At 73.2% G+C, this 55,379-nt stretch carries 55 protein-coding genes and 2 tRNA genes (1 of these 57 running past the window's edge); 44 read left to right on the top strand and 13 right to left on the bottom strand.

Features of this window, described 5'->3' with window-relative positions; genetic code table 11:
* The 8 genes from ACW62_RS22845 to ACW62_RS22810 all read left to right on the top strand — a co-directional run.
* Positions 1-276, top strand: the 3' end of a protein-coding gene (locus tag ACW62_RS22845) for an ABC transporter permease (RefSeq protein ID WP_053206416.1). The gene continues 576 nt to the left of window position 1, outside the view; 276 of the gene's 852 nt are visible here — the last part of the coding sequence; the start codon falls outside the window, past its left edge; its stop codon occupies positions 274-276.
* Positions 276-1,067: an ABC transporter permease gene (locus ACW62_RS22840; protein WP_053206415.1), complete on the top strand. Its 792-nt coding sequence runs from the start codon at positions 276-278 to the stop codon at positions 1,065-1,067. The genes ACW62_RS22845 and ACW62_RS22840 overlap by 1 nt, the downstream gene beginning before the upstream one ends.
* Positions 1,068-1,145: 78 nt before the next feature.
* On the top strand, positions 1,146-2,207 hold the full coding sequence (locus tag ACW62_RS22835) for an ABC transporter substrate-binding protein (protein ID WP_083460060.1): 1,062 nt from the start codon (positions 1,146-1,148) through the stop codon (positions 2,205-2,207).
* A 29-nt stretch (positions 2,208-2,236) separates the two neighbouring features.
* Positions 2,237-3,436, top strand: coding sequence for an MFS transporter (locus ACW62_RS22830; RefSeq protein WP_053206413.1), 1,200 nt, complete (start codon positions 2,237-2,239; stop codon positions 3,434-3,436).
* Positions 3,429-4,298 carry a DMT family transporter gene (locus tag ACW62_RS22825; protein ID WP_053206412.1) on the top strand — a complete coding sequence of 290 codons (870 nt, stop codon included), beginning with the start codon at positions 3,429-3,431 and terminating at the stop codon, positions 4,296-4,298. Before ACW62_RS22830 ends, ACW62_RS22825 begins: the two co-directional genes overlap by 8 nt.
* Positions 4,299-4,366: 68 nt before the next feature.
* On the top strand, positions 4,367-5,836 hold the full coding sequence (locus ACW62_RS22820) for an aldehyde dehydrogenase family protein (protein WP_240477394.1): 1,470 nt from the start codon (positions 4,367-4,369) through the stop codon (positions 5,834-5,836).
* A 17-nt stretch (positions 5,837-5,853) separates the two neighbouring features.
* Positions 5,854-7,602: a thiamine pyrophosphate-binding protein gene (locus ACW62_RS22815; RefSeq protein WP_053206411.1), complete on the top strand. Its 1,749-nt coding sequence runs from the start codon at positions 5,854-5,856 to the stop codon at positions 7,600-7,602.
* A gap of 606 nt (positions 7,603-8,208) precedes the next feature.
* Positions 8,209-9,429 (top strand): serpin family protein, encoded by a 1,221-nt coding sequence (locus ACW62_RS22810; protein ID WP_083460058.1) that lies wholly within the window; start codon positions 8,209-8,211, stop codon positions 9,427-9,429.
* Positions 9,430-9,431: 2 nt separating this feature from the next.
* Here ACW62_RS22810 and ACW62_RS22805 read toward each other — a convergent pair whose 3' ends face one another.
* Positions 9,432-10,097, bottom strand: a complete 666-nt coding sequence (locus ACW62_RS22805) for a DedA family protein (RefSeq protein ID WP_053206410.1) — start codon at positions 10,095-10,097, stop codon at positions 9,432-9,434.
* Between the two features lie 152 nt (positions 10,098-10,249).
* Here ACW62_RS22805 and tmk point away from each other — a divergent pair, with 152 nt between their 5' ends.
* The 10 genes from tmk (at position 10,250) to ACW62_RS22760 (ending at position 17,773) form a co-directional block, all read left to right on the top strand.
* The gene (gene tmk / locus ACW62_RS22800) at positions 10,250-10,876 is read left to right on the top strand and encodes a dTMP kinase (RefSeq protein WP_053206409.1); all 627 of its coding nucleotides are present in this window, start codon (positions 10,250-10,252) and stop codon (positions 10,874-10,876) included.
* Positions 10,873-12,030 carry a DNA polymerase III subunit delta' gene (locus ACW62_RS22795; protein WP_053206408.1) on the top strand — a complete coding sequence of 386 codons (1,158 nt, stop codon included), beginning with the start codon at positions 10,873-10,875 and terminating at the stop codon, positions 12,028-12,030. Before tmk ends, ACW62_RS22795 begins: the two co-directional genes overlap by 4 nt.
* Before the next feature lie 7 nt (positions 12,031-12,037).
* The gene (locus tag ACW62_RS22790; RefSeq protein WP_053206407.1) at positions 12,038-12,820 is read left to right on the top strand and encodes a hypothetical protein; all 783 of its coding nucleotides are present in this window, start codon (positions 12,038-12,040) and stop codon (positions 12,818-12,820) included.
* 57 nt (positions 12,821-12,877) lie between these two features.
* A complete protein-coding gene (locus ACW62_RS35360) occupies positions 12,878-13,771 on the top strand; it encodes a PSP1 domain-containing protein (protein ID WP_205629539.1) in 894 nt (297 codons plus the stop codon).
* Positions 13,768-15,363 (top strand): alpha/beta hydrolase, encoded by a 1,596-nt coding sequence (locus ACW62_RS22780; protein WP_053206406.1) that lies wholly within the window; start codon positions 13,768-13,770, stop codon positions 15,361-15,363. Before ACW62_RS35360 ends, ACW62_RS22780 begins: the two co-directional genes overlap by 4 nt.
* A 56-nt stretch (positions 15,364-15,419) precedes the next feature.
* Complete coding sequence (locus ACW62_RS22775) at positions 15,420-16,658, top strand: L,D-transpeptidase (RefSeq protein ID WP_053206405.1); 1,239 nt, start codon at positions 15,420-15,422, stop codon at positions 16,656-16,658.
* Positions 16,659-16,725: 67 nt separating this feature from the next.
* Positions 16,726-16,801 (top strand) — tRNA-Thr (locus tag ACW62_RS22770).
* 67 nt (positions 16,802-16,868) lie between these two features.
* The gene (locus ACW62_RS34285; protein ID WP_157574922.1) at positions 16,869-17,069 is read left to right on the top strand and encodes a hypothetical protein; all 201 of its coding nucleotides are present in this window, start codon (positions 16,869-16,871) and stop codon (positions 17,067-17,069) included.
* Between the two features lie 123 nt (positions 17,070-17,192).
* On the top strand, positions 17,193-17,486 hold the full coding sequence (locus ACW62_RS22765) for a helix-turn-helix domain-containing protein (protein WP_053206404.1): 294 nt from the start codon (positions 17,193-17,195) through the stop codon (positions 17,484-17,486).
* Positions 17,487-17,524: 38 nt separating this feature from the next.
* Entirely contained in the window at positions 17,525-17,773 is a 249-nt protein-coding gene (locus ACW62_RS22760; protein ID WP_157574921.1) for a helix-turn-helix transcriptional regulator, read from the top strand.
* Here ACW62_RS22760 and ACW62_RS22755 read toward each other — a convergent pair.
* Positions 17,755-20,322, bottom strand: coding sequence for a sensor histidine kinase (locus ACW62_RS22755; RefSeq protein ID WP_053206402.1), 2,568 nt, complete (start codon positions 20,320-20,322; stop codon positions 17,755-17,757). The two genes, ACW62_RS22760 and ACW62_RS22755, sit on opposite strands and share 19 nt — an antisense overlap.
* Before the next feature lie 33 nt (positions 20,323-20,355).
* Here ACW62_RS22755 and ACW62_RS22750 point away from each other — a divergent pair, with 33 nt between their 5' ends.
* From ACW62_RS22750 to ACW62_RS22730, 5 genes are read left to right on the top strand one after another with little or no spacing between them, the layout of a single operon-like run.
* Positions 20,356-21,051 (top strand): response regulator, encoded by a 696-nt coding sequence (locus ACW62_RS22750; RefSeq protein WP_053206401.1) that lies wholly within the window; start codon positions 20,356-20,358, stop codon positions 21,049-21,051.
* 40 nt (positions 21,052-21,091) lie between these two features.
* Positions 21,092-22,006, top strand: coding sequence for an SDR family oxidoreductase (locus ACW62_RS22745; RefSeq protein ID WP_157574920.1), 915 nt, complete (start codon positions 21,092-21,094; stop codon positions 22,004-22,006).
* Positions 22,007-22,015: 9 nt separating this feature from the next.
* On the top strand, positions 22,016-22,993 hold the full coding sequence (locus ACW62_RS22740; protein WP_053206399.1) for a Gfo/Idh/MocA family protein: 978 nt from the start codon (positions 22,016-22,018) through the stop codon (positions 22,991-22,993).
* 54 nt (positions 22,994-23,047) lie between these two features.
* Positions 23,048-24,106, top strand: coding sequence for an alpha/beta fold hydrolase (locus tag ACW62_RS22735; protein ID WP_053206398.1), 1,059 nt, complete (start codon positions 23,048-23,050; stop codon positions 24,104-24,106).
* A complete protein-coding gene (locus ACW62_RS22730) occupies positions 24,103-24,978 on the top strand; it encodes an alpha/beta hydrolase (RefSeq protein ID WP_053206397.1) in 876 nt (291 codons plus the stop codon). Before ACW62_RS22735 ends, ACW62_RS22730 begins: the two co-directional genes overlap by 4 nt.
* Here the strand turns inward: ACW62_RS22730 and ACW62_RS22725 are convergent.
* Positions 24,975-25,727 (bottom strand): 3-hydroxybutyrate dehydrogenase, encoded by a 753-nt coding sequence (locus ACW62_RS22725; RefSeq protein WP_053206396.1) that lies wholly within the window; start codon positions 25,725-25,727, stop codon positions 24,975-24,977. The two genes, ACW62_RS22730 and ACW62_RS22725, sit on opposite strands and share 4 nt — an antisense overlap.
* Positions 25,728-25,796: 69 nt before the next feature.
* Between ACW62_RS22725 and ACW62_RS22720 the strand changes: the two genes are divergently transcribed.
* On the top strand, positions 25,797-26,366 hold the full coding sequence (locus tag ACW62_RS22720) for a DnaJ family domain-containing protein (RefSeq protein WP_083460054.1): 570 nt from the start codon (positions 25,797-25,799) through the stop codon (positions 26,364-26,366).
* Here ACW62_RS22720 and ACW62_RS22715 read toward each other — a convergent pair whose 3' ends face one another.
* Genes ACW62_RS22715 through ACW62_RS22705 form a run of 3 tightly spaced genes read right to left on the bottom strand, consistent with a single transcriptional unit; the run spans position 26,367 to position 28,517 of the window.
* Positions 26,367-27,167: an alpha/beta fold hydrolase gene (locus ACW62_RS22715; RefSeq protein ID WP_053206395.1), complete on the bottom strand. Its 801-nt coding sequence runs from the start codon at positions 27,165-27,167 to the stop codon at positions 26,367-26,369. It lies immediately after the preceding gene.
* 25 nt (positions 27,168-27,192) lie between these two features.
* A complete protein-coding gene (locus ACW62_RS22710; protein ID WP_053206394.1) occupies positions 27,193-27,921 on the bottom strand; it encodes an SRPBCC family protein in 729 nt (242 codons plus the stop codon).
* Positions 27,922-27,923: 2 nt separating this feature from the next.
* Positions 27,924-28,517 (bottom strand): ArsR/SmtB family transcription factor, encoded by a 594-nt coding sequence (locus tag ACW62_RS22705; protein ID WP_205629538.1) that lies wholly within the window; start codon positions 28,515-28,517, stop codon positions 27,924-27,926.
* A gap of 94 nt (positions 28,518-28,611) precedes the next feature.
* Between ACW62_RS22705 and dinB the strand changes: the two genes are divergently transcribed.
* Positions 28,612-29,802, top strand: coding sequence for a DNA polymerase IV (gene dinB / locus ACW62_RS22700; RefSeq protein WP_053206555.1), 1,191 nt, complete (start codon positions 28,612-28,614; stop codon positions 29,800-29,802).
* On the opposite strand, the gene ACW62_RS22695 is transcribed toward dinB, so the two are convergent.
* Positions 29,799-30,371 (bottom strand): dihydrofolate reductase family protein, encoded by a 573-nt coding sequence (locus ACW62_RS22695; protein WP_053206393.1) that lies wholly within the window; start codon positions 30,369-30,371, stop codon positions 29,799-29,801. The two genes, dinB and ACW62_RS22695, sit on opposite strands and share 4 nt — an antisense overlap.
* Positions 30,372-30,504: 133 nt before the next feature.
* Between ACW62_RS22695 and ACW62_RS22690 the strand changes: the two genes are divergently transcribed.
* A complete protein-coding gene (locus ACW62_RS22690) occupies positions 30,505-31,098 on the top strand; it encodes a hypothetical protein (protein WP_157574919.1) in 594 nt (197 codons plus the stop codon).
* Between the two features lie 9 nt (positions 31,099-31,107).
* On the opposite strand, the gene ACW62_RS22685 is transcribed toward ACW62_RS22690, so the two are convergent.
* On the bottom strand, positions 31,108-31,860 hold the full coding sequence (locus tag ACW62_RS22685; protein ID WP_053206391.1) for an N-acetyltransferase: 753 nt from the start codon (positions 31,858-31,860) through the stop codon (positions 31,108-31,110).
* A 116-nt stretch (positions 31,861-31,976) separates the two neighbouring features.
* Here ACW62_RS22685 and ACW62_RS22680 point away from each other — a divergent pair, with 116 nt between their 5' ends.
* Positions 31,977-32,516 (top strand): dihydrofolate reductase family protein, encoded by a 540-nt coding sequence (locus ACW62_RS22680; RefSeq protein ID WP_053206390.1) that lies wholly within the window; start codon positions 31,977-31,979, stop codon positions 32,514-32,516.
* Here the strand turns inward: ACW62_RS22680 and ACW62_RS22675 are convergent.
* The gene (locus tag ACW62_RS22675; RefSeq protein ID WP_053206389.1) at positions 32,501-35,737 is read right to left on the bottom strand and encodes an AfsR/SARP family transcriptional regulator; all 3,237 of its coding nucleotides are present in this window, start codon (positions 35,735-35,737) and stop codon (positions 32,501-32,503) included. The two genes, ACW62_RS22680 and ACW62_RS22675, sit on opposite strands and share 16 nt — an antisense overlap.
* A gap of 43 nt (positions 35,738-35,780) precedes the next feature.
* Here ACW62_RS22675 and ACW62_RS22670 point away from each other — a divergent pair, with 43 nt between their 5' ends.
* From ACW62_RS22670 to ACW62_RS22655, 4 genes are all read left to right on the top strand, one after another.
* The gene (locus tag ACW62_RS22670) at positions 35,781-36,308 is read left to right on the top strand and encodes a GrpB family protein (RefSeq protein ID WP_053206388.1); all 528 of its coding nucleotides are present in this window, start codon (positions 35,781-35,783) and stop codon (positions 36,306-36,308) included.
* Positions 36,309-36,337: 29 nt separating this feature from the next.
* Positions 36,338-37,087: a glycoside hydrolase family 16 protein gene (locus ACW62_RS22665; RefSeq protein ID WP_053206387.1), complete on the top strand. Its 750-nt coding sequence runs from the start codon at positions 36,338-36,340 to the stop codon at positions 37,085-37,087.
* Positions 37,088-37,260: 173 nt separating this feature from the next.
* Positions 37,261-37,548, top strand: a complete 288-nt coding sequence (locus tag ACW62_RS22660) for a DUF1905 domain-containing protein (protein ID WP_053206386.1) — start codon at positions 37,261-37,263, stop codon at positions 37,546-37,548.
* A gap of 21 nt (positions 37,549-37,569) precedes the next feature.
* Positions 37,570-37,971 (top strand): GNAT family N-acetyltransferase, encoded by a 402-nt coding sequence (locus ACW62_RS22655; protein WP_053206385.1) that lies wholly within the window; start codon positions 37,570-37,572, stop codon positions 37,969-37,971.
* A gap of 13 nt (positions 37,972-37,984) precedes the next feature.
* On the opposite strand, the gene ACW62_RS22650 is transcribed toward ACW62_RS22655, so the two are convergent.
* On the bottom strand, positions 37,985-38,797 hold the full coding sequence (locus ACW62_RS22650; RefSeq protein WP_053206384.1) for a hypothetical protein: 813 nt from the start codon (positions 38,795-38,797) through the stop codon (positions 37,985-37,987).
* A 73-nt stretch (positions 38,798-38,870) separates the two neighbouring features.
* Positions 38,871-38,944 (bottom strand) — tRNA-Gly (locus tag ACW62_RS22645).
* Positions 38,945-39,100: 156 nt separating this feature from the next.
* Here ACW62_RS22645 and ACW62_RS22640 point away from each other — a divergent pair.
* The 9 genes from ACW62_RS22640 to ACW62_RS22600 are packed head-to-tail and all read left to right on the top strand — an operon-like array spanning position 39,101 to position 47,640.
* Positions 39,101-39,772, top strand: a complete 672-nt coding sequence (locus ACW62_RS22640) for a GntR family transcriptional regulator (protein WP_083460053.1) — start codon at positions 39,101-39,103, stop codon at positions 39,770-39,772.
* Positions 39,769-41,415: a thiamine pyrophosphate-dependent enzyme gene (locus ACW62_RS22635; RefSeq protein ID WP_053206382.1), complete on the top strand. Its 1,647-nt coding sequence runs from the start codon at positions 39,769-39,771 to the stop codon at positions 41,413-41,415. The genes ACW62_RS22640 and ACW62_RS22635 overlap by 4 nt, the downstream gene beginning before the upstream one ends.
* A complete protein-coding gene (locus tag ACW62_RS22630) occupies positions 41,412-42,557 on the top strand; it encodes a mandelate racemase/muconate lactonizing enzyme family protein (protein ID WP_053206381.1) in 1,146 nt (381 codons plus the stop codon). Before ACW62_RS22635 ends, ACW62_RS22630 begins: the two co-directional genes overlap by 4 nt.
* Entirely contained in the window at positions 42,554-43,519 is a 966-nt protein-coding gene (locus tag ACW62_RS22625) for an NAD-dependent epimerase/dehydratase family protein (protein WP_053206380.1), read from the top strand. Before ACW62_RS22630 ends, ACW62_RS22625 begins: the two co-directional genes overlap by 4 nt.
* Positions 43,516-43,995, top strand: a complete 480-nt coding sequence (locus ACW62_RS22620) for a RidA family protein (RefSeq protein ID WP_053206379.1) — start codon at positions 43,516-43,518, stop codon at positions 43,993-43,995. Before ACW62_RS22625 ends, ACW62_RS22620 begins: the two co-directional genes overlap by 4 nt.
* The gene (locus tag ACW62_RS22615; RefSeq protein ID WP_053206378.1) at positions 43,992-45,038 is read left to right on the top strand and encodes a TRAP transporter substrate-binding protein; all 1,047 of its coding nucleotides are present in this window, start codon (positions 43,992-43,994) and stop codon (positions 45,036-45,038) included. Before ACW62_RS22620 ends, ACW62_RS22615 begins: the two co-directional genes overlap by 4 nt.
* Positions 45,035-45,574 carry a TRAP transporter small permease gene (locus ACW62_RS22610; protein ID WP_053206377.1) on the top strand — a complete coding sequence of 180 codons (540 nt, stop codon included), beginning with the start codon at positions 45,035-45,037 and terminating at the stop codon, positions 45,572-45,574. The genes ACW62_RS22615 and ACW62_RS22610 overlap by 4 nt, the downstream gene beginning before the upstream one ends.
* Entirely contained in the window at positions 45,571-46,347 is a 777-nt protein-coding gene (locus tag ACW62_RS22605; protein ID WP_053206376.1) for a creatininase family protein, read from the top strand. Before ACW62_RS22610 ends, ACW62_RS22605 begins: the two co-directional genes overlap by 4 nt.
* 3 nt (positions 46,348-46,350) lie before the next feature.
* On the top strand, positions 46,351-47,640 hold the full coding sequence (locus ACW62_RS22600; protein ID WP_053206375.1) for a TRAP transporter large permease: 1,290 nt from the start codon (positions 46,351-46,353) through the stop codon (positions 47,638-47,640).
* Here ACW62_RS22600 and ACW62_RS22595 read toward each other — a convergent pair whose 3' ends face one another.
* Together ACW62_RS22595 and ACW62_RS22590 are read right to left on the bottom strand one after the other, a co-directional pair.
* Positions 47,641-49,632, bottom strand: coding sequence for a sensor histidine kinase (locus ACW62_RS22595; protein WP_053206374.1), 1,992 nt, complete (start codon positions 49,630-49,632; stop codon positions 47,641-47,643).
* On the bottom strand, positions 49,622-50,326 hold the full coding sequence (locus ACW62_RS22590; RefSeq protein ID WP_053206373.1) for a response regulator transcription factor: 705 nt from the start codon (positions 50,324-50,326) through the stop codon (positions 49,622-49,624). The genes ACW62_RS22595 and ACW62_RS22590 overlap by 11 nt, the downstream gene beginning before the upstream one ends.
* A gap of 101 nt (positions 50,327-50,427) precedes the next feature.
* Here ACW62_RS22590 and ACW62_RS22585 point away from each other — a divergent pair, with 101 nt between their 5' ends.
* The 4 genes from ACW62_RS22585 to ACW62_RS22570 are packed head-to-tail and all read left to right on the top strand — an operon-like array spanning position 50,428 to position 54,906.
* Positions 50,428-51,588: a hypothetical protein gene (locus tag ACW62_RS22585; RefSeq protein WP_053206372.1), complete on the top strand. Its 1,161-nt coding sequence runs from the start codon at positions 50,428-50,430 to the stop codon at positions 51,586-51,588.
* Positions 51,589-51,617: 29 nt separating this feature from the next.
* Positions 51,618-52,922, top strand: coding sequence for an RND family efflux transporter (locus tag ACW62_RS22580; RefSeq protein ID WP_083460052.1), 1,305 nt, complete (start codon positions 51,618-51,620; stop codon positions 52,920-52,922).
* A gap of 17 nt (positions 52,923-52,939) precedes the next feature.
* Positions 52,940-53,614 (top strand): ABC transporter ATP-binding protein, encoded by a 675-nt coding sequence (locus ACW62_RS22575; protein ID WP_053206554.1) that lies wholly within the window; start codon positions 52,940-52,942, stop codon positions 53,612-53,614.
* Positions 53,611-54,906, top strand: a complete 1,296-nt coding sequence (locus ACW62_RS22570; protein ID WP_083460051.1) for an ABC transporter permease — start codon at positions 53,611-53,613, stop codon at positions 54,904-54,906. Before ACW62_RS22575 ends, ACW62_RS22570 begins: the two co-directional genes overlap by 4 nt.
* The last annotated feature ends 473 nt before the right edge of the window (positions 54,907-55,379 follow it).

Here is a 55,379-nt window from a genome sequence, read left to right as displayed (position 1 = left end):
ACGCTGCCGGGGACGTTGCCGTTCATCATCGCCGGCTTGCGACTCGGCCTCGGCCAGGCCGTCCAGGGCATGATCATCGCCGAGCTCTGGGTGACCATCGGCACCGGCCGGAAGCTCACCACGCTCGGCCTCGACCGCAACCTCGGCGAGTTCTTCGCCCTGGCCGCGGTGATCGTCCTGGTCGGCACCGCACTCACTCAATCGCTCATGCTCGCGCAGCGACGGTTCACTCCGTGGTCCGGCGACGTGGCGGCCAGCGTCAAGGGGGCGAACTGATGGCGTCGACGACGAAACCGGCGGCGGCCACCTTCGACCCGACCGGGCCGATGCTGATGTGGACGCTGCGGATCACCTCGGTGATCGCGCTGCTCGCCGCCTGGGAGTGGTACGGCCGCAAGCCCGAATCCTTCACCATCGCACCGGTCTCCGAGGTCGCCACCGCCATGTGGGACGGCTTCGCCAGCGGCGACTTCGGCCGCGCCCTCGCCGGGACGATGCTGACAATGGTGGTCGGCTACGTCATCGCGGCCGTGATCGGCGTCGGCGTGGGCCTGTGGATCGGCGTGTCCCGCTACGCCCAGAACACGATCGAGCCGCTGGTGCACGCCGGCTACGCGACGCCGGTGTCCCTGCTCATCCCGATCCTCGGCATCTACACCGGCCTGGAGTTGCGCGGCCGGATCATCCTCGTGGTGCTGTGGTGCGTCTTCGAGATCCTGGTCAACACCTCGACCGGGATCAAGGAGGTGCCGCCGGCGCTGATCGACGTCGGCAAGTCGTTCAACGCCTCCAAGTTCGACCTCTACCGCAAGGTCGTGCTGCCGGCGGCCAGGCCGTACATCTTCCTCGGCCTCAAGATCGGTGTCGGCCGCGCGATCCGCGGCGCCGTCACCGCCGAACTGCTCCTGTCCGCGGCGAACCTGGGCCGCGTCCTGCTCGGTGCCCAGTCCACGTTCGACATCCCGACGCTCCTCGCCGGCATCGTCCTGACGATGCTGCTCGGCCTGGTGCTCATGCGACTCGCGTCCTTGGTGGAGCGCAGGAGCCTGGCCTACCGGACCGCGTGACCCTACGTCGCGTTGTCACGATCTCGCGGTTCTCCGACGTCCCGGCCCTGGTGCCGGTCTGTTCATCCGGAGGTTCTCATGGCACGTCAGACAGCGTTCCGAGCCGCCGTCCCAGCCGTCGCGTTGGTGCTTGTCGCCGCCGCGTGCGGCGGCGGCGACGACGATGCGTCCACCAGCGGCGGGGACGGTGCCACCAGCATCAGGGTGGCCAACACGTCGCCGACCCAGCCCGGTTTCGTCCCGGCCAAGTTCGGCGTCATCACCTATGGCGAGAACTTCGGCCTGGACATGACCATCGACGACTTCACGACGTTCGACTCCCATGCGGTGGCGACACAGACCGTGCTGTCCGGCCGCGCTGACGTCGTGGCCGGCTCCCTGGTGTCCAACCTGCTGCTCAACGAGCAGGGCCAGGACTTCAAGCTGTTCTGCCCGTACATCGCGCAGGACGACTTCGTCATCGCCGGTGCGAACGGCATCGACTCGGTGGAGGACCTGTTCGACCCGAACACCCGGGTCGCGCTGGACAGCCCCGGCGGCGCCGGCGACGTCATCCTCAACGCCATGCTGCAGGCGCTCGGCCAGGACCAGACCGCCGCCGACATCCCCGGCATCCAGATCCTGGAGTCGTCGGGCCTGCGCACCACCGCGTTCGCCTCCGGCGACGTCGACGCGACGGTGATCCACGACTACCAGTACTACGAGGCGGCCGAGCAGGCCACCGACCCGGTGATCATCGCCAGCCTGTTCGAGGAGGTGCCGGACTTCGTCAAGGAGGGACACGCGGCGCCGGCGGCGTGGCTGGAGGAGAACGCCGAGCTGGCCGCCAACTACTGCGCGGCGGTCCTGATGGGCATGCGGGAGCTGTCCGCCGACTACGACGCGTTCGTCGGCGCCGTCGAGGAGTTCGCCGACGTGGAGGAGATGCCCGACGACGAGACGCTGCGCGCACTGCACACCAGCGCCGTGGACTACGGGTTCTGGCCCGGCGAGGACGGGGGGCTCAGCGAGGAGAGCATCACGTTCATGGCCGAGGTGGGCGTGAAGTCCGGCCTGCTGGAGGAGGTGCCGGCGTACGAGGACGTCGTCGCGGTCGACATCCTCGAGCGTGCCCTCGAGTTGGTCGAGGAGCAGTCCTGACCCAGCCGGGGCCGAGCCGGCCCCGGCCGGTGGTGGCGGTCGCGTGCGTAGCCGCCGCGGTCGCCACCACCGGCGTCCAGGGGCTGGCGCCGATGCTGCCGGCGATGCAGGAGGCGCTGTCGCTCGACGACGCCGAGGTGGCGCTGTTCACCACCGCCTACCTGCTGCCGGGTGTCGTCCTCGGTGTTCCGGCCGGCCTGCTGGCCGAGCGGTACGGGCGGCGGGCGGTGCTCTGTCTCTCGCTGGCACTCTTCGCCGCGGCCGGCCTGGCGCCGCTGCTGGCGCCGTCGTTCGTCCCGATCCTGGTGGCGCGGGCGGTGCAGGGAGCGGCGTTCGGCGCGATCCTCGCGCTGACGATCACCCTCATCGGCGACGTGCTCACCGGCCCGGCGCAGGCCGCCGCGCAGGGCCGGCGGATCGTGGCCATGACGGCCGGCGAGGCGCTGCTGCCGGTCGTGGCCGGACTGCTCGTGGCGGTGGCCTGGTACGCGCCGTTCGGTCTGTCGGTCCTGGCGGTGCCGGTGGCGGTGTGGGGCTGGTTCGCCTTGCCGGCCCCGTCGCCGTCCGCCCCGGGCCGGTCCGCCGCGGGCCGGTCCGCCGCGGGGGAGCGGGCCGCCCGCCCGCCGTCGACCCTGCGCCAGGTCGGGCACAGTCTCCGTGACGGCGGCATCATCGGCCTGCAGGTGCTGGCGTTCCTCCGGTTCTTCTTCAAGTTCGCCCTGCTGACGTACTTCCCGCTGCTCGCGGTCCGGGAGGCCGGGCTGTCGGTGGCCGCCACCGGCATCGTGCTCGGCGCCGCGAGCGTGCTCGGCGCGGTGACCGCGGCGGCGTCGGGCCGGCTGCTGCGCCGGTTCCGGGCGACGACCATCGTGACGGTGTCGGTCGTGGTCACCGTCGTGGCCTTCGTGGTGCTCGGGCTGTCGGTCCAGCCGGCCGCTGTGGTGGGGAGCCTGCTGGCCTTCGGCGCCGTCGACGGTTGCTACGCCGTCGCGCAGAACGTGCTGGTCACCGAGGCGGCGCCGCCGGGAGCCCGGGCGGCGTTCGTGTCGCTGACCGGTGCGGTGCGCAACCTCGGCAAGCTCGCGGCGCCGGTCGCCTGCGGTGCGCTCGCGGTGCTGCTGCCGCTGCCGTCGGTGTTCCTCGTGATGGCGGCCGTGGGCGCCGCGCTGGCGTTCGCCCTCGTGCCGGTGTCCCGGCTGGAGACGTCGTTGCGGCCATCACATGGGTGACCTGCTCGCGGTGCTGGCGCTGCTGCTGTTCGCCGCCAACGCCTTCGTCGTGCGGGCCGCCGCCGCGCACCTGGGCCAGCGGGTCGGCTTCCTCGTGGCGCTGGTGGCGAACGTCGTGGTCGGTGCGGTGCTGGTGGCCGGGCAGCTGGCGGTGCGCTCCGAACCGCTGCGCATCGACCCGTTCGCGCTGGGGATGTTCGCCGTCGCCGGTGTCTTCGCCGGCTACCTCGGCCGCCGCGGGTACTTCCGCACCGTCGAGACGATCGGGCCGTCCCGGGCCAGCACCATCCAGAACAGCAGCCCGGCGTTCGCGCTGGTGCTCGGCTGGCTGCTGCTCGGCGAGCGGCTCGGGCCGGTCGAGCTGGCCTGCATGGCCGGCGTCATGCTCGGCCTGTATCTCGCCAGCGGCCGGCTGGCCGGCGGTGCGGTGCCGTGGCGCGAGATCGGCGTGGGGCTGTTCTCGGCGGCGGCGTACGCGGTGGGGAACATCATCCGCGGGGACGCGCTGGACCGCTGGTCCGAGCCGTTGCTCGGTGCCCTGGCCGGTGCCGTCGCCGCGACCGTGGTCTATGCCCTGCTGCATCGCCCGGCCTGGTCGTCCGTGGCCGGGCCGCGGCGGCCGCGCCGCGGCCTGGCGCTCTGGCTGCTCAGCGGTGCGCTCACCATCGGCGGTCAGGCGTCGGTGATCGCGTCGACGGCGTACCTCCCGGTGTCCGTGGCGGTCGCGATCTCCGCCGCCACGCCGATGGTGGTGATCCCGGTCAGCGTGCTGCTGTTCGCCAACCGGGAGCGGGTCCGGCCGCGCACGGCCGTCGGCGCCGTCCTCATCGCGGGTGGTGTGGCCGGACTGCTGCTGGTGTGATGGCCCTTCCGCACGTCAAGTAGACACTGTATCTTGAATCTAATTCGAGCGATCAGGGAGGCTTGCGAGTGAGCCAGGCAGACGGACAGGTCCTCGACGACCCCGCCGCGCACGACTGGCGGCTGTTGAGCGCCGGCCGGCTGACGTCGGCCGCCGGCGACGCGCGATACGACGTGGAGAACCCCGCCACGGGCGGGCCGCTGGCCCGGGTTCCCGACGCCGGTTCGGCCGACGTCGCGGCCGCGGTCCAGGCCGCCGACGACGCCGCGGCCGGCTGGGCCGGCACCGACGTGCGCGAGCGGGCCGCCGTCGTCCGGCGGCTGGCCGACGTCCTCGACGACCATGTCGAGGAGATCGCCCGGCTCGACTCCCTCGACGGCGGGTTCCCGCTGTGGATGATGCGCAAGGACATCGGCACCGCCGGTGACCGCATGCGCATGTTCGCCGACTGGGCGCTGCAGCTGCGCGGCGAGACGATCCCGTCCACCCCTGGCAACGTCCACTTCACCGAGCGGGTGCCGTTCGGCGTGGTCGCGCGGATCATCGCCTACAACCACCCCGGCATGTTCGGCGCCTCCAAGATCGCCGCGCCGCTGGTGGCCGGCAACACCGTCGTGCTCAAGCCGTCCGACCTGACCCCGCTGTCCGCGCTGCGGCTGGGCGAGCTGTGGGCCGAGCACGTCCCCGCCGGCGTGTTCTCCGTCGTCACCGGCAGCGGCGTCGAGGCCGGCGACGCGCTGGTGCGCCATCCCGCCGTGCGGCGCATCGCCTTCACCGGGAGCCCGCAGACCGGCCGGGCGATCCAGCGCGCCGCGGCCGAATCGGGCGTCAAGGACGTCTCGCTGGAGCTCGGCGGCAAGAACGCCCTCGTCGTCTTCCCCGACGCCGACCTCGACGCCGTCGTCGAGGGCGCCGTCAAGGGCATGAACTTCGCCTTCGCGGGCCAGTCCTGCGGTTCGACGTCACGCATCCTGGTGCACGCCGATCTCGCCGCGGACCTCGTCGACCGGCTACGGCAGCGGCTGGAGAAGGTCGTCGTCGGCGCGCCCTTCGACGACGGCGTCACGATGGGCCCGCTCATCTCGGCCGCCCACCGCGACCGCGTCGCCGGGCACGTGCGGACGGCGCTCGACGAGGGCGCCCGGCTGGTGTGCGGCGGTGACGCCCAGGCCGGCGGCGGCCACTACTACCCGGCAACGCTGCTCGACGGCGTCGAGCCGGGCATGCGGGTGGCCCAGACCGAGGTGTTCGGCCCGGTGATCTCCGTCCTGACGTTCCGCACCGAGCAGGAGGCGATCGACGTCGCCAACGGCGTCGACTTCGGCCTGACCGCCAGCGTCTACACGCGCGACTTCGACCGCGCCCACCGGGTGGCCCGCGCGATGCGGGCCGGCTACGTGTGGGTCAACGACACCGCCACCCACTTCATCGGCATGCCGTTCGGCGGGGTCAAGGAGTCAGGCGTCGGGCGCGAGGAGTCGATGGAGGAACTGCTCGGCTACACCCAGGTCAAGACCTACAACCTCGTCCTTCGCTGATCGGTCCGGGAGGGATCATGCAGTCTCGGCCGGAGTACGGCTCGGACGTCATCGTCGACCTGCTCGACGAGTTGGGCATCGAGTTCGTGGCCTGCAACCCGGGCGCGACGTTCCGCGGCATCCACGATTCGCTGGTCAACTACCGGGCCGGTGTCCCGGAGATCATCGAATGCACGCACGAGGAGATCTCGGTCGCCATCGCGCACGGCTACGCGAAGGCGGCCGGCCGGCCGATGGCCGCCGCCGTCCACGACGTCGTCGGCCTGCAGCACGCGACCATGGCGATCTACAACGCGTGGTGCGACCGCGCGCCCGTCCTCGTGCTCGGCGGCACCGGACCGGTCGACGCCGCCCGGCGGCGGCCGTGGATCGACTGGATCCACACCGCGAACGTCCAGGCCACCCAGGTCCGCGACTACACCCGCTGGGACGACCAGCCGGCCTCGATCGAGGCGGTGCCCGAGTCGCTGGTGCGTGCGCACCAGCTGGCCACCGGGTCGCCGCCCGGGCCGGTCTACGTCTGCTTCGACTCCGACGTGCAGGAACAGCGGCTGCCGGACGGGTTCGCGTACCGGCCGGTCGCCGACTACGCCGCGCCTGGCGCCGTCGCGCCGGACCCGGCCGCGGTCGAGCAGCTGGCGCGCTGGCTGCTGGCGGCCGAGGCGCCGGTGATCGCGGTCGAGACGGTGGACCGGTCACAGGCGGCGCTCGACGCGCTGGTCGAGGTGGCCGAGCAGGTCGGCGCGGCCGTGCTGGAGCCGTCGCGCGACTACGGCCGGCCCTCCCTCGGCTTCCCGTCGGCGCACCCCCTCAACGCCACCGGGCTGGCCGGGCAGCTGCCCGCGGCCGATGTCGTCGTCGCCCTGGAGGTGAGCGACCTCGCCGCCCTGCACGGGTTCCGGCCGCGTCCCGATGCCACCATCGCGCTCGTCGGCACCGCGCAGTTCGGCGCCAAGGCATGGGCGGCCGACCTGCAACGCCTGCAGCACTGCCGGCTGTCGCTGCCCGCGTCGTCGTCGGCGACGGCGCTGGCCCTGCGCGACGCCGTGCGGACTCTCGCCGAGCGGGAACCGGAGCTGGCGGCCGCGGCACGGGACCGCGGCAAGCGGCTGGCCGAGCTGACCGGCGCAGCGCGGGAACGCTGGGCCGCCTTCGCCGCTGCCCAGGACGGCCCGGGCCCCGTGCACCCCGCGTGGCTCGCCCGGGAGCTGCTGCGGGCCACAGCCGGCACCGAACCCGTCATCGCCAACGGGAGCGCCTACGGCTACCTGCACCGGCTCTGGGACCTGCGCACCGTCGACTCCTACCTCGGCAGCTCCGGCGGCGCCGGGCTGGGCTACGGCATCGGCGCCGCCATCGGCGCCGGCCTGGCCCACCGCGACACCGGCCGGCTGGTCGTCGACATCCAGTCCGACGGCGACTTCATGATGACGCCGGGCGCGCTGTGGACGGCCGCGCACCACCAGGTCCCGATGCTGGTCGTCATGGACAACAACCGTGCGTTCAACAACTCCGTGATGCATGCGGACCGGATCGCCCGCGACCGAAACCGCGACCCGTCCAAGGCCGGGGTCGGCACGGCCATCGACGAGCCGGCCATCGACTTCGCGGACCTGGCGCGGTCGATGGGGGTGACGGCGTTCGGCCCCTGCCGGACCGCCGCGGAGCTGCCGGAACTGCTCGACGCCGCGGTCGCGACCGTCGTCGAGCATCGGGTTCCGGTGCTGCTGGACGTCCTCACGAAGGTTCCGGACGCGGCCGGCTGAGCCCTCGTGAGTCCGATTGATCGTGGCTACGCAGCCTGGGTGGCCGACCGTGCGCCCGGGTCTGCCGCGTTGGCCGTCCCCCTGCTGCCCATTCTCTCAGCCGCGTGACCGCGCCTCAAGCGGACCCTGATGGGCGCTTCGCGCGTTGGGTGTCCGCTTGACCCGCGTTCCCGCGGTCTAAGAACGGGCAGCTATCAGGGGGACGGGGGCAGTCTGGGCACACCTCGATGCCCGGAGCCGTCTTCGATGGTGAGAACCGTCCGAACCGCGCCTCGAGACGACTCCCGGCATCGAAGACGGCTCCGAGAGTCGAGGACGACCAACGGTGCGCCGGCAGGGAACGGCGAACGGTGCACGGGACGGCCCACTACCGCAAAAACGGCCAATGCGCGCACGACGGCGAACCGTTACGCGATCCCCAACGCCACTGTGTGAGATCGCTGCGCCGGGTGGGGCGGATCACTGTTGCTCTGGCAACAGCTACGCCACCCAGCAAGCACAGTGATCCCACCCAGTGGCGCACCGGGCCGGCGGGACGCCGCCACCGGCTTCAAACTGGGTTCGAGTGTCGGAGTTTCGGACACCAAGCGAGGCTAGGCTCGTGCCATGAGCCTGTACGCCACCGAGGTCAACCAGCTCACCTCCGCCTGGCTGCGGCGCACCCAGGGCTCCGGCGTCCTGTCCGGCGCCGGGCTGTGGCCGCTGCTCGCCGTCCTCGCGGCGTCGGCCGACGAACCCGGGCGGGCCGAGCTGTCCGCCGCCGTCGGGTTGTCCGCCGACGAGTCCATGGACGCCGCGCGCGACGTGCTGAAGGCGCTGGCCGACCTCGACGGCGTCGACGCCGCCCTCGGGCTGTGGGCGCAGCAGGCGGCCCGGGTCCGGCCGGAGTGGCGCGACACCCTGCCGTCGGGCACGTTCGGCGAGCTGACCGGCGAGGCCGGCGTCGACCAGCCGGTCCTCGACGCGTGGGCGCGCGACCGCACGCACGGGCTGATCGAGCGGTTCCCGGTCGAGGCCGGGCCGGCACTGATGCTGACGCTCGCCACGGCGCTCGCCCTGCGCACCACCTGGCAGCGGAAGTTCTCCGACGAGGCGTGGACGGTCTCCGGCGGCGCGTGGGCCGGCCGGCGGCTGGCCGGGCTCCAGCGCACCACAGCCGACGCCGACGACGTGCGCGTCGCCGACTCCGCGGCCGGCCCGCTGACGCTCACCCGGGTGGCCGGCGACAACGGCCTCGACGTGCACCTGGTGCTCGGTGAGGACAGCCGGGCCTCCGGTGACGTGCTCGCGGCCGCGGTCGCGCTGCTGGCCGGCGACGCCCCGGTGACGGACGGCGCGGCGCTGCTGGAGTCCGGCGACGTCGAGCGCTGGCCCGGGGTGTCGACGGTGTCCGCGTCGCGTCCCGGCCTGGTGCTCAAGACCGCCCGGTTCACCGTCCGCTCGCTGCACGACCTGCTCGAACAGGCCGACGTGTTCGGATTGCGGGCGGTCAGCTCCGGCGACCGCGACCACTTCCCGGCCATCGGGCCGGTGCCGCTGCGCGTCGACCAAGCCCGCCAGGCCGCCGTCGCGATCTTCAGCGCCACCGGCTTCGAGGCGGCCGCCGTCACCGCCATCGGGCTGCGCGCGGTGTCGATGCCGGTGCACCGGGCCCAGGCGCTCGCCGTCAGCTACGACCGTCCGTTCGGCTTCCTCGCCGTGCACCGCGAGAGCGGACTGGTGCTCTTCGCCGGCTGGGTCGACGCGCCGGAGGACTGGTCGGCGGCGCCGAAGGCCGAGCGGCCGGCCGCCATGCGCGACCGCCTGCCGCGGCCCTCAGCCGAGTGAGCTCACGCCACCAGCTCCGGGGTCCGTGACGGCGACGGCTCCTCGTGGTCGGTGGCCGCGGCGACGCGGGCTCGCTCGCTCATACGGCGCCGGGTGCGGACGATGGTGTGCGCGGCGCCGGCCCAGACGCCCACCAGGACGCCGACCGCCGCCCCGATGGCCACCTGCAGCCACAGCGGCGCGTCGGTGACCGAGCCGGTGACGTAGCCGAGCCCGACCGCCCAGCTGGACCACAGCAGCCCCGCGGCGAACGCGATGACGCCGAACCGGCGCGGTCCCATGCCGGCCACGCCCGCGGCCGCCGACATCGTCGTGCGGCCGAGCGGGATGAACCGGGCCGCGATGATGGCCGCCGCGCTGGTCGATCCCATGCGCTCGTGCGCCTGGGTGATCTTCGCCTTGAGCCGGCGGCCGAGCCGGAACCGCTCCAGCGCGCCGGGCAGCGCGCGCCGGCTCAGGCCGTGCACCGCGAGGTCGCCCGTCAGCGCGCCGAGCGTGGCCGCGGCGATGGCCCAGCCGACGTTCAGGTGGCCGGCCGCGGCGAGCGCGCCGGCGGAGATGACCGCGACCTCGCCCGGTACGGCCGGCACGACCGCGTCGACGGCCACGAGCGCCGCCATGACGAGGTAGGCGAGCGCGGGCACGGCCACGAACGACAGCAGGTCCATGGACTCCACACTGGGTTCCTACCGGTGCTGGGGCAACGGTTGGGAGCCGAACTCAGGGATCTCTCAGGGTCCGGGTCAGGGACGGTGGTGGGGGCATCCCCAGTCTTGGGCCGCGCACGCACGATGTCGGTGCCATTCACTACGCTGACAGCGTGACCGGACCGCGAGGGCTGTTCGTCGCCTTCGAGGGCGGCGACGGCGTCGGCAAGACCACCCAGCAGGCGCTGCTGGCCGCACACCTGCGCGCCCAGGGCCGCGACGTCGTCGTCACCCGCGAGCCGGGCGACTCCCGCATCGGGCCGCAGGTGCGGGCCATCGTGCTCGACGGCGGCGAGCTCGACCCACGGGCCGAGGCGCTGCTGTTCGCCGCCGACCGCGCCGACCACGTCGCGCACGTCGTCCGGCCGGCGCTCGAGCGCGGCGCCGTCGTGCTGGTCGACCGCTACGTCGACTCCTCCATCACGTACCAGGGCGAGGGCCGCGGGCTGGGCCGCGAGCAGATCGCCGCCATCTCCCGGTTCGCCACCCAGGGCCTGCTGCCCGACCTCACCGTCGTGCTCGACCTCGACGAGGCCGCGCGGGCCGAGCGGGTGCGCCGGCAGGGCTACGTCGACCGCATCGAGCGCGAGCCCGATCACGTGCACGAGCGGGTCCGCCGGGCGTTCCTCGAGCTGGCCGCCGCCGAGCCGCACCGGTACGTCGTGGTCGACGCCGGCCGGCCGCCCGAAGAGATCGCCGCCGACGTCGCCGTGGCGGTCGAGAAGGTGATGCGCGCATGACCGTGTGGGACGCCGTCGTCGGGCAGACCGTGGTGCCCGCCCTGCAGCGCACCGTCGCCGACGCCGCCGGCTACCTCGACGGCGGGCGGCGCGGCGCCATGACGCACGCCTGGCTGTTCACCGGCCCGCCCGGGTCCGGCCGCTCGGTCGTCGCGCGGGCGTTCGCCGCCGCGCTGCAGTGCCCCAACGGCGGCTGCGGCCAGTGCTCCGAGTGCGCCGACGTGCGCGCCGGCACCCATCCCGACGTCGCGTCGCTGGTCACCCAGGGCCTGAACATCCGCATCGCCCAGGTCCGCGACCTCGTGCCGCGCGCGGCGCTGCGTCCGGCCCGCGGCCGCTGGCAGGTCATCGTCGTCGAAGACGCCGACCGCCTCGGCGAGGACGCCGCCGACGCGCTGCTGCTGTCGGTCGAGGAGCCGCCCGAGCGCACGGTGTGGATGCTGTGCGCGCCGACGGCCGAGGACATCGTGCCGACCATCCGGTCGCGCTGCCGGGTCGTGCTGCTGCGCACCCCGCCGTACGCCGACGTCGCCGAGCACCTCGTCGCCACCGCGGGCGTCGAGCAGGACGTCGCCGAGTTCGCCGCCCGCGCCTCGCAGGGCCACGTCGGCCGGGCCCGCGCGCTGGCCACCGACGCCGACGTCCGCGCCCGCCGCGCCGAGGTGCTGCGGCTGCCGTTCGACCTCGCCGACATCCGGCAGTGCCTCGACGCCGCCGCCAACCTCGTCGCGGCCGCGAAGGCCGACGCCGAGAAGCACTGCGACGCCCTCGACGAACGTGAGGTCGAGGAGCTGCGCAAGGCGCTCGGCGCGGGCACCACCGGCCGCAAGCCACGCAACATCGAGGCCGCGGTGAAGGAGCTCGAGCGCGAGCAGAAGCTGCGCCGCACCAGGGTCCAGCGCGACTCCATCGACCGCGCCCTGGTCGACGTCCTCGCGCTCTACCGCGACGTCATGATGTTGCAACTGGGCGTGCGCACCGAACTGGTCAACGAGGAGATGCGCCCGTCCATCGACCGGCTGGCCCGGTCCGGCGGCCCGGCGGCCACGCTGCGCCGCATGGAGGCGGTGGTCGCCGCCCGCGAGGCGCTGCAGGCCAACGCGCTGCCGCTGCTGCAGCTCGAGGCCATGGCGCTGACCCTGCGCGAGGGCTGAACCGCCGATGACCGACGCGGCCGGCCCTTGGGAGATCGTCGACGCGCTGACGGCGTGGGCGCGGCGCACGGCCTGGTGCGACTGGGTCGAGCTGGCCGGGTCGCTCGGCCGCGGCGCGGGCGACCCGATGTCCGACGTCGACGCCGGGCTCGGCGTGCTGCTCGACGGCGCCACGTATGACGACCGGCGCGACGCCGCGCTGGCCGCCGCCCGCGGGTACGCCGTCGTCGCCGGCGAGTTGATCCAGCACCTCGGCGGTGCGGAGAGGCCGGCCGACCACCTCGTCCTCCAGTACGCCGACGGCCGGCAGCTCAGCCTCGTCGTCATGGTCGCCGACAGCAGGCCCGGGCTGGCGCCGGGATCGCGTGCGGTGTTCGACCGGTCCGGCCGGCTGGCCGCGCCGTTCGCCCCGTCCGCCCTGCACGCCGGCGACGAGCAGCGGCGCGAGTGGGCGTTCCTCGGCTGGTGGGGGCTGGCCGACGTCGCCAAGCACGCCGGCCGCGGCCGGGTCTGGCGGGCCATCGAGTCGCTGCACGAGGTGCGCACGTTCGTGTGGCAGCTGCACGCCGCCGAGCTGGGCGTCGACTACCCGGGGTTCGGCGCGGTGAGCGTGCAGAACGCCGATCTTCCCGAGCCGGCCGGGCTGGCCGCCACGCTGCCGCCCGCCGCTGAACCGGCCGCCGTCCTCGCCGCCGCACGGGCGCTCGGCGACGTCCTGGAGCCGCTGGCCGCGCCGCACGCCGTCGACGGTGTGCGAGACGAGGCGCTGCGCCGGCTCGGCGATACCTGACCGGTACCCGGCGATGCCGTGTCCGGCGCCGCGACACCGTAGGGTGGGCGCGTGGGCATGGTGATGGCAGTGGCCTTCACCCGGTACGGGAGGCTTTACTACCTCGACCCGGGTGAGCACTCCCCGCGCGTCGGCGACAAGGTCCTCGTCCCCACCGACGACGGGCCTGAGGTCGCCGAATGCGTCTGGGCGCCGCAATGGGTCAGCGAGGACATCGGTGGCCTGCCCGTGTGCGAGGGCCCGGCCACCGAGACGCACCTGCAGCGCGAAGAGCGCAACCGCCGCCGCCGGGCCGAGGTCAAGGTGGCCGCACGCCGGCTGATCAAGCACCACGAGCTGCCGATGAAGATCGTCGGCGTCGACTACGTCGACACCCGGCCCGACGTCGACCAGCTGGTCACCATCTACTTCAGCGCGCCGCACCGGGTCGACTTCCGCGAGCTGGTGCGCGACCTCGCCCGCACCCTGCGGGCCCGCATCGACCTGCGTCAGCTCGGCGCCCGCGACGAAGCCCGCGTGCAGGGCGGCATCGGGCCGTGCGGCCGCGACACCTGCTGCTCGACGTTCCTCACCGACTTCGAGCCGGTCAGCGTGCGCATGGCCAAGGACCAGGACCTCCCGCTGAACCCGTTGAAGATCTCCGGGGCGTGCGGCCGGCTGATGTGCTGCCTGAAGTACGAGCACCCGCTCTACCAGGACTTCAAGCGCAGCGTGCCGACCGTCGGCTGCGACGTCACCACCGACGACGGCGTCGAGGGCACTGTCGTCGCGTACAACGTGCCGTCCGAGACGGTGTACGTCCGCGACCGCGAGACCGGCCGGCGGGTCGCCTGCCCGAAGGCCAGCGTGTGCGGGTCGCGGCAGGCGTACGAGGGCGCGGTCGCGCAGGGCGCCCGGCGCACGCCCGACCTCGAGGACGAGGCGTACGAGGACGACGGAGAGAACCTGTGACACTGCGTGTCCTGGCCGCACTGGCGTTCGCCGCCGTCGTGGCCGTTGCGGGCTGCTCCGCCGAACCGGAGCGCGACGGCCGGCCGGCGGACGTGCCGGACCGGTCGACGCCGGCCGCCGACGCGACCGAGGGGGTCGACCCCGCGCTGGCGCCGTTCTACACGCAGGAGCTGGAGTGGCGCGACTGCGGCGAGGGCCACCAGTGCTCCACCGCGACCGTCCCGATCGACTACGCCGACCCCGGCGGCGACACCATCGAGCTGGCGCTGCTGCGGGCGCCGGCGACGAGCGACGACCGGCTCGGCTCGCTGCTGGTCAACCCGGGCGGGCCGGGCGCGTCCGGTGTCGAGTACGCACAGCTGGCCGGGTCCGTCGTCACCGAGCAGGTGCGCGAGCGCTACGACATCGTCGGCTTCGACCCGCGCGGCGTCGCCGGCTCCAGCCCGGTCGACTGCATCGACGACGCCGAGCTCGACGACTACCTCGCCGCCGACCCGACCCCGGACGACGACGCCGAGATCGCCGACATGGAAGAGTCCATCCGCGACCTCGCCGAGGGCTGCCAGGCCCGCTCCGGCGAACTGGTCCCGCACGTCGGCACCGCCGACGTCGCCCGCGACCTCGACGTCCTGCGCGCGGCGCTCGGCGACGAGAAGCTGAACTACCTGGGCAAGTCGTACGGGACGTTCATCGGCGCGCTCTACGCCGACCAGTTCCCCGACCGCGTCGGCCGGCTGGTCCTCGACGGCGCCATCGACCCCACGCTCACCGGCGACGCCCTCGGCCTCGGCCAGGCGCACGGCTTCGAGCGGGCGCTGTCGACCTTCCTGACCTGGTGCTTCGCCCAGGACAACTGCGCGGTCGGGTCGTCCGAGGACGAGGCCCGCGCCACGCTGGCGGGGCTGCTGCGGCAGGCCGACCAGGAGCCGCTGGCCACCGACGACGACAACCGCCCGCTGACCGAGTCGCTGGCGTTCTACGGGATCATCCTGCCGCTGTACCTCACCGCCGACGAGGGCTACGAGCCGCTGAACGAGGCGCTCGACCTCGCACTCACCGAAGACGACGGCACGCTGCTCATGACGTTCGCCGACCTCTACCTCGAACGCAACAGCGACGGCACGTACAACGGCAACGCCAACGAGGTCATCAGCCTGGTGAACTGCATGGATCACCCCGAGTCGGCCACCGCCGACGAGGCGAAGGCGGGGCTGGCCGAGTTCACCGCGGCGTCCGAGGTGTTCGGCCCGTTCCTGGCCTGGGGCGGGCTGGGCTGCACCGCGCTCGCCGACGGCCTGGGCGAGGCCGGCGGCGACCCCACCGCCTCGCCCACGTCCGAGCCGGCACCGCACCCGCCGGTCACCGCGCCGGGCGCCGACCCGATCCTCGTCGTCGGCACCACCGGCGACCCCGCCACGCCGTACGAGTGGGCACAGGCGCTGGCCGGGCAGCTGTCGTCCGGCGTGCTGCTCACCTACGACTCCACCGTGCACACGGCCTACCTCGCCGGCAGCGACTGCATCGACTCCGCCGTCGACACATACCTGCTGGCCGGGACGGTGCCGGACGAGGGCGCCAGCTGCGCTTCGTGAATCGCAGTAGGCCATGGACTTGGGAGACACACCCTCGGTGTGCGGATAATGGGACGATGCGCCTGCGTCCGACGCTCCACCGGGTCGCGCTCGTCCTGAGCGCGGCGGTGCTGCTGACCGCGTGCAGCGGCTCCGACGACTCCGGGTCCGGTGGCGCCGACGGCCCCACCGCTCAGGCGGAGGGTCCCAAGGCCCAGCGGCTCCCGTTGCGCCTCGACGGCATCACCGACGAGGTGGCGTTCGGCGCGCCGCTGCAACTCACCGTCCCCAACGGCGAGATCGACTCCGTCGAGGTCGCACCCGAGGGCGGCGACCCGGTCGACGGCCAGGTCGGCGACGACGGCAGCAGTTGGGCCAGCGCGGCGCCGCTCGAGCCCGGCGCCTCGTACGCCGTCACTGTGGTCGCGTCCGACCGCCTGGGCATGGAGCACACGCTCACCGACGCCTTCGCCGTCGGCGCCGTGCCCGACGGCAGCCGGCTCACGCTGAGCATGCAGCCCGCCGACGGCACCGTCGTCGGCGTGGGCGCGCCCGTCACCGTCCGGTTCGACCAGGAGGTCACCGAGCGCGAGAACGTCGAACAGGCCCTGCATGTCGCGTCGAACCCGCAGGTCGAGGGGTCATGGCACTGGGTGAGCTCGCAAGAGGTGCACTTCCGGCCCAAGGAGTACTGGCCGTCGGGCACCCAGGTGCGGCTGGACCTCGACCTCAACGGCGTCCAGGCCGGCGACGACCTCTGGGGTGGCCGCTCCTACGACCTTGACTTCACCGTCGGCAAGTCCCAGGTCGCCGCCGTCGACGCCGCCACCCACAGCGTCACCTACAGCGTCGACGGCGCCGCCGTGGCCACCTGGGACACCAGCCTCGGCGCGCCGGAGTTCGCCACCCGCAACGGCACGTACATCGTGCTGGAGAAGTTCGAGACGCGGCAGATGACGTCGTGCAACGCGAACATCACCTGCGATCCGGGCGACCCGAACTTCTACGACCTCGAGGTGCCCAACTCCGTCCGCCTCACCTGGAGTGGCACCTTCGTCCACTCGGCGTCGTGGTCCGAGGGGTCGCAGGGCTCGGCCAACGTGTCGCACGGCTGCATCAACCTCAGCCAGGCCAACGGCGCCACGTTCTTCCAGCTCGCGCAGTACGGCGACATCGTCACGGTCGCCAACTCCACCCGCGGCCCGGAAGACCTCCTCGACCGCGGCGACCCCGGCATGGCCGACTGGAACCTCGACTGGGACCAGCTCGTGGCCGACTCCGCCCTCGGCGCGCCCATCACCACTGACGCGCTCTGAGCCCGATTGGGTACCGGGGCGGTCGACGCCCTATACTCGTGCACCGTGCCCGGTTCGCCGGGCACGCGCCGCCTTAGCTCAGTCGGTAGAGCGATTCACTCGTAATGAATAGGTCGTCGGTTCGATTCCGACAGGCGGCTCCACCACCCATCCCGGCCGGTCAGGCTCCTCCTGACCGGCCGTTCGCGTTCCCGGGGAAGGACTGGGCCGATGTCGCGCGAGGCAGCCGAGCGGCGGCGATCTCGTCGCGGTGCCGGACGGCCCAGTCGGGAACACCTCGCGGTGGACCACTCGCGCACCATCGTGATCAGCGGCGGCACCGACGGCATGGGGCGGGCGCTCGCCCTGCGCCGGCTGGCCGAGCGGACCGGGGCGCTGCTCGATCGCCCCGACGGCGTGCGCGGGCGCTGATCCCTGCTGCCCATTGGCTCCGCCGGTCGCCGAAGTCGCGCTGCCGAGCCGTTGTGCTGGTCGTAGACACTGACCGACTAGACGAAGTTGGTCTAGCGAAAGCCGGTGCGGTCGGCTTCTCCCGTGGTGGACCGCAGGCGCCCCGAGTACGAGCGGATCGCCGCTGTGCTCCGCGCGAAGCGGACCAGGGCCGGCCTCACCCAGAGCGATCTCGCCAAGCGGCTGGGCCGGCGCCAGGAGTGGGTGTCGCGCAACGAGGTCAGCGAGCGCCGCCTCGATGTCGTCGAGTTGGGCATGTTCGCCGACGCCCTGAAGACGTCGATCGACGAGATCCTCGACGAGGCCGGTATCCGGCACCGTAAGCGTAAGCCGAAAGAGGGCGACGCCGGCGAGTCGGGCGAAGCGGACGTCAGATAAACTTTGGCTATTTAATCCAAAAGCGGTCGGATGTGCGGGTGGTGGACAGCCGGGCTCCCGAATACCAGCGGCTCTATGCCACGCTCCGGCAGCTGCGAGTCGAACGCAACCTCACACAGACCCAGCTCGGCGACCGGCTCGGGCTCACCCAGCGCAAGGTGTCGCTGTTCGAGTCGGGCGACCGGCGCATCGACGTGATCGAGCTGATCCGCTACGCCCGCGGCCTCGACTTGGACCTCACCGACGTGCTCGACCGCGCGGGAATCGATCACACGCGGCCGGAATAGCCGGCGGCGGATTCCGGTGTCGACGGGTCCTCGTCCTCGACCGGGATCGCCAGCAGCATGGTGAGGCCGCCGTCGGGTGTGGTCTCGGGGATCAGGGTGCCGCCCATCGCCTCGGTGAGGCCGCGCGAGAGCGCCAGCCCGAGCCCGACGCCGGTGCCGCCCGCGCCGAGCCGCTGGAACGGGGCGAACACGCGATCACGCAGGTCGTCCGGGATGCCCGGGCCGTGGTCGATGACGCGCAGTTCGACGACGGTGTCGTCCTCGCGCGCGGTGATGGTCGGCGGGCGGTCCGGCGGGCTGAACCGCAGCGCGTTCCCGACGACGTTCACCAGAACCCGCTCCAGCAGTGCCGGGTCGGCGTCGACCCGGGGGAGGTCGGCGGGGAGGTCGACGGTCACCAGGCGGCCCGGTTCGCCCAGCTCGTCGAGGGCGCGCGCGATGCTGTCGGCCGCCTCCGTCGGACGCAACGCGACGCCGAGCACGCCGGCCTGCAGGCGGCTGAGGTCGAGCAGGTTGGTGATCAGCTCGGTCAGCCGGTCCAGCGACTCGTCCGCCGTCGCCAGCAGCTCGGCCTCGTCGTCGGCGTCGAACTGGACCTCGTTGCTGCGCAGACTGGTGACGGCCGCCTTGGCGGCGGCGAGCGGGGTGCGCAGGTCGTGGCCGACGGTCGCGAGCAGGGCGGTGCGCATGCGGTCGGCCTCGGCGATCGTGCCGGCCGACGCCGCCTCGCGAGTCAGCCGTTCCTGCCGCAGCGCCAGCGCGGCCTGGGCGGCGAACGCCTCGATCACGCGGCGGTCCTCGGCCGGCAGCGCGGCACCACGCAGCGCCAGCGAGAGCGCGTCGTCGATCGGCACCTCGACGTCGGCCTCCGACGGCGTCAGGGAAGGCCGCTCGCCGACGCACGCGACGACCGACCAGGCGGACGGGTCCTCCTGCGTGCCGGGCAGCCGCGGCGCGCCGGGGGAGCGCTCCAGCAGCGTCACCGACGTCAGCCCGTACGTCTCCAGCAGCCGCTCCAGCAGCCCGATCAGCGGCCGCGGGTTGCCGACCATGCTGCTCGCGACGGTCGCCAGGTTCTGCGCGTCGGCGCTGGCCCGGGCCGCCTCGCGGGTGCGCCGGGCCGCGGTGTCGACGACGACGCTCACCGACGCCGCGACCAGCAGGAACACCGCCAGCGCGAGGATGTTCTCGGGCCGGTTGACCGCGAACGAGTGGATCGGCTCGGTGAAGAACCAGTTCAGCAGCAGGAAGCCGCCCACGGCTGCCAGCAGCGCCGGCCACATGCCGCCGACCAGCGCGGCCGCGATCACCGTCGCCAGCAGCAGCACCTCGCCGGTCGCCAGCGACACCTCGTCGCGCAGCAGCCGGACCACGAGCACCAGCAGCGGCGGCCCGGCCAGCGCCAGCACGAACCCGGCGATCTGCCGATGCCGCGACAGCGGGCTGCCGAGCGCGGCGGTCCGGCCCCGGCCGGCCTGCTGGTGCGGGACGAGGTGCACGTCCATCGAGCCGGACAGCGACATCGTCGTGAGCGCGACGCCGCGGGAGAACAGCTGCGCCAGCCGGCCGCGGCGGCTCGCGCCGAGCACCAGCTGCGTGGCGTTGGCGCCGCGGGCGAACTCGATCAGGGCCGCCGGGATGTCCTCGCCGAGCACCTGGTGGTAGGTGCCGCCGAGGCTCTCGACCAGTAGCCGCTGCCGGGCCAGCTGGGTCGGGTCCGCGCCGATCAGCCCGTCGCTGGGCATGACGTGCACGGCCATCAGGTCCGCGCCACGGCCGCGCGCGGCGATGCGGGCGGCCCGGCGGATCAGCGTCTCGCCCTCCGCCCCGCCGGTCAACGCGACGACGACGCGTTCGCGCGCCTCCCAGGTGTCGTCGATGTGGTGGTCGGCGCGGTACCGGTCCAGCTGGTCGTCGACCTTGTCGGCCAGCCAGAGCAGCGCCAGCTCGCGCAGCGCCGTCAGGTTGCCGACCCGGAAGTAGTTGCCCAGCGCCGCGTCGACCTTCTCCCGCGCGTACACGTTCCCGTGCACCATCCGGCGGCGCAGCGCCTCCGGCGTCATGTCGACCAGCTCGACCTGGTCGGCCCGCCGCACCACCTCGTCCGGGACGGTCTCGCGCTGCGGCACCCCGGTGATCCGCTCGACGACGTCGTTCAACGACTCCAGATGCTGGATGTTCACCGTCGACAGCACCGTGATGCCGGCGTCGAGCAGCGCCTCGATGTCCTGCCAGCGCTTGGCGTGCCGGGATCCGGGCACGTTGCTGTGCGCCAGCTCGTCGACGAGGGCGACCTCCGGCCTGCGCCGCAGCACGGCGTCGAGGTCCAGCTCCGCGAACTCGGCGCCGCGGTAGGTCAGCGCCCGCCGCGGGACCTCTTCCAGGCCGGCCAGCAGGTCCGCCGTGCGGGCCCGGCCGTGCGCCTCGACCACGCCCACGACGACGTCGGTGCCGCGCGCCAGCCGCCGGTGCGCCTCTTCGAGCATGGCGAACGTCTTGCCCACGCCGGGTGCGGCGCCCAGGTAGATCCGCAGCTGACCGCGTCCCATACCCCCAGTGTGCCTGCGGCTACGATCGGCTGCATGGAGTCGGCCGGCCGGGTGCTCGTCGTCGATGACGACGCCGGCATCCGCAAGACCCTCGCCCTCAACCTCAAGGCCCGTGGCTACACCGCCGATCTCGCCGGCACCGGTGAGCAGGCCCTGCAACTGGCCGCCCGCCACCACCCCGACGCCGTCATCCTCGACCTCGGGCTGCCCAGCATGGACGGCCTCGACGTCGTGCGTGGCATCCGCGGCTGGTCGTCCGTCCCGATCCTCGTGCTGTCCGGGCGGGGCACCGAGGCGGCCAAGGTCGAGGCGCTCGACCTCGGCGCCGACGACTACGTCACCAAGCCGTTCGGAATGGACGAGCTGTTCGCCCGCCTGCGCGCCGCCACCCGGAGAGCCGTCCTGCCCGAGGGCGACGCGGTCGTCTCGACGTCCGATTTCGTCATCGACTTCGCCGCGAAGCGGGTCGTGCGCGACGGCGCCGCCGTCCGGCTGACGCCGCGGCAGTGGCACATCGTCGAGGTGCTGGTGCGGCACAGCGGGCGGCTGGTGACGTACGAGCAGCTGTTGCGGGAGGTCTGGGGCCCGGCCTACGGCACCGAGACGAACTACCTGCGGGTGTTCATGACGCAGATCCGGCAGCGGCTGGAGCCCGAGCCGTCGAAGCCGCGCTACTTCATCACCGAGCCGGGGCTCGGGTATCGCTTCCAGCTGCCCGGTGATCTATAGCTGACGCTCCGTGTCAGTGATGCGCGCGCACCATGGGTGCATGGAGAAGACACTTCACGGCAAGGTCGCGCTCGTCACCGGGGCGTCGCGCGGCGCGGGGCGGGGGATCGCGGTCGAGCTGGGGGCGGCCGGGGCGACGGTGTACTGCACGGCGCGCACGACCCGGGCGCAGCGGTCCGAGCAGAACCTGCCCGAGACCATCGAGGAGACCGCGGAGCTGGTCACGGCGGCCGGCGGCACCGGCATTCCCGTGCAGGTCGACCACCTGGTGCCGGAGCAGGTCGAGGCGCTGGTCGGTCGCATCGACGCCGAGCAGGGGCGGCTGGACGTGCTGGTCAACGACATCTGGGGCGGCGAGCTGCTGTTCAGCTGGGACCAGCCGCTGTGGGAGCACTCGCTGGACAAGGGCCTGAAGATGCTCCGGCTCGCCATCGACACCCACATCATCACCAGCCACTTCGCGCTGCCGTTGCTGATCCGCACCAAGGGCGGGCTGGTCGTCGAGATGACGGATGGCACGGCCGACTACAACGCGACGAACTACCGGGTGTCGTTCTTCTACGACCTCGCGAAGTCGTCGGTGCTGCGTATGGCGTTCGGACAGGCGAAGGAGCTCGGGCCGCATCACGCGACGGCGGTGGCGCTGACGCCGGGCTGGCTGCGCTCGGAGCTCATGCTGAGCCACTTCGGCGTGACGGAGGACACCTGGCGCGACGCGCTGGAGGCGCAGCCGCACTTCGCGATCTCCGAGACGCCGCGCTACGTCGGGCGGGCGGTCGCGGCGCTGGCCGCCGACCCGGAGATCGCGCGGTGGAACGGGCAGTCGCTGTCCAGCGGCCAGCTGGCGCAGGTCTATGGTTTCACTGACCTCGACGGCAGCCGCCCGGACGCCTGGCGGTACCTGGTGGAGGTGCAGGACGCCGGCAAGCCCGCCGACGTCACGGGGTACCGCTAGGAGGATGGGATGATCCGCTGGGGCATCATCGGCACCGGCGGCATCGCGGCAGCGTTCGCCCGCGATCTCCGGGTGGTCGACGACGCCGAGGTGGTCGCCGTCGGGTCGCGCAGCGACGAGAGCGCCGCCGCGTTCGCCGACCGGCTCGACGTCCCGCGCGCGTACGGCTCGTACGAGAAGCTGGTCGACGACCCCGACGTCGACGTCGTCTATGTCGCCACCCCGCAGACGGCGCACGCGGCGAACGTCCGCCTCGCGCTCGAGGCCGGCAAGCCGGTGCTGTGCGAGAAGCCGTTCACCGTCAACGCCGCCGAGGCCCGCGACGTCGCCGAGCTGGCGCGTGAGCGCGGGCTGTTCCTGATGGAGGCGATGTGGACGCGGTTCCTGCCGCACTTCCGCCGCATCGGCGAACTGCTGCGGGCCGGCGCGCTCGGCGAGATCATCACGGTCGTCGCCGACCACGGGCAGGCCATCCCGGCCGATCCCGGTCACCGGCTGCAGCGGCCCGACCTCGCCGGCGGCGCCCTGCTCGACCTCGGCATCTACCCGGTGTCGCTCACGTCGTACGTGCTCGGCCGCCCCGACGGCGTCAGCGCGGCGGGCACGCTGTCGGCCGGCGGCGTCGACGCGCAGACGTCGGCCGTGCTCACGTACGCGAGCGGCGCGCACGCCGTCGTCACGACGACGCTGCGGACGCGCACGGCCAACCGTGCCGTCATCACCGGCACCGAGGCGCGCATCGAGATCGACGACGTCTGGTACGCGCCGACGTCGTTCTCGCTGATCCGGCCGGACGGGCAGGTGGCCGAGCGGTTCGAGCGCCCGCGGGCCGGCGGCGGCCTGCGGCATCAGGCGGTCGAGGTCGGCCGGCTGCTGCGCGAAGGGGCGACGCAGAGCGACGTCATGCCGCTGGACGAGACGGTGGCGATCATGGAGACGCTGGACGAGATCCGCCGGCAGGTCGGGTTGCGCTTTCCCGCCGAGTAGCGGCCCCCGCGCGCTCCGGCCCCGGGTAGGGCATCATCCTCTGAGGAGGGGGCCATGACATCGATGCTCATGCCGGGCGTGACGGAGAACCGCCACCCGACGCCGCGGCTCACCGTCAACACACTCACGGTGGCCGGCCGCGACACCGGCGCACCGATCGTGTTCGTCCACGGCAACGTGTCGTCCAGCGTGTTCTGGCAGCCGGCGATGCTCCGGCTGCCGCAGCGGTTCCGCCCGGTCGCCGTCGACCTGCGCGGCTTCGGCGGCACCGAGACACTGCCGGTCGACGCGACCCGCGGTGTGCGCGACTACGCCGACGACGTCGCCGGGCTGCTCGACACCCTCGGGCTGGATGACGCGCACCTGGTCGGCTGGAGCCTTGGCGGCGCCGTCGTGTTGCAGCTGCTGCTCGACACCCCGGCGCGGTACCGGTCGGTCACCCTGGTGAACCCGGTGTCGCCATACGGGTTCGGCGGCACCCGCGGCGCGGACGGCGCACTGGCCGACCCGTCGGCGGCGGGCTCCGGCGGCGGCGCCGCCAACCCGGAGTTCGTGGCCCGGCTGCGCGACGGCGACCGCGGCGACGACGGCGCGCTGTCGCCACGGCAGGTCATGCTGTCGTCGTACGTGAAGCCGCCGTTCGTGCCGGAGCACGCCGACGCCTACGTCGAGTCGATGCTCACGACGGCCGTCGGCGACGACCACTACCCCGGCGACGCCGTCGCCACCGACGCATGGCCGGGCATCGGCCCGGGCACTCGCGGCGTGCTCAACACGATGGCGCCGACGCACCTGCGGCTGGACGGGCTCGACGCGATCGACCCGAAGCCGCCGATCCGCTGGATCCGCGGCTCCGACGACGTCATCGTCTCCGACACCTCGCTGTTCGACCTCGCCTACCTCGGCACCATCGGTGCGGTGCCGGGCTGGCCGGGCGACGACGTCGCGCCGCCGCAGCCGATGGTCGCGCAGACCCGCGCCGTCCTCGTCGCCTACCGCGCGGCCGGCGGTGTCAGCACCGAGACCGTCATCGACGGCACCGCGCACAGCCCGCACCTCGAGAAGCCGGACGACTTCGTCGCGGCGCTGGTCAGCGGGTTGGACGGCCCATGACGCTGGGGGTCGCGGTCGACGGGGGGACGCTCGCGGTCCACGAGCTGGGGCGCGGTCCGGCCGGCGCTCCCGTCATCATGGCGTTGCACGGCATCACCGCCAACGCGCTCGCCTTCGGCGCCGTCGCTCAGGCGCTGGACGGCGAGGTCCGGCTGCTCGCGCCCGACCTGCGCGGCCGGGCCGACAGCCGGTCGGTCCGCGGGCCGTGGGGGCTGGCCGCGCACGCCGCCGACGTCGTCGCCGTCCTGGACGCCGCACGGGTGGAGTCGGCCGTGCTGCTGGGCCACTCGATGGGTGCCTACGTCGCGGCGCTGACGGCCTACCTGTACCCGTCGCGGGTGTCGTCGCTGGTGCTGGTCGACGGCGGGGTCGGGTTCCCGGCGCCCGGCGGCGACATCGACGCCGCGCTGGAGCAGGTGATCGGCCCGGCGATGCGGCGGCTCACGATGAGCTTCCCCGACGATGACGCGTACCTGGACTTCTGGCGCGAGCACCCGGCCGTCGGCCCGGCCCTGGCCGCGTCGTACGGCGAGCTGCTGACGGCGTACCTGCGGCACGACCTCGTGGGCGCCGGCGGCGATCGCCGCTCGTCCTGCGTGCTCGACGCGGTCCGCGCCGACGGCGCCGACGTGCTGGCCGACCCGCTCGTGCAGCGGTCGCTGCGCGACGGCACCGTCCCGGCGACGCTGCTCTACGCCGCCCGCGGTCTGATGGACGAGCCGCAGGGCCTGCTCGACGCGGATCGCATTGCGGCGGCCGGCCTGCCTCCGACCGTCCGCGTCATCCCGGCGGGCGGGGTCAACCACTACACCGTGCTGTTCGAGCCGCAGGCCGTGCGGCTGATCGCCTATGCGGTCGGCACGTCGGTCTAACGAGCTGACCAGCCGCCGTCGAGGACGAGGTCGGTGCCGGTGATCGACTGGGCTGCCGGGCTGGCGAGGTAGGCGACCGCCTCGGCCACCTCGCCGGGCTCGATGAGGCGCTTGATCGCCTCGTTGGCGAGCAGGATCTCGCTGACGATGCGGTCCTCGGGCAGGCCGTGCACCCGGGCCTGGTCGGCGATCTGCGCCTCGACCAGCGGCGTGCGGACGTAGCCGGGGTTGACGCAGTTCGAGGTGACCCCGTGCGCGGCGCCCTCGAGCGCCGTCACCTTGGACAGCCCTTCGAGGCCGTGCTTCGCGGTGACGTAGGCGGACTTGAACGGGCTGGCCCGCAGGCCGTGCGCGCTGGACACGTTGACGACGCGGCCCCAGCCGCGCGCGTACATACCCGGCAGCGCGGCCCGGATGAGCAGGAACGGCGCCTCGAGCATGAGCCGCAGCATGAACGCGAACCGGTCCGGCGGGAACTCCTCCAGCCGGGCGACGTGCTGGATGCCGGCGTTGTTGACGAGGACGTCGACGTCCAGCTCAGTGGTCGCCAGGGCGGCGGTGTCGGCGAGGTCGACCGGCCACGGCTCGCCGCCGCACTCGCCGGCCACGGACGCCGCGCGCTCGCCGTCGACGTCGGCGACGATGACGTGCGCGCCGGCCGCGCCCAGCCGCCGGGCCACCGCCGCGCCGATGCCGCTGCCGCCGCCGGTGACCAGCGCCCGCCGTCCGTCCAGATCGAGTTCGGCCATGCCAGGACTCTAAGGGGTGTCCCTGAACCCTCCATCGCCCCGACGACCCCGGCCTGCGACAATGACGTCATGGCGGAACGCAAACCGCCCGGCATGGGCTTCGAGTCGTGGATCGACAAGCAGGTCCGCGAGGCTCAGGAGCGCGGCGATTTCGACGACCTGCCGCTCTCCGGCAAGCCGTTGCCGGCCCGTCGTCCCGGCGACGAGTACGCCTGGATCCGCGACAAGCTGGCCCGCGAGGGCGAGGCCACCGACGCGCTGCTGCCGACGCCGCTGCGGCTGCGCAAAGAGGTGCACAAGCTGCCCGACACTCTCCGCGACGTCCGGTCCGAGCAGGCCGTCCGCGACGTCGTCGAGGAACTGAACGAGCGCATCAGGCAGTGGCTGCGGGCACCGTCCGGCCCGAACATCCCGGTCGCGCTGGCCGACCCTGACACCGTCGTGGCCGAATGGCGCGCCGCGCGGGCCCAGCGCATGGCCGCCGAGCAGCAGGTGCGGGCCGAGCGCGCCGCCGAGGCTGAGCGGGCGGCGGCCGAGGAACGGGCCGCCGCCGACGAGGCCCGCCGCAACCGCGGCAACCCGCTCAGCCCCTACACCTGGCTCGCCTGGTGGCGCCGCCAGCTCGGCCGGCGCGGCTGACTACTCGCCGAAGTACCCCGCGAGCACCGGGACGTGCACGGCCGCCTTCACCATGTGCGTCTGGCCGGGCAGGGTCCGGTGCTGCGCGTTCGGCAGCACCTCGGCGAGCCGCCGCTGGCTGCCCCGCATGTACTCGGGACTCTTGCCGCCGTCCATGACGAGCGTCGGCTGCGTCACCGCGGACCAGCGGTCGGCGGGGAACGGCTTGCCGTAGCCGGTGTCGCCGAGCACGCGGAAGTCGTTCGGGATGGTGTGCGCGACGGCCTTGAGCTTCTTCCACACCGGGGTGAGCCGCATGATCGCGACGACGAACGACGGCGTGCCGACGGTCTTCATGAACAGCTTGACGACGTCGCTTCGGCGGTCGGCCGCGACCAGCGCGTCGGTGCGGGCCAGCAGGTCGCCCGGCCACGGCTTCGCGGTGTCGTCGGTGATGGCGGGCAGCTCGTACAGCGCCAGCTTCGTGACGCCGGACCCGGGCCGCTTCGCCGTCTCGAGGGCGAGCGCCGCGCCGGACGAGCAGCCGTACATGAACACCTCGCCGCCGGCCGCGGCGATCAGCGCTTCGAGGTCCTCGGTCTCGCGCTCGACGGTGTACGGCGCGGTGTCGCCGCTCTCGCCGCGGCCGCGCCGGTCGTAGAGGTAGACGGTGAACCGGTCCGCCAGGCCGTCGGCGAGGTCCGACATGGGGCCGAAGTCGCGGTGGCACAGGGCGCCGTCGACGAGGATCAGCGGCGGGCCGGAGCCGACCTTCGTGTACGCGATGGCGGTGCCGTCGGCCGAGGTCACGGTGCTGGACATGGTGGTTTCTCCTTGTCGGGTGGGTTCAGCCGAAGACGCGGGTCAGCCAGGACCGCCAGGCGGCGTCGGTGTGACGGCGCGCGTCGTCGGCGAAGATGTGGTGGGACGCGACCATCGGGCCGCGGAACCCCTTGATGAAGCGGAGCAGCGCGCCGCCGGTGCGGACGCCGAGGGTGTCGGCGTTGACGTAGTACACGACGCCGTCGTCGCCCGGCAGCGCGACCGCGTCGCCGGCCTCGACGGGTGCGGTGAGGCCGAGCTCGTCGTGCAGCCTGGCCCAGGCGATGTCCCAGTCGGCGACCGGCGGTCCGAACGCCGTGACGGGCGTGGCGGTGCGGCCGGCGAAGTGGGCGAGGTACTCGAACAGCGTCCGGAAGAACAGCTCGTGGCCGCGCGACATCGCCTCGAACTCGTCGGCCCAGTCGTCGCCCGGCAGGAACCCGCTGGCCACCACCCGCAGCGTGGTGCTGCCGCGGTCGCGGCCCTCGAGCAGGAACTCGTAGGCGACGAACCGGCCGTCGGCTTCCGGGGTCTCGCCGTAGGCCAGCCGCTTGCCGGGCTCCCACGCGGTGACGTCGTACGACGGCGTGTAGCCGCCGAAGTCGATGCGGACGCTGCCGTCGGGACCGGGCTCGACGTCGGCTCGGCCCATGTACCAGGAGTCGATGCCGGGGCCGGTGGCGATGGCCTGCCAGATCTGCTCGGGCGTGGCGTCGAGGTCGGCCTGGTGGGTGGACTCGAACCGGCGGCTCATGGTCAGGACTCCTTCGGGCTGTCGACGCTCGGGTGGACGGCGACGATGACGCGGTGCGTGCGTCCGCCGGCGGCGGACTCGTCGTGGTACTTGGCGACCAGGGCGGTGACGGCGCCGCCCAGTTCTTCGGCGAACGCGGCGCGGTCGGCGGCCGAGGCGAAGCGCACCTCGCCGTCGATGGCGAACGTCGCCACCCGCTTGCGCGCCTTCGTCGACGCGGTGAGCAGCAGCCCGACGTCGCGGACCAGCTTCGCCGCCAGCGCCAGCAGCCAGCGGGCGGACAGCTTGTCGGGTGAGCGGGACGGGTCGGGCTGCACCGCCGCGAGCGCCGTCGGCGAGATGACGTACGACGCCGCCGTCGCCTGGAGCACCCGCTCGGTGACGTTGCCCTTCCGGCGCTCCTCGACCAGCTCGACCAGGCCGTGCCGTTCGAGCGTGCGCAGGTGGTAGTTCACCTTCTGCCGGGCCAGCCCGACCCGGGCGGCCAGCATGGTGGCCGATCCGGGCTCGGCGAGCTCGGCCAGCAGCCGGGTCCGCATGGGGTCCAGCGACGCCTCTGCCGCTGCGGGGTCCTCGATCACCGTCACGTCCTGCATGCCGTGAATGCTGTCACCGACAAATCTATTTGTCAAGGAGGTGGAGACTGTCGGAGGTCTTGGCATCGTGTGGAGATGATGCGAACATGTGTTCGTGGCCAGGAGGGCGAACATCCTGCATGCCGACCTCGACGCCTTCTACGCGTCGGTCGAGCAGCGCGACGACCCCGACCTGCGCGGCAAGCCCGTCATCGTCGGGATGGGCGTGGTGCTGGCGGCCAGTTACGAGGCCAAGGCGCGCGGCGTGCGGACGGCGATGGGTGGCCGGCAGGCGCGCCGGCTGTGCCCCGACGCCGTCGTCGTCTCACCGCGCATGTCCGCCTACTCCGCCGCCAGTGAGGCGGTGTTCGAGGTGTTCCGGCGTACCACGCCCATGGTCGAAGGGCTCTCCATCGACGAGGCGTTCCTCGACGTCGGCGGGCTGGCCAAGATCTCCGGGTCGCCGCCCGAGATCGCCGCCCGGCTGCGCGCCGACGTGATGCGCACCGTCGGGCTGCCGATCACCGTCGGCGTCGCCCGCACGAAGTTCCTCGCCAAGGTGGCCAGCGCGGTCGCCAAGCCGGACGGCCTGCTGGTGGTCGAGCCCGACCGCGAGCTGGCGTTCCTGCATCCGCTGCCGATCGAGCGGCTGTGGGGCGTCGGCGAGAAGACGGCGGTGAAGCTGCGCCGGCGCGGCATCCACACCGTCGGCGACGTCGCGTTGCTCGCGGAGCGGTCGCTGGTCGCCATCGTCGGCCCGGCGGCCGGCCGGCACCTGCACGCGCTCGCCATCGGCCGCGACCCGCGCCGCGTCGTCGTCGGCCAGCGCCGCCACTCCATCGGGTCACAGCACGCCCTCGGCAGCCGGCGCCGCACCGCGGCCGAGCTGGACGCCGTCCTCGTGGGCATCGTCGACCGCGTGACCCGGCGGCTGCGCGCCGCGCACCGGGTCGCCCGCACCGTCGTCCTGCGGCTGCGCTTCGACGACTACACCCGCGCGACGCGCTCGCACACGCTGGCCGAGCCGACGTCGCACACCGGCCAGTTGCTCACCGTCACCCGGAACCTCGTCGCCGCGACCGCGCCCACCATCGAGCAGCGCGGGCTCACGCTGCTCGGCGTCGCGCTGAGCAACCTCGAGGACGACGATCCGCTGCAGCTGGCGCTGCCCCTCGACCGCCACGGCGGCAGCGCCCTCGACGCCACCGTCGACGACGTCCGCAACCGGTTCGGCAACCGCGCCGTCACCCGCGCCGTCCTGCTGAACCGGGACGAGGCCATCGTCATGCCGATGCTGCCCGACTAGCGTCGCACGCGGTAACGCAGGTGGGTGGCCTCCGGGGTGTCGATCACCCGGACGATGTCCAGCTCGATCTCCGCCGGCAGCAGGTCGAACAGCCGGCGGCCGGCGCCGAGCAGCACCGGGACCTGGCTGATGTGCAGCTCGTCCAGCACCCCGGCCGCGAGCGCCTGCTGCGCCGTGTATCCGCCCTGGACGTACACCTGCTTGTCGCCGGCGGCGGCCCGGGCCTGCTTCATCGCGCTGGCGATGCCGTCGGTCACGTACGTCACGAGCGGGTAGTCGAACCGCGCGGCCGGCCCCGGCGGGCGGTGGCTGACGACGAAGATCGGCCGGCCGCCGAGACTGCCGCCCCAGTGGTCCATCAGTTCGGCCGTCCGCCGTCCGGTGACGACGGCGCCGTCCGCGCCCATCTCCTCCATCACCTGCGCCGCCGGCCCGGTGACCTCGGCGAACTTGCCGCCCGGGGCGAACCATTCGTGCAGCCGGTGGCCTTCGGGGCCGCCGAGGAAGTCGTCCGGCGCGGAGATGTAGCCGTCGACGGACATGGACATGTAGAGCACCGACGTGGACATGGTCTCTCCTCGGGTTGCCGTCTGGTGAACACAACTGTGTCCTATGGACACAGTTTACGCAAGTGTCCATGGCCCGAGTTGTCCGGAAACCGCCCCGATGAGCGGCCCCAGCCGGAATGATGGTCCCGTGGCGGTGGACGCTTCCGATCTGCGAGATGACACGCTCTGGCTCGGCGGTGCCTACGAGCTGGCCGTCGAACTCGGCGAGCGCGACGACGCGCGGCTGGAGACGGCGTTGACGACGCTGTGGACGGTCGCCGGCGTCGCCGGGTGCCAGGCGGCCGGCCGCGACGACCCCGGCACATGGGCCGACGCACCGTGCACCGCGGCCGCGTTGCAGCGGCACGGCCGGCTGGCCGGACTCGTCACGCTGCCGCGGCAGCGCACCGTCGTGTGCGGGGCGCGCACCGTCCGGCAGGTGTCCGGTACCGACTGGCTGGTGTTCTTCATCCCGGTTGGCGCGTTGGACCTCGCCGAGCCGCGCAGTGCCGCGTTCCCGTTCCGCGGCGGCGACTCGCTGCTGTGGCGGCGGCCGCTGGACCGCTGGCTGGCCGGGATCGGCGCCCGGCTGCACGCGGTGGTGCCGTTCCGGCTGGCGCTGATCGGCCCCGAGGTGGCGGGCCTGACGACGGCGCGGTCGCTGGGCGGGCAGCCGCCGGTCGAGCGGTGGGCGGCCTACCTGATCCCGTCCGGCGCCGACCTGGAGTACCACCAGGCCGACCGCTGACGCCGTCGGTCAGCCGACCGGGTGCCGCATCCACACGTTGGGCTCGACGTAGACGGCGTGGTCGTGCTCGACGCTGCAGTGGACGGGCAGCAGCGCCTGCGGGACGACGACGTCGCCGGTGGTGTCGAACGGGAGGCCGGTCCACTCGCGCCAGTCGGCCAGCGTGCCGGTGATGACCATCGACCGGGGCGCCACCTTGGCGATCGTCGCGCCGGCGCGAGCGTGCACCCGCAGCCACGGGTCCTCCGGCAGGCCGTCTGGGCGGGTGCGATGGGCGTACTCGTGCATCGGCGTGTGCGGCTCGAGGTGCTTCGCGCTCGGCCGGACCGGCGCCACCAGCTCGGTGAAGCCCAGCCGCCGGACGTTCTGGTGCATTGCCGCGAGCAGCACCTGCGCGAGGCCCTGGCCGCGGCGGTCCGGCCGGATGGAGATCTCCAGCGCCGATACCAGCGTCGGCGGGGTGTCGCGGTCGCGGTCCTGCGCGGACCACCGGATGACGCCGTCCCAGCCGTCGTCGGGCAGCTCCTGCCGGTGCTCGCTGCCGAACTCGAACGGGACGGTGTAGGCGAGCGCGACCGGGGTGTCCGGCTCCTCGTAGGCCACGAGCACGTGTTCGGGGTGATTGGCCTCGACGTCCGGGTAATAGAGGGACGCGGTGGGGTCCTGCTGCATGAAGCGAGGCCACAGGTTCGGCAGCTGTGACGGCATCGTGGCCAGCTCCGGCCGCCGGTCGAGCGGTTCGACGATCAGGTTCGCGGGCATGCGGCGGATTGTGCCACCGACGCCACCTTCCGGTCCGGGACGGGCGACCTGAAGAGAACCGTAAGGCAGTCCGGGCATGGTGTGGTCATCGAGAACGAACCAACCAGGAGGACATCATGCGCAAGATCATCGAGTCGACCTTCATCACGCTCGACGGCTGCATCGGCGAGCCGCACGTGTGGGGCCAGCCGTACTGGGACGATCAGCACAACGACTACAACGCCAAGCTGGCCTACGACGTCGACGCCATGCTGCTCGGCCGGGCGACCTACGAGGGCTTCAAGGACGCCTGGACGCAGCGGGCCGGCGACCCGCTCGCCGACCGCTTCAACGCGCTGCCGAAGTACGTGGCGTCCCGCACCCTCACCGGTGAGCTGGAGTGGAACGCCCGGCTCCTCGAGGGCGACGCGGCCAAAGCCGTCGCCGACCTGAAGGCACAGCCCGGCGAGACCATCATCAAGTACGGCACCGGCGAGTTCGACCGCGCGCTGCTGGAGAACAAGCTGGTCGACGAGTACCACTTCTGGACGTACCCGGTCATCGCCGGTGGCGACGGCTACCGGCTGGGCGACGGCTTCGACGTCACGCACCTGAAGCTGATCGACCAGACGGTGTTCGACTCCGGCATCGTGGTGGGCGTCTACGCGCCCAAGTGATCCGGCCCCGTGCGCGGCCGCCCGGCGAATTCCCGGGCGGCCGCGCTCGTCATGCGCGCGCCGTCGGCCACCGCCGCCTCGAACGCGGCGTCGTCCTGCACCGACCGGACCAGCGCCGCGACGCGGTCCGTCTCCAGCCGCTCGGCCGGTGACAGCGGGAAGCCGACGGCGTCGCGGACGGCCCGGGTGGCGCCGAGCACGACGGCGGCGTCGTGCGCCGCGCCGGACAGTGCCAGGGCCGCCGCCGCCCCTTCCAGCGCGGCCGTGTGATCGCGGCCCGCGGAGATCTCGACGCCGACATCGTGCGCGCGCAGGTGCAGGTCGAGCGCGGTGGCCGGGTCGCCCCGGCCGGCGGCGAGCAGGCCCAGCTCGTTGAGCACCATCGGCGCGTAGAAGGCGGTCCCGGCCGTCACGGCCTGCTGCTCGACGCCGCGCAGCAGGCCGGTCAGCAGCTCCTCGGCGGCGTCGAGGTCGCCGGCCCGGCGGGCGGCGAAGGACACGCTGAGCGTCGCGAACACCTGGGCGGAATGACTGCTGTGGTCGGCTGCGAGCCGCAGCGCGCGCTCGCCGTGCTCGCGGGCGGCGGCGTTGTCGCCGGTCTGCACGCTGATCCACGCCTGCCACGACAGCACGCCGCCGACCTCCGGCCACAGGCCCAGCTGCTCCGCCCGCGGCAGCGCGTCGGCGCACAGCCGCAGCGCCCGTTCGTAGTCGCCGGTGAGATCGGCCTGGCCGATCAGCCAGTCGGTCGCCTGCAGCACGCCCCAGCCGTCGCCCACCTCGGTGAAGATCCGCACGGCCCGCGATGCCGTGGCCTCCATCGCCGCCGGGTCGCCGTTGACGTGCGCCAGCCGGGCCCGCTGCGTCAGCGCCGCGGCCTCACCCCAGCGGTCGCCGGTCGCCGCGAAGCCCGCGGCCGCGCGGTCCAGCAGCTGCTCGGTGAAGGCGGCGTCGCCGAGGTCGAACGTGGCGTAGCAGAGGAACCACTCGGCGGCGGCCCGGGCGGCCGGGTCCTCGGCCTCGTCGAACGGGCGCAGCGCCGCCTCGCAGCGGGCCGCCCAGTCATGCTGGTCGCCCTGCTGGATCGTGATGCCGGTGTGCCAGGTGAGCGCCCGGCCGCGGACGGCGGGCGGCGCGTCGCCGGGGATCGCCAGCGCCGTCTCCAGCGCCCGGCGGGCCTCCGTCGGCCGGCCGCGCAGCAGCCGGTACCACGTCAGCGCCCCGGTCAGCCGCAGCGCCAGTTCGGCGTCGCCCAGCCGCTCGGCGGTGTCCAGCGCCGCGCGCTGGTTGGCCGACTCGACGTCGAGCGTGTGCAGCCATTCGCCCTGACGGTGACCGCGCAGCTCCGCGTCGGCCTGCTCGGCCAGCCCGGTGTAGTAGTGGGCGTGCCGGGCCCGGACGACCGCGTGCTCGCCCGACTCGTGCAGCCGGTTGACGCCGTACGCGGCGACGGACTCCAGCAGCCGGTAGCGCGGCCCGCCGGCCCGTTCGTCGACCACCACCAGTGACCGGTCGACCAGCCGGGCCAGCAGGTCGAGGACGTCGAGGTCGCCGTCCGAGCAGACCGCCTCCGCGGCCGCCAGCGTGCAGCCGTCGGCGTGGACGGCCAGCCGCCGGAGCACGGTCTGCTCGTCCGGCTCCAGCAGGTTCCAGCTCCACTCGATGGCCGCGAGCAGCGTGCGCTGCCGGGCCGGCCGGTCGCGTGGCCCGCTGCCGAGCGCGCGGAAGCGGTCGTCCAGGCGGTCCAGCAGCGTGTGCACGCCCAGCGCGCGAACCCGGGTCGCGGCCAGCTCCAGCGCGAGCGGGATGCCGTCGAGCCGCCGGCACAGCTGGGCCACGGCCGGCCCGGTGGACGCGTCCAGCGTGAAGCCGCGCGCCGACGCCGTCGCCCGCTCGACGAACAGCCGCACGGCGCCGGACTCGGCGAGCTGGTCGTCGGCGTCGGGCAGGTCGAGCGGCGGGACCTCCCACAGCACCTCGCCGCTGAGCCCGAGCGGCTCGCGGCTGGTGGCCAGGACGGTGACGCCGGGCGCGGCGCGCAGCAGCCGGTCGGCGAGCGCCGCCGCATGCTCGACGAGGTGCTCGCAGTTGTCCAGGACCAGCAGCAGCCGGCGGTCGCGCAGCGCCTCGGCCAGCCGGTCCGCCGGGGTGGCCGGTCGCTCGCCCGGCTCGGCGGCGTCGCGGATGCCGAGCGCCGCCATCGCCAGCTCGGCGATGTCGTCGGCGGCGCGACGTGGATGCGGTCGCTCCAGCGCGGCCAGCTCGACCAGCCAGCAGCCGTCGTCGTAGCCGTCGGCCAGCGGGTGTGCCACGGTCGTCGCCAGCCGGGTCTTGCCGACGCCGCCGGGGCCGGTCAGCGTGACCAGCCGCTCCTTGCCCAGCAGCTCGCGCAGGTCCTCCAGCGCGGCGTCGCGGCCGATCAGCGGGACCGGTGGCGGGAGGTTGGTGCGTGGCCGCCGCTGCCGCTCCGGCGCCGGGGCCAGGCTCGGGTCCTGCTCGAGGATGGCCTGGTGCAGCGCGGCCAGCTCCGGGCCGGGGTCGAGCCCCAGCTCGTCGGCGAGGCCGCGGCGGAACTCCTCGTAGCCGTCCAGCGCCTCGCGCTGCCGCCCCGCCCGGTAGAGCGCGCGCAGGTGGACGGCGCGCAGCCGCTCGCGGAACGGGTGGTCGGCGACCGGCGCGGCCAGCTCGGCGGCCAGGACGGTGTGCTCGCCCAGCTCCAGCCGCGCCTCTGCCAGCAGCTCGACCGCGGCCAGCCGGCGCTCCTCCCAGCCGGCGGCGACGGTGGCGGCGAACTCGTGGTCGGCGAAGTCGGCGAGGGCCGGGCCGCGCCAGAGGCCGAGCGCCTCCGTCAGCGACTCCTTGCGCCGCGTGGGGTCGACGGCGTCCTGGGCGCGGGCGACGAGCTCGGCGAAGCGGGTGACGTCGACGGCGCCGGTCTCCAGCGCGTAGCCGGGGGCGCGGGAGACGACGAGGTCGCGGGCGCCCGGCTCGGCGTCGTCGAGAGCCTTGCGCAGCTGCGACACCCGCACCTGCAGCGCGGCACCCGGGTTGGCCGGCGCGTCGTCGCCCCAGACGTCCTCGGCCAGCCGGTCGGCCGACACCGTGCGGCCCTGGTGCACGAGGAGGTCGGCCAGCAGCGCCCGTACCTTGACCCCCGGGACGGTGACGCTGCCGCCGTCGTCGGTCCAGACGGCCAGCGGGCCGAGGACGCCGAAACGCATGCGCCCACCCTAACTGCGGCCCGCGGTTGGCTAGCGTGACCGGATGGTCATCGAAGTACGCGAGTACGACCCCGCGTGGCCCGCGCTGGCCGAGGCGGCCGCCGACGAACTGCGGGCGGCGCTGCCCGGGATCTTCCAGGAGCTGGAGCACATCGGCAGCACGTCGGTGCCCGGGCTCGCGGCGAAGCCGATCATCGACCTCATGGCATCGGTGCCCGCGCTGGACGCCGTCACGGCCCGTGAGGATGCGCTGCGCGCGCTCGGGTACCGGCGGCTCGACACCGGCATGACCGGGCGGCTGTTCTATCCGCGCGACGACGCTGGGCGGCGCACCCACCACCTGCACGTCGTCACCGCCGACACGTGGGACACCCGCAACGAGCGGCTGCTCCGCGACTACCTGCGCGCCCACCCCGACGCGGCGGACCGGTACGGCGCGCTGAAGCGCGACCTCGCCACCCGGACCGAGGACTCCGACGAGTACACGCGGGCCAAGACAGCGCTGGTCCAGGAGCTGGTCGACGCCGCGCGGGCCGGCCGCGGACTGCCGTCGGTGTCGGTCTGGGAGTGATGTCCGGGGGCGGGGCTACTATCCCGGGCATGGCCGTGCGCATGCAGGAACGGTTCGACGGCGACGACCTCGACACGAGCGTCTGGTGTCCCTTCTACCTCTCCCACTGGAGCTCGCGCGCCGAGTCGGCCGCCACCTACTCCGTCAGCGGTGGTGAGCTGCGGCTGAGCATCCCGCCGGAGCAGGGCCTCTGGTGCGCCGACCGGCACGACGAGCCGCTGCGGGTGTCGGCGTTACAGACCGGCGCGTTCTCCGGTCCCGTCGGCGGCACCGTCGGGCAGCAGCCGTTCGCGCCCGGGCTCACGGTGCGCGAGGAACAGCCGTCGTTCTGGGGGTACACGCCGAGGTACGGGCGGTTCGAGGCGCGCATGCGCGGCGTCGTCACGGAGCGGTCGATGGTGGCGTTCTGGCTGTCCGGCATCGAGGACCGGCCGGAGCGGTCAGGCGAGATCTGCGTCATGGAGGTGTTCGGGTCCGCCCCGCACGATGTCGGCATGGGCATGCACGCGTTCCGCGACCCACTGCTGAGCGAGGACTTCGCGACGCCCTGGCTCGACCTCGAACTCACCGACTTCCACCTCTACGGCGTCGACTGGCGCCCCGGCCGCGTCACCTTCAGCGTCGACGGGCGGGTCGTGCGGGTCGTGCACGAGGCGCCGGACTACCCGATGCAGCTCATGCTCGGCGTGTTCGACTTCCCCGGCCGCGGCGGCGACGACGGCGCCGTCCCGGAACTGGTCGTGACGCACGTGAGCGGCGAGCCGCTGCCCGCGGTATAGGGGGTGTCCCGTGGATCTTCGGCGGCGCGGATCGACGTCCAGACGCCGACCAGCGGCGTTGTGTCATCACCCGATGGCTCCGGCATCGAGCTACTTCGACGCCTTGCTGGACCGACGCCTGGACGCCGCCCGCATCCACCAATATCCACGGGATACCCCCTAGGCTCGCGGTCGTGGAGCTGGAGTTCAGCGGAGAGATCTGGCACTGGCGCGGCCCGTCGCCGTTCCATTTCGTCACGGTGCCCGCCGACGAGAGCGCCGAGCTGGCCGAGGCGGCGGCGATGGTGACGTACGGCTGGGGGATGATCCCGGTGAAGGCGCGCATCGGCGCCACCTCGTGGACCACGTCGCTCTACCCGAAGGACGGCGGCTACCTCGTCCCCCTCAAGGACGTCGTCCGCCGGGCCGAGGACCTGCAGGTCGGCGACGTCGTCACCATCAACCTGTTCGTCGACGTCTGAGCCGCGCGCCAGGATGGGGCGATGACGACCTTCGAGTGGCGCGGCCCGTTCACCAACCTCGAGGTGAACGCCCTGCACGCAGACGCCTTCGACCACCGCCCCTTCGACGACGACTGGCAGGCGCAGCTCGACCGGCACAGCCTCGGCTGGGTCACGGCGCGGGCCTCCGGCGACCTCGTCGGCTTCGTGAACGTCGTGTGGGACGGGTTGCTGCACGCGTTCATCCAGGACACCGCGGTGGCGGGCCGGGCGCAGCGGCAGGGGATCGGCGTGCGGCTGATCGCCATGGCTCGCGAGAACGCTCAGGCCGCCGGCTGCGAATGGCTCCACGTCGACTTCGACGACCACCTGCGCGCCTTCTACTTCGACGCCTGCGGCTTCACCCCGACGAACGCCGGCCTGATCCAGCTCAAGGGGGAGTGAAGGCCGGCTGGGCTCAGTCGCCAGGCGCCGTCACCTGCTCGGCGGGTTCCTTGGTCCGTTCGGGTAGCAACAGCACAGCGCCGACGAGGAAACACACCGCGCCGATGAAGGTCTGCGTGTTGGCCCGCGACACGTCGTGCACCTGGCCGGTGATCGGGTCGATGTAGCCCGCTACGGCGGAGATACCGAACGAGATCGAACCGACCAGGTTGGTCAGCGTGATCCACCAGGACCACGACCGCGGACGCCAGGCAGCCCAGCCGTGGCAGACCTCGTACCAGGTCAGGAAACTGGCGACCAGGAAGCAGACCGAGCCGATCGCGTCGGGGCGCCAGAGGTGCTGGTGCGCGGTCTCGGCGGACAGGTTGTCCGCCATGGCGACCCCCGTGCTGACGTTGAAGTACAGCGTCCCGGCCAGCTGAACGGCGGTGGCCCACCAGTCGATCCGCCCGGGCTGGTAGACGAAGAATCGTCGGTGCGCCTGCGGGTCGGCGTCGACCGCCTCCCGGTAGGACAGAAACGAGGCCGACGTGAAGAACAGGGAGCCGACGAAGAAGGTGACGGTGTCCCACCGGGCACCGACGGCGCTGCCGTATCCGGGCACCGACCCGACCGCGAACAGCGCCGACCCGATGGCGAACAGCACGGCGATCCACCAGCCGCGGGCCCGAGGCGCCCACCACGTGGACCCGGCGACCGGCCCTTGGTGCTTGCGATGGAAGCGCGATTCCAGCCGGACCACCACGCCGTCAGCGCGCACACGGTCGACGAACGTGGTGGGGGCGCCGGCCTTCGAGCCATGGCCGCTACGGTTCCGCCACGACATCAGCGGCTCCTGCCTGCTCGGCGAGGATGATCAGGTCGGCGATCAGCTGGCCGGTGCCCGGTTGTGGTGCTGGTGGAGCGGATGACGGGAATCGAACCCGCGTTATCAGCTTGGGAAGCTGGAGTTCTACCATTGAACTACATCCGCAGATGCCGCCCACAGAGGCGGCACGACGCCGAGCATACCGGTTCTCCTGTGTGGTGCACACATCCCTCTGCCGCCGTGGCCTGACGTCGCAGCGAAGCCGCCCCGTTCTCGCTCCACCCCTTGACAATCCGCCAAACGATAGATTTTATAAAATCCATGATTGGCGGGAAGGTCTCCAGGGATGCGCTCAGCGACCGGGCTTACGAGATGCTCAGGGCGCAGATCATCGATCACCGGCTGGCGCCCGGCCAGCGGCTGACCATGGAGCGGCTGTCCGCGCTGCTCGACGTCAGCCACACGCCGATCCGGGAGGCGTTGAACCGGCTCGTCTCCGAGCGCCTGGTGAGCGTCGAGGCGTACAAGGGCTTCCGCGTCACGGACCTGCTCGACGAGGGCGAGCTGCGGCAGTTGTTCGACGCCCGGGGGGTGATCGAGCAGGGCGCGCTGCGCACGGCCGTCGACCACCTCGACGACGAGACGATCGATGAGCTGCGGCAGATCGTGGAGAAGCTGGACGGCGTCGCGGGGGCGCCGGAGCTGGACATCCAGGCGTTCAACGAGCTCGACGCGCAGTTCCACCGGGCCACCGTCGCCGCGGGCGGGAACATGTTCCTGCTCGACGCGTTCGACGACCTGAAGGTGCACGTGCAGGTCGCCCGCCACTACCAGGGTCGCTCGGTCGGGGAGGCGCGCGAGGCGCAGGCCGAGCACCACGCGATCTTCGCCGCGCTCGTCACCCGGGACGGGCCCGCCCTCCTCCGAGAGGCCGCCGCGCACGTCGAGAACGTCTTCCGCCGCCTGCAGCGGCCCGAGGGGGAGCAGCTGTGACGACGACAGCGGCGGCCGCGACGGTCGACCTCCTGGCCGAGGCTGGGGTGCGGCGGTTCTACACCGTCCCCGGCGAGAGCTTCCTGGAGCTGATCGACGAGGTCGTGCGGCGCCCGGAGCTGGAGCTGATCTCGACGCGGCACGAGTCCGGCGCGGCGTTCATGGCCGAGGCGGAGGGGAAGCTGACGGGGCGCCCGGCGGTCGCGATGGCGACCCGGGCCGTCGGCGCGACGAACCTCGCGATCGGCGTGCACACCGCGCACCAGGACTCGACGCCGATGCTGGTGCTGCTCGGCCAGGTCGAGACCGACCACCTCGGCAAGGAGGCCTTCCAGGAGGTCGACCTGCCGGGGTTCTTCGCCCAGCTGTCGACGTTCGGGGCGACGGTGCAGCGTGCCGACCGCGCCGCCGACGTCGTCGCGCGGGCGTTGGCGATGACGACGTCCGGCCGGCCGGGTCCGGCGGTGGTGGCCTTCCCGTCTGACCTACTCGGACAACCGGGACGGCCGGCCGGACGCCGGGTGCTGGAGCGGCCCCGGCCGCAGCCGGGCCCGGACGAGGTCGCGGCGGCGGCCGGCTTGCTGGAGCGGGCCGCCCGCCCGGTCGCCATCCTCGGCGAGGGCGCGCAGGACGGCCACGAGGTGCTGACGGGGCTGGCCGAGCGGTACGGGCTCGGCGTCTACACGGCGTTCCGCCGCCAGGACACCTTCCCGAACGGCCACCCGCATTACCTCGGCCACCTGACGCTGGGGACGGCGCCCGAGCTGCTCGAGCCGCTGCGCGCGGCCGACGTCGTGCTGGTGCTGGGCAGCCGGCTGGACGAGGTGACGACGCAGACGTACGCGCTGCCGGCCGGCGAGACGAAGGTCATCCAGGTCGACGCCCAGCCGGACACCCTCGGCAGCGTCGTCCCGCTGGAGCTGGGCGTCGTCGCCGACGTGCGCGCCTTCGCCGCCGCCCTGATCGAGCAGGCTGACGGCGACCCGGCGGCCACCCGGGACTGGGGCGACGCCCACGACCGCTACCTCGCGTTCAGCGACCCGGCGGCGCCGCACGACGAGGCCACCGGCGGCGTCCACCCGGCCGACGTCATGGCCGCGCTGCGCCGCGGCTTCGGCGACGACACCGTCGTCACCAGCGACGCGGGCAACTTCTCCGTCTTCGGGCACCGGTACTGGCGGTTCGAGCGGCCGCGCACGCAGCTCGCCCCGATCTCCGGCGCGATGGGCTACGCGGTCCCGGCGGCCATCGGCGCCGCGCTCGCGCAGCGACACAGCACGGTCCTCGCGCTGGCCGGCGACGGCGGCTTCCTCATGACGGGGCAGGAACTGGAGACCGCCGCCCGCTACGGGGTCGAGCCGACCGTCGTCGTCTTCCAGAACCTGCTCTACGGGACCATCGCGATGCACCAGGCCCGGGAGCTGCGCCGCACCGGCGGCGTCGACATCGGCCCGGTCGACCTCGCCGGCTTCGCCCGGTCGCTGGGCGCCGCCGCGCGCACCGTCACCGACACCGGCCAGCTCGACGACGCGCTGGCCGAACTGCGCCGCGAGGCCGGGCCACGGGTCCTCGTGGTCCGCACCGACTCCGACGTGCTGACGCCGGCCGCCCGGCTGTCCGGCCTGATGGGAGCCCGCGCATGACCGTTCCGCAGATCGCTCGCATCGAGGCGGTCGCGGTGCGCGACGTCTTCGCGCCCGACGACGCCTACGGCTCGGCCCGCGGGCTGGTCCAGGCCCGCGCCGCGACGCTGGTGCGGCTGGAGACCACCGACGGCGTGGTCGGCTGGGGCGAGGCGTGGGGCTCGTCGCGCGCCACCGCGGTGCTGATCGACGAGCTGGCCGGCGGGCTGGCGGGCGCGCGGCTGGAGCCGTCGGGCAGCTGGCTGACCCGGCTGTTCAACCAGGGCTACCACCACTCCAGCGGCGGCCACCACATCGCCGCGGCCGGCGCCATCGACATCGCGATGTGGGACGCGCTCGGCCGGACGCTCGGCGTCCCGGTGCACGTGCTGCTCGGCGGCCGCACCCGGGACCGCCTGACGCCGTACGCGTCGGCCGGCTACGTGACCCGCGACAACGACCACGGCCGGTTCGCCGACGGGCTGCGCGCGCTGGCCGCCGACGGCTACACCGGCGTGAAGATCAAGCTCGGCCTCGGCTTCGACAGCGACGTCGCCCGCGCGCGCACCGCCCGCGAGATCCTCGGCCCGGACGCCGCGATCCTGCTCGACTTCAACGGCAACTACACCGCCGACCAGGCACGTCGCTCGATCGACCGGCTGCGCGAGTTCGCGCCCGGCTGGATCGAGGAGCCGGTGTCGCCGGACGACCGCAGCGGCTGGGCGCTGCTGCGCGGCTGCGGCGTCCCGTTGGCCGCCGGCGAGGCGGTGTACACCCGCTACGGGTTCCGTGACCTCATCGCCGAGCGGCTGGTCGACGTCGTGCAGCCGGACGTGTCCAAGTGCGGCGGGCTGGGCGAGGCGCGGGTCATCGCGCACCTGGCGCAGACGTGGAACGTGCGGTTCTCGCCGCACGTGTGGGGCGGCGTCGTCGCGCAGGCCGCGTCGGTGCAGCTGCTCGCCGCCGTCCCGGACTACCCGCACGTCGACCACCCCGCCGAGCCGCTGTGGCTGGAGCACGATCGCGGCCGCAACGCGCTGCGCGACGAGCTGGCGACGCGCCCGTTCACGCTCACCGACGGCGCCGTGGTGGTCCCGGACGGCCCCGGCCTCGGCATCGAGATCGACGAGGACGCCCTCGACCGGCTGCGGGTGGACCGATGACCGGCACCCTGCTCGTCGTCGGCGGCACCGGGTTCATCGGCGCCGCGGTCGCCCGTGCCGCCGTCGCCGCGGGCCGGCGTGTGGTCGTCACCGGCCACGACACGCCCGGCGGCCCGGCGCTGCCGGACCTGCCCGGCGGCGTCGGGCACACCGTCCTCGACGTCACCGACCGCGCCGCCGTCGACGCCGTCCTGGCCACCACCCGGCCGGACGCGATCGTCCACCTCGCCGCGTTCGGCGTCGGCGCGTCGGGCCTGGCCGCCGGCGCCCGGCAGCGTCCGGCGCTGGCCGTCGACGTGAACGTGCGCGGCCTGGCCAACGTCATCGAGTCCGCGTCCGCGCACGGGGTCCGGCGGCTGTGCTGGTCCAGCAGCAGCACCGTCTACGGACCGGCCGCCGGCCGCGGCGCCGTCGGCGAGGACGCCGCGCTGACGCCCGACCTCGTCTACGGCGCCACCAAGGTCGGCGCCGAGCAGCTGGCCCGGGTGCTGGCCACCGACCTCGGCCTGCCCGTCGCGGGACTCCGGCTGCCGCTGGTCTACGGGCCGGGTCGCTGGTACGGCGGCAGCCAGGAGACGCTGGTCCGGTTCCTCGACGACCTCGTCGCCGGACGCCCGGCCCGCATCGAGGCCTGGACCGGGACCGCCGACTGGATCCACGTCGACGACGCCGCGGCCGCCCTGCTGGCCGGTGTCGAGACCGACCCGCCCAGCCCGCTCTACAACGTCGTCGGCCACCGCGGCGGCCTGGCCGAACTGGTCCGGGCCATCGTGGCCGCGAGCACGACCGGCCGCGCCGGCGCCACCGTCGTCGAGATCCCGGACGGCGCACCCGACCTGCCCCTGATGGACGACCGCCGCATCCGCGCCGAACTGGGCTTCTCGCCCCGGTACGGCACCGCCGCCTCCGGTGCGGCGGACTACGCGGCGCGCCTGTCGCCCGACACCGAGGAGGACCTGTGACCGACAGCCCCACCGCCCGACTGCGCGAGCTCGGCCTGGAGCTGCCGCCGGCGGCCACGCCCAGCTTCGACTACGTGCCGGTCACCGAGCACGCGGGCGTCCTGTACGTCAGCGGCCAGCTGCCCAAGGAGAACGGCGAGGTCCGCATCACCGGCCGGCTCGGCGACGACGTCGACCTCGACACCGCCAAGCGGGCCGCCCGCATCTGCGTGTTGCAGGGCCTGGCCTGCGCGGCCGAGCACGTCGGCGGCCTCGACCGGATCGGCCGCGTGCTCCGGGTCACCGGCTTCGTCGCCGGCACTCCCGACTTCCACGACCAGCCGCGCGTCATCGACGGCGCCAGCGAGCTGATCGGCCAGATCTTCGGCGACCGCGGCAGGCACGCCCGGTCCGCCGTCGGCGTGGCGGCCCTGCCGCGCCGCTCACCCGTCGAGATCGAGTTCATCCTCGCCGTCACCTCGGGAGGCACCGCATGACCCGCATGAAGACGCGCACCACCCTCATCGCCGCCCTCTGCGTCGCCGCCGCGTCCGGCTGCGGCTTCGTCACCGGCGATGACGGCGGCAGCGGCGGCGACGCCGCGGAGTGCACCGACCAGGAGCTGCGGCTGGCCACGATCCGGGCCGAGTCCGACCCGGCCACGCTGGCCGCGGAGAAGTTCGCCGAGCTGGTCGACGAGGGCACCGACGGCCGGCTGACCGTCCGGGTGTTCCCGAACAGCCAGATCGGCGGCGTCAACGACATCTTCGCCGGGCTCAGCGCCGGCCAGGAGGTCGACCTGTTCTACGAGGGCATCAGCATCTACCCGACGCTGGAGGGCGCCTCGGCGTTCACCATCACCAGCGTCCCGTTCCTGTGGGACAGCTACGACCAGCTGCTCGGGGTGCTGCGCACCGACCGGTTCGGCGAGCTGCTGGACGAGGCGGCCGAGGCCACCGGCGTCCGCGTCGTCGCGATCGAGGGCGACGCGGAGCCGCGGGCGCTGTCCGCGAACCGGCCGATCGAGACGCCGGCGGACATGGAGGGCCTGAAGCTGCGCATCGCCGAGGCGCCGATGCCGCAGGCGTTCGCCCGGGCGCTCGGCGCCGAGCCGCAGGTCGTCCCGCTGGCCGACCTGTACCTGGCGCTGCGCCAGGGCGTCGTCGACGCGCAGGAGAACGGCTCCATCACCATCGTCAACCAGAGCCTCGACGAGGTGCAGGACTACTACATGCCGACGGACTACATCCGCGACGCGCGGTCCTGGTACGTGTCCGACGAGTGGTGGCAGGGCCTGTGCCAGGACGACAAGGACGTCGTCGTCGACGCCGCGCACGAGGCCGGCGAGCTGGACACCGCCGAGGTGCAGAAGCAGATGGACGAGGCGATGGCCTCGCTCGAGCAGTCGCTCACCGTCGTCCAGCCCGACGTCGAGGCGTTCCGCGCCGCGGTCGCGGAGACGTTCCGCCAGTTCGACGGCGACCTGTGGCCCGAAGGCCTGCTGGACGAGGTGGCCGAGCTGAAGGAGCAGGCGCCGTGACCCCCGCCGCCGGCCCGCGCGCGACCGGGGGCCGACTCGCCGCCGTCGCCACCGGCCTCGGCCGGGCGACAGCGTGGGCCGGCGGGCTCGCCTTCTTCGCGATCTTCGTCGTGAACCTGGCCCAGATGGTGGCCCGCCAGGTCGGGCACGGCTGGCTGTGGGTGACCGACCTGAGCCAGCTGCTGCTGCTCTGGACCGTCATGCTCGGATCGGTCGCGGCATACTGCTTCGCCGAGCACATCACGACCGGCTGGCTGGACTCCAAGCTCACCGGCCGGCCGCTGCGGGTGCTGCTGGTCGTGCTGCGGGTGGCCGAGATCGGCTTCTTCGCGATCGTCACCGCCGCCGGCCTGTCCGTCGCGCAGGCCCGTGACCACATCCCGTACGTCCAGCTCGGTGTGCCCACGTCGTGGGCCTACGCCGCCATCCCGGTGGCCGGCGTGCTGCTGCTCGTCGCCGCCGTGACGATGCCGCTGCGCGCGCACGGCTTCCCGCCGCCGGTGCCCGAGTCCGACCTGGAGAGGAGCCCGGCATGACCCGGCTCAGCGACCTGACCACCACCGAGTTCGCGGCGCTCGCGGCGGAGGCGAAGGTGGCCCTGATCCCGGTGGGCGCCACCGAGCAGCACGGCCCCAACCTGGGCATGGGCATCGACTGGCGGGTCGCCGCGGAGATCGCCGGCCGCGTCGCCGCCGAGGTGGCGCCGCTGGCCGTCGTCACGCCGGCACTGCCGTTCGGGCTGTCCGCGCACCACCTGTCGTTCCCGGGCACGCTGAGCATCGGTGCCGACGCGTTCCGTGCGGTGCTCACCGACGTCGTGCTGAGCCTGCGTGCGCACGGCCTGCGCAAGGTCGTGTTCGTCAACGGGCACCGCGGCAACGAGAACGTGCTCGGCGTCCTGACGACGGAGCTGACCTACGAGCACGGCGTCGAGGCCGCGTCGGCGTTCTGGATGACGCAGGCCGCGGACGCCGTCGCCGCGCACCGTCAGACCGCCCGCTGGGGGCACGCCTGTGAGGTGGAGACCAGCGTCGCGCTGGCCGTGACGGCGGACCTGGTCCGCCCGGAGGCGCTGGAGGCCGGCGACCACGTCGACGACTACGGCGCCTACGAGGACAACTACGAGCCGTTCGCCGTGACCGTCCCGCGCTCGTTCGCGTCGCGCACCCGCAACGGCGTGTTCGGCGACGCCCGCCTGGCCAGCCGCGAAGCGGGCGAGGAGATCGTCGCGGCGGCAGTGCGCCGGACGGCGGAGTTCGTCCGCGCGTTCGCGGCCCGGCCCTCCCGGCTCGCGGCGGACGGGGACTGAGCCATGGAGACCGTCGTCCTCTTCCTCACCCTGTTCGCCTGCATGGGGCTGGGCCTCTCGGTCTGGGTCTCGATGGGTGTGGCCGCGCTGGTGACGATCGGCGCGCTCGGTCTCGGTGACGCGACCAGCCTGCCGACGGCGATGGCCAAGGGCATCGGCAACTTCGAGCTGCTGGCGATCCCGTTCTTCATCCTCACCGGCGAGCTGCTGAACCGCACCGGCATGACCGAGCGGATCCTCCGGCTGATGATGTACTTCCTCGGCCGGTACCGCGGCGGCCTCGCGTACGCGTCGGTGGGCGTCAACGTCGCGGTGTCGGGTGTGTCCGGCAGCGCGCCGGCCGACGCGTCCGCCGTCTCGTCGGTGATGCTGCCAGCGATGAAGAAGGAGGGCTACCGGCCCGAGTTCGCCGCCGCGGTGAACGCCAGCGCCGCCGTCATCGGCCCGATCGCGCCGCCGAGCATCCCGATGATCTTCGTCGCGCTGGTGACGAACCTGTCCGTCGGCAAGCTGTTCCTCGGCGGTGTCGTGCCGGCGCTGCTGCTGGCCGGCTCGATGGTGCTGCTGATCATGTGGAACGCCCGCCGCGGGCTGCTGCCGCAGACCGAGCGGGTGCCCCGCCGGGCCGCCGACCTGGGGCCGCTGACGCTGGCCGCGCTGCCTGCGCTCGGCGCCCCGGTGTTGCTGATCGGCGGCATCCTCACCGGCTTCGCGACCATCACCGAGTTGTCGATCCTGGCCGCCGCGTACGTGCTCTTCCTCGGCCTGGTGGTCTACCGGACGCTGACGCCGCGCGACCTGCTGCCGCTGTTCCGCGACGGCGCGGTGTTCAGCGCGACGATCATGATCCTGTTCGCGGTGGTCGGCGCGTTCTCGTACGTGCTGACGGTGGGCGACCTCGCGACCGGGCTGTCGTCGATGGTCGAGGACCTGAACGTGGGCCCGGTGGCGTTCATCCTGCTGGCGATGGTCTTCTTCCTCATCGTCGGGATGCCGATGGACGCGGTGCCGGCGATCCTGATCTTCCTGCCGATCCTGCTGCCGGTGGCGACCGAGCTGGGCATCGACCCGATCCACTTCGGCGTGATCGTCGTCGTCAACCTCATGCTCGGCCTGCTCACGTGGCCGGTCGGCGCGCTGCTCTACGTGCTCACCAAGATGAGCGGGGTGTCGTTCGGGAAGCTCAGCGTGGCCGTGCTGCCGTTCCTGGCCGTGATGATCGGCGTGCTGTTGCTGCTGGCGCTGGTCCCCGGCCTGGTCACCTGGCTGCCGGAGGTCGCCTTCGGCGGCTGATCACGCGGCCGGGACGGGCGCGCGCACCGGCAGCCTGATGGTGAACGTCGACCCCGCGCCGACCATGCTCGACACCTTCACGGAGCCGTCGTGCGCCTCGACCAGGTGCTTGGTGATGGCCAGGCCCAGGCCGCTGCCGCCGGTGGCGCGGGTGCGGGAGGTGTCGGTGCGGTAGAAGCGGTCGAACAGGTGCTCCAGGTGCTCGGGCGCGATGCCGGGACCGTCGTCGCGCACGGCCAGCACCACCTCGTCGGACGCGAGGTCGTGCGACACCCGCACCAGCACGGTGCTGCCGGTGCCGGAGTACTGGACGGCGTTGGCCACCAGGTTGCCCAGCGCCTGGCGCAGCCGCACCGGGTCGGCGTCGGCCACGACCGACGGCGGAGCGGCCACCACCAGCTCCACCTGCGACGTCGACGCCGACGGCTGGTGCGCGGCGACCACCTGGCGGGCGAGGTCGGCGACGTCGGTGTCCTCGCGGTGCACGCGGAGCATGCCGGCGTCGGCGAGCGCGAGGTCCTGCAGGTCGTCGATCAGCCGCTGCAGCAGCGTCGACTCCTCCAGCAGCGACGACACCAGCTGCGCGTCCATGGCGACGACGCCGTCCTCGGCCGCCTCGAGGTAGCCGCGGACGTTGGCCAGCGGCGTGCGCAGCTCGTGTGCGATGTCGCTGACCATCGCCTTGCGCTGCCGGTCGTTCTCCTCGATCGACGACGCCATGGCGTTGAACGCGTGCCCCAGCCGGGCCACCTCGTCGGTGCCCGTGACCTCGACGCGGGTGCCGCGTCCGCCGGAGGCCAGCCGCTGGGCCGCTTCGGTGAGGGTGCGGATCGGGTGCGACAGCCGCCGGCCGGCGAAGACGGTGATGCCGGTGGCGGCCGCGAGCACGCCGAGGCCGGTCAGCACCGTCCGCACCCACCCGTCGCCGGAGAACGCGTCGAACCGGTCGGTCGAGCCGATGTACAGCAGTGCGGCGTCGGCGAGGAACGGCTGCATCGCCTGGTCACCGGCCGTGAGGGAGCAGCCGTACAACCGGTCGAGCTGGCTCGGGTCGTTGGAGTCGACGGAGACCTGGAGCAGCCCGTTGTCGGCGGCGACCGTGGGCCCGGCCTCGACGCCGGCCTCGGCGAGGCACTGCTCGGTCAGCCGCACCTGTTCGCTGTTCAGCGCCTTGCTGGCGGCGCTGGCCTGGGACAGCTCGCGCGGCACGCAGCCGCGGACGGAGTCGTCGACCTCGGTGGTCTCGATGGGCTCGTCCAGGACGCTGGTGAGCTGGTCGGCCGTCGCGTACAGGATCGTCCCGTCCGGACCGACGAACAACTCCTCGTTGCCGAGGCTCTTCAGGCAGGCGTTGGCGTCGGCGACCAGTCGCTCGCGGGCCGCGGCCTCCTCCTTGGTCAGCCGCCAGTCCGGCGGCGTCGACAGCAGGCCGCCCACGTTGACGATGCTCACGTCGGTGCCGGTGGTGAGGCTGAGCGTCGCCTCCATCGGGGCCGCGTCGCCGCTGGGGTACGGAGACGCGGTGTGCGCCGGCGCGTCCTCCGTCGCCATGCCGCCGGCGGACCAGCTGTCGGCGGACCAGCCGTCGATGAGCGGCATGGACGACGCCATCGAGAAGTCGCCGGACATGACCGCCATCGGCGCCATCGCGTCGATCTCGGCGGTCGGCGTCGACGGCAGCGGCGGCGCGTCTCCGCCGGAGCCGGCGGAGTCGGCCAGCACCCGCCCGTCGGCGCCGGTCAGCGCGACCCTGCTGCCCGAGGTCTCCGCGAGCTCGCCGACCAGGTCGCCGACGCCGTCCCACGAGTCGTTGTTCTGCGCGTAGGCGATGAGGTTCGTGTAGACGTAGGAGTCGGCCTCGAGGGTGCGCGCGAACTCGCCGCGCAGCCGCTGGCTGGTGCTCTGAGTGGTGAGCCAGGCGGTGGCGGTGATGGAGATGACCGCCACCCCGAGCGACAGCACGAGCAGGCGGACGAACAGGCTACGACGCATCGCGCACTCCTGGTTGATCGGCCATCTTGTAGCCGACGCCGTACACCGTCAGCAGGAACGCCGGCGCCGCCGGATCGGCCTCGAGCTTGCGCCGCAGGTTCATGACGTGCACGTCGACGGTGCGGTCCAGCGCGTAGTGGTCGAAGCCGAACGCCTGCTCCAGCAGCTTCTGCCGCGGGAACACCCGCCCGGGCTCCGCGGCCAGGCAGGCCAGGATCTTGAACTCGGCCGGCGTCACCTCGATCTCGCGGCCGTCGACGAACACCTGGTGCCGCGCGGTGTCGACCACGAGGTCGCCGATGCGCAGCCGTGAGTCGGCGGTCCGGTGCCGGTCGGCCCGGCGCAGGATGGTGCGGACCCGGGCGACCAGCTCACGGGGGCTGTACGGCTTGGTGAGGTAGTCGTCGGCGCCGAGGTCGAGGCCGAGCAGCAGGTCGTCCTCGGTGGACCGCGCGGTCAGCATGATGATCGGGGTGTCCGACTCGGTGCGCAGGATGCGGCAGACGTCGAGACCGTCGACCCGCGGCATCATCACGTCGAGCACCAGCAGGTCCGGCTGCCGCCGCCGGGCCTCGTCCAGCGCGGCGCGGCCGTCGTGGGTGATGACGACGGAGTGGCCCTCGCGTTCGAGGTAGCGGCGGACGAGCTCGGCCTGTTTGACATCGTCCTCGGCCACGAGGATCCGGGCTCCCATGACATTCGAGTGTGGCAGGAAGCTGTCAGGAACCTGTGAAGAGCATGGATCTGACGGCTCCTTCACAGGTTCTTCACCGCGCTGATCGCACCCTTTCTGGCATGACGAATTGGCGAGCACAGGCCCGGCTGCTGGCGTACGCCTGCGTGGCCGGCCTGGTCCTGACCGGCTGCGGCGACGACGGCGGCGGGCAGAACGACGGCGGCAACGGCGACACGGCGGGTCAGTCCGGCGACGGCGAGGAGCTGAGCCCGCTGGAGCAGTACCTGGGCAAGGACTCCGGCCTCACCGGCGACGGCGCCATGGCCATCTCCTTCTCGGCGGCCGACATGGGCGAGGAGGAGCGCCAGCAGATGCGGCAGGTCGAAGAGCTGGTCGCGACCTGCATGGAGGAGGCCGGCTTCGAGTACATCCCGGTCGACCCCGGCTCCGACGAGGGCAGCGACGACCCGTTCGCCGACGCCTACGCCCTGCCGCCGGACGAGTTCGCCCGAAAGTACGGCTACGGCATGACCACGCTCATGGACACGGGCACGGCGCCCGAGACGGAGGACGCCGATCCGAACGCGGCGATCCGCGACGGCCTGTCCGAGACGGCGCTGGACGCGTACAACCGCGCGCTGTTCGGCGAGGCCGTGGAGATGAGCGGCGACGGCGGCGCCGTCGCCATCGCGCCGGGCGAGGAAGGCGAGTTGGCGGCGCCGGAGGACCAGGGCTGCTACGGCACGGCCAGCGCGGAGGTCTACGGCGACGACGGCGGCCTCATGGGCGGCATGGACATGAGCGAGTTCGACGGGCTGTTCGAGGACCTGGAGGCGTTGCGTCAGCGCGTCGCCAGCGACCCGCGCATGGTCGAGGCGACCGAGGCGTGGGCGGCGTGCATGGCGGAGGCCGGCTACAGCGAGTTCGACACCACGGGCCAGCCCGAAGAGACGGTCATGAACCGGATGACCGAGCTCTACGGCTGGGACGAGGAATCCCCGACCGAGGCCCCGAGCGACGAGGACGTGGACGACCCGGGCGTCACCGTCGGCGGCGGCGAGGCCGATGTCGACGAGGCGGCGCTGGCCGAGCTGCAGGAGTACGAGATCGCGGTCGCGACCGCCGACTACGACTGCGGGCAGCAGGAGTACGCCGAGGTTCAGAAGGACGTCGCGTGGGGCTTCGAGGAGGAGTTCGTCGACCAGCACGAAGCCGAGCTGGAGCGCTATCGCGACGCGATGGCGGAGGGCCCGGCGGGTAGCGCCGGTGGCGTCGGGTGAGCCGAGCACGCAGCCGGACCCTGCTCGTCGTGGGCGGTACTGCCGTCATCGCCCTCGGTGCCGGCATCTTCGCCGGCACCCGCATCACCTCGCCCGCCGACGCCATCGCGCGGACGGCCGCGCCCGAGGCGTCCGAGGTCACGGTGCCGGTTGAGGCCCGCACGCTGAACAGCGAGGTCGTGACCCGTGGCGACGTGTCCGCGGCCGGCGCCGTCGACGTCAAGCCGGAGACCGGCGGGCTGGAGACGCCGCCGATCGTCACCGGCCAGGTGCCAGAGGTCGGCGCCGAGATCGCCGAGGGCGCCGCGCTGCTGGAGATCGTCGGCCGGCCGCTGATCGCGCTGGCCGGCGAGCTGCCCATGTACCGGTCGCTGCGGCCGGGCATGAGCGGCCCGGACGTCGCACAGCTGGAGATCACGCTGGACCGCCTCGGGCTGGACCCGGGCGAGGTCGACGACGAGTACACGCTGTCGACCGGCAACGCCGTGGCCGACCTGTTCGAACGCATCGGCTACGAGGCGCCGGAGCCGGACCCGGGGGCCGAGGCCGAGCTCGACGCGGCCAACGACGCCGTCGACGCCGCCGAGGACGCGGTCGAGGACGCCGACGACGCGCTCGACGAGTCCGCGCCCGGGCCGGACGGAGCGCCGGTCGACACCGACCCGCTGAAGGACGCGCTCGACGACGCCCGCGAGCAGCTCGCCGACGCCCGGACCGCCCGCGACGAGGCCGCGGCCGCCGCCGGCACGCCGCTGCCGGCGTCCGAAGTGGTGTTCGTGCCCAGCCTGCCGCGCCGGGTCGACGAGGTGCACGTGCGCCGCGGCGGCCAGATCGACGGCGCTGCCATGTCCGTCAGCGGCGCCTCCCTGGTCGTGACGGCCAACGTCGACAAGTCCGACTTCGAGCTGCTCGCCGTCGACCAGCCCGTCTCCGTCGAGCTGCCGACCGGTGAGCAGGTGCCCGGCACGATCACCGCCATCGCCGAGGCCGAGGGCGAGGGCGCCTCCGGCTGGAACGTCACCGTCACGCCGGGAGAGCTGACGCCGGAGCAGGCCGAGGCGCTGCGCGGGCAGAACGTGCGCATCACGGTGCCGATCGAGAGCACCGAGGGCGACGTGCTCGCCGTCCCGCTGGCGGCGCTGACCGCCGGGCCGGGTGGCGAGTCGCGGGTCGAGGTCATGCGCGACGGCGTCCCCGAACTGGTCGAGGTCGAGGTCGGCCTGACCGCCCAGGGCTACGCCGAGGTCACCGCCGTCGACGGCACGCTCGCCGCGGGCGACCTGGTGGTCGTCGGCGACGGCACCGACGGCACCGACGGCGGGGACGACGAGTGACGCCGCCGGTCGTCGAGATGAGCGGGGTCGGCCGGGTGTTCCCCGGCCCGCCGCGCGTCGAGGCCGTCCGCGACGTCGACCTGTCCGTCGCGCAGGGCGAGTACCTGTCGATCATCGGGCCGTCCGGGTCGGGCAAGTCGACGCTGCTGAACCTGCTCGGCCTGCTGGACCGGCCGTCGCACGGCGTCTACCGGCTCGACGGCGTCGACGTCAGCACGCTGTCCGAGCGGCGCCGCACCCGCGTGCGCGGCGAGCGCATCGGGTTCGTCTTCCAGGCGTTCCACCTGCTGCCGCACCGCAGCGTGCTGGAGAACGTCGAGCTGGCGATGATCTACCAGTGGGTGCCGCGCAAGGAGCGGACGGCGCGCGCCACGGCCACGCTGGAGCGGGTCGGGCTCGGGCACCGGCTCGACTTCGACCCGATCACGCTGTCCGGCGGCGAGCGGCAGCGGGTGGCCATCGCCCGCGCGCTGGTCGCGCAGCCCAGCCTGCTGCTGGCCGACGAGCCGACCGGCAACCTCGACTCCGGCAACGCGGCGTCGGTGCTGGACCTGTTCGACGAACTGCACGGCGAGGGCCTCACGCTCGCCGTCATCACCCACGACGACGGCGTCAGCGCGCGGGCCCAGCGGCGGGTCCGCATCGTCGACGGCGTGATGTCCGACGTCGTGCCGGCCGGGGTGGTCGCATGAGGCGGCCCCGGTTCCGGCTGCGGTTGCCGCGCCCGCGCCTGCCAGGGCTGCGGCGGCGGCGAGCGGGCGGACGGCAGCGGCTGACCGGCCGTGGCCGCCGGATACGGGTGGGCGACCTGTTCGGCGAGGCGCTCGCCGGGGTGGCCGCCCGGCCGTCACGGCTGGCACTGACCACGCTGGGCACGGTGCTCGGCATCGCGGCGATGGTGGCGACGATCGGGCTCGGGCAGACCGCGGCCGGTCAGATCACCGACCGGTTCGACGCCGTCGCGGCCACCCGGGTCACCGTCGCGGCGGGGGAGACCGAGGGCCCCGACGGCGAGGTCGCGCTCACCCAGCTGCCGTGGGACGCGCCGGAGCGGATGAAGCGGCTGGCCGGCGTCGCGTCGGCGGGCATCTTCGGCGCCGTCGACGTCGGCGGCGATTCCGTGCGCGGTGTGCCGTACGGCACGCAGGAGCAGACGGTGCCGGTGGGGGCGGCGTCGGCCGGGCTGTTCGAGGCGCTCGGCGCCCGGCTGGCCGGCGGCCGGTTCTTCGACGAGGGGCACGACGCGCGCGGCGACGCCGTCGTCGTCCTCGGCCGGTACGCCGCCGAGCGCCTGGGCATCAACCGGGTCGACTCGCAGCCGTCGATCTTCATCGGTGACCGCGCGTTCACCGTCATCGGGATCCTGGACGCGGTCGACTACCGCACCGAACTGCAGGACTCCGTGATCATGCCGATGACGACCGCGCGCGAGCTGTACGGGCTGGCGGCGCCCGAGGCGCTGGAGGTCCGGACGGACGTCGGCGCGGCTCAGCTGATCGGCCGGCAGGCGCCGATCGCCGTCGACCCGAACAACCCCGACCTGCTGGACGTCAACGCGCCGCCCCCGCCCGGTTCCATGCGCGACAACGTGTCAGCCGACGTCAACGGGCTGTTCCTGGCGCTCGGCGGGCTGGCGCTGCTGGTCGGCGGGCTGGGCATCGCGAACGTCACGCTGCTGTCGGTGATGGAGCGGGTGTCCGAGATCGGGTTGCGGCGCTCGATCGGGGCCGGGCGGTCGCACGTCGCCGGGCAGTTCCTGATCGAGAGCGGCATCGTCGGGCTGCTCGGCGGGCTGGTCGGGTCCACCGTCGGGGTGCTCGCGACGGTCGGGGTGTCGGTGGTGCGCGACTGGACGCCCCTGCTGGACGTCCGGCTGGCGCTGGTGGCGCCGCTGCTCGGCGGGCTGATCGGGCTGGTCGCAGGTGCCTACCCGGCCTGGCGGGCCGCCGCCGTCGAGCCGATCGCCGCGTTGCGCAGCGGCTAGTCCGCTTGGTCTCCGAAACTCCGACGCTTGAGCCGAGTTTGAACGGGCGTCGGGTGGCTGGTCCCGCTCCACATTGCAGACGGAGTGTCTGACCAGCCACGTTGGGTGGCGTGGCACGGCCCGGCGCAACGGTGTGGGATCTCGGCCGCGACGACTGTGCGCCCTGGCGCGTCACTGGGTGGGATCACTGTGTTTGCCGGGTGGCGTCGCTGTTGCCAGGGCAACAGTGATCCACCCCATCCGGCGCAGCGAAGCCACACAGTGGTCCGAGGCGAACCTCGTTGGATGAGTGAGTCCTATAGATGACCTGCCCGGACACTCTCAGGGTCATCCAAGTTTTGTGGCGTGATAGCACCCCGGAACTTGGATGATCATGGATCGGTGGGCGAGGACGTCGCTGGCCCCCGTCGTCGGACTCACTCATCCAGCGAGGCTGGCCTCGGACCGCCGAGTCTGGGGCTGGGCAAACCTGC

The sequence above is a fragment of the Jiangella muralis genome (assembly GCF_001270745.1).
GTDB classification, from domain to species: Bacteria; Actinomycetota; Actinomycetes; order Jiangellales; family Jiangellaceae; genus Jiangella; species Jiangella muralis.
The sequence above is the reverse complement of the archived record's forward strand: the minus strand, read 5'-3'. Positions and strand labels throughout refer to the sequence as shown.

Excerpts from the sequence above, each read along its gene's own strand:
- ACW62_RS22840 (WP_053206415.1), top strand. The coding sequence starts at position 276 with ATGGCGTCGACGACGAAACCGGCGGCGGCCACCTTCGACCCGACCGGG.
- ACW62_RS22835 (WP_083460060.1), top strand. The coding sequence starts at position 1,146 with ATGGCACGTCAGACAGCGTTCCGAGCCGCCGTCCCAGCCGTCGCGTTG.
- ACW62_RS22825 (WP_053206412.1), top strand. The coding sequence starts at position 3,429 with ATGGGTGACCTGCTCGCGGTGCTGGCGCTGCTGCTGTTCGCCGCCAAC.
- ACW62_RS22815 (WP_053206411.1), top strand. The coding sequence starts at position 5,854 with ATGCAGTCTCGGCCGGAGTACGGCTCGGACGTCATCGTCGACCTGCTC.
- ACW62_RS22810 (WP_083460058.1), top strand. The coding sequence starts at position 8,209 with ATGAGCCTGTACGCCACCGAGGTCAACCAGCTCACCTCCGCCTGGCTG.
- ACW62_RS22805 (WP_053206410.1), bottom strand. The coding sequence starts at position 10,097 with ATGGACCTGCTGTCGTTCGTGGCCGTGCCCGCGCTCGCCTACCTCGTC.
- ACW62_RS22795 (WP_053206408.1), top strand. The coding sequence starts at position 10,873 with ATGACCGTGTGGGACGCCGTCGTCGGGCAGACCGTGGTGCCCGCCCTG.
- ACW62_RS22790 (WP_053206407.1), top strand. The coding sequence starts at position 12,038 with ATGACCGACGCGGCCGGCCCTTGGGAGATCGTCGACGCGCTGACGGCG.
- ACW62_RS35360 (WP_205629539.1), top strand. The coding sequence starts at position 12,878 with ATGGTGATGGCAGTGGCCTTCACCCGGTACGGGAGGCTTTACTACCTC.
- ACW62_RS22775 (WP_053206405.1), top strand. The coding sequence starts at position 15,420 with ATGCGCCTGCGTCCGACGCTCCACCGGGTCGCGCTCGTCCTGAGCGCG.
- ACW62_RS34285 (WP_157574922.1), top strand. The coding sequence starts at position 16,869 with ATGTCGCGCGAGGCAGCCGAGCGGCGGCGATCTCGTCGCGGTGCCGGA.
- ACW62_RS22755 (WP_053206402.1), bottom strand. The coding sequence starts at position 20,322 with ATGGGACGCGGTCAGCTGCGGATCTACCTGGGCGCCGCACCCGGCGTG.
- ACW62_RS22750 (WP_053206401.1), top strand. The coding sequence starts at position 20,356 with ATGGAGTCGGCCGGCCGGGTGCTCGTCGTCGATGACGACGCCGGCATC.
- ACW62_RS22745 (WP_157574920.1), top strand. The coding sequence starts at position 21,092 with ATGGAGAAGACACTTCACGGCAAGGTCGCGCTCGTCACCGGGGCGTCG.
- ACW62_RS22740 (WP_053206399.1), top strand. The coding sequence starts at position 22,016 with ATGATCCGCTGGGGCATCATCGGCACCGGCGGCATCGCGGCAGCGTTC.
- ACW62_RS22735 (WP_053206398.1), top strand. The coding sequence starts at position 23,048 with ATGACATCGATGCTCATGCCGGGCGTGACGGAGAACCGCCACCCGACG.
- ACW62_RS22730 (WP_053206397.1), top strand. The coding sequence starts at position 24,103 with ATGACGCTGGGGGTCGCGGTCGACGGGGGGACGCTCGCGGTCCACGAG.
- ACW62_RS22725 (WP_053206396.1), bottom strand. The coding sequence starts at position 25,727 with ATGGCCGAACTCGATCTGGACGGACGGCGGGCGCTGGTCACCGGCGGC.
- ACW62_RS22720 (WP_083460054.1), top strand. The coding sequence starts at position 25,797 with ATGGCGGAACGCAAACCGCCCGGCATGGGCTTCGAGTCGTGGATCGAC.
- ACW62_RS22715 (WP_053206395.1), bottom strand. The coding sequence starts at position 27,167 with ATGTCCAGCACCGTGACCTCGGCCGACGGCACCGCCATCGCGTACACG.
- ACW62_RS22710 (WP_053206394.1), bottom strand. The coding sequence starts at position 27,921 with ATGAGCCGCCGGTTCGAGTCCACCCACCAGGCCGACCTCGACGCCACG.
- ACW62_RS22705 (WP_205629538.1), bottom strand. The coding sequence starts at position 28,517 with ATGCAGGACGTGACGGTGATCGAGGACCCCGCAGCGGCAGAGGCGTCG.
- ACW62_RS22695 (WP_053206393.1), bottom strand. The coding sequence starts at position 30,371 with ATGTCCACGTCGGTGCTCTACATGTCCATGTCCGTCGACGGCTACATC.
- ACW62_RS22685 (WP_053206391.1), bottom strand. The coding sequence starts at position 31,860 with ATGCCCGCGAACCTGATCGTCGAACCGCTCGACCGGCGGCCGGAGCTG.
- ACW62_RS22680 (WP_053206390.1), top strand. The coding sequence starts at position 31,977 with ATGCGCAAGATCATCGAGTCGACCTTCATCACGCTCGACGGCTGCATC.
- ACW62_RS22675 (WP_053206389.1), bottom strand. The coding sequence starts at position 35,737 with ATGCGTTTCGGCGTCCTCGGCCCGCTGGCCGTCTGGACCGACGACGGC.
- ACW62_RS22670 (WP_053206388.1), top strand. The coding sequence starts at position 35,781 with ATGGTCATCGAAGTACGCGAGTACGACCCCGCGTGGCCCGCGCTGGCC.
- ACW62_RS22665 (WP_053206387.1), top strand. The coding sequence starts at position 36,338 with ATGGCCGTGCGCATGCAGGAACGGTTCGACGGCGACGACCTCGACACG.
- ACW62_RS22655 (WP_053206385.1), top strand. The coding sequence starts at position 37,570 with ATGACGACCTTCGAGTGGCGCGGCCCGTTCACCAACCTCGAGGTGAAC.
- ACW62_RS22650 (WP_053206384.1), bottom strand. The coding sequence starts at position 38,797 with ATGTCGTGGCGGAACCGTAGCGGCCATGGCTCGAAGGCCGGCGCCCCC.
- ACW62_RS22640 (WP_083460053.1), top strand. The coding sequence starts at position 39,101 with ATGATTGGCGGGAAGGTCTCCAGGGATGCGCTCAGCGACCGGGCTTAC.
- ACW62_RS22630 (WP_053206381.1), top strand. The coding sequence starts at position 41,412 with ATGACCGTTCCGCAGATCGCTCGCATCGAGGCGGTCGCGGTGCGCGAC.
- ACW62_RS22625 (WP_053206380.1), top strand. The coding sequence starts at position 42,554 with ATGACCGGCACCCTGCTCGTCGTCGGCGGCACCGGGTTCATCGGCGCC.
- ACW62_RS22615 (WP_053206378.1), top strand. The coding sequence starts at position 43,992 with ATGACCCGCATGAAGACGCGCACCACCCTCATCGCCGCCCTCTGCGTC.
- ACW62_RS22605 (WP_053206376.1), top strand. The coding sequence starts at position 45,571 with ATGACCCGGCTCAGCGACCTGACCACCACCGAGTTCGCGGCGCTCGCG.
- ACW62_RS22600 (WP_053206375.1), top strand. The coding sequence starts at position 46,351 with ATGGAGACCGTCGTCCTCTTCCTCACCCTGTTCGCCTGCATGGGGCTG.
- ACW62_RS22595 (WP_053206374.1), bottom strand. The coding sequence starts at position 49,632 with ATGCGTCGTAGCCTGTTCGTCCGCCTGCTCGTGCTGTCGCTCGGGGTG.
- ACW62_RS22590 (WP_053206373.1), bottom strand. The coding sequence starts at position 50,326 with ATGGGAGCCCGGATCCTCGTGGCCGAGGACGATGTCAAACAGGCCGAG.
- ACW62_RS22585 (WP_053206372.1), top strand. The coding sequence starts at position 50,428 with ATGACGAATTGGCGAGCACAGGCCCGGCTGCTGGCGTACGCCTGCGTG.
- ACW62_RS22575 (WP_053206554.1), top strand. The coding sequence starts at position 52,940 with ATGAGCGGGGTCGGCCGGGTGTTCCCCGGCCCGCCGCGCGTCGAGGCC.
- ACW62_RS22570 (WP_083460051.1), top strand. The coding sequence starts at position 53,611 with ATGAGGCGGCCCCGGTTCCGGCTGCGGTTGCCGCGCCCGCGCCTGCCA.